Consider the following 57671-nt stretch of genomic DNA (forward strand, 5'->3'; position numbering starts at 1 on the left):
ATTTCCAGGTGGATACAGAAACAGTAGATGTAAATGTGCATCCGACAAAGATGGAACTTCGTTTTCAAAATCAACAAGAAGTATATAAAACCGTATTTGAAGCAATACATCGACAATTATTAGAACCGGAATTGATTCCACAGGTGGAAGTTCCAGAACCATTGACATCGCCTGTTCAGGAAAAAAAGAAGACTCCGTCACCGGATCTTAAACTTGTAAGACGAGCAATCCCATCCGATTCAAAGGAAGCTTCAGTTTCGATTGCGACAACACCGAGAGATTCTGCGGCACAGACAGTGCCAGAGCCGGTGAAAGAGGAACCTCATAACGAGGATTACTTTATCCGTAAAATGAGAGAGCGTGTTATGTCTTATCATAATCGGAATTCTTCAGCAGAGGTGAAAGATCAGAAAAAGATTTTCAGACCGGAAGAACAGAAAAAACGGATACAGACTTCGGTTCGTGAAGCTACAACATATAAGATAAATGAGACACCGGTAGTCCAGAAACCAGAGCAACTGAATTTATTTGAAGAAAAGTTATTAAAACGGGAGGTCCGGGCAGAGTATCGTCTGATTGGACAAGTATTTGATACCTACTGGCTTGTTCAATTTCAGGATAATCTTTATATTATAGACCAGCATGCCGCTCATGAACGTGTTTTATATGAACGGACTTTAAAAGAAATGAAAAACCGGGAGTTTACCTCACAGTATTTAAGTCCTCCGATCATACTGACACTTTCTATGCAGGAAGCAGAACTGCTTAAGACACATAAAGAACGTTTTGAGCGTATAGGTTTTGAAATCGAGCCGTTCGGGGGCGAGGAATATGCGATACGTGCGGTTCCTGCAAATTTATTTAGCATTGCAAAAAAAGAGCTTTTTATGGAAATGCTGGACAATCTGGCAGATGGTCTTAGCACCAATATGACACCGGATATCATTGATGAAAAAGTAGCATCTATGTCATGTAAAGCGGCTGTAAAAGGAAATAACCGATTATCAGCACAAGAAGTTGACGCATTAATCGGTGAACTATTAGAATTGGAGAATCCGTATCATTGTCCACATGGTCGTCCTACGATTATTGCAATGTCAAAAAAAGAATTGGAGAAAAAATTCAAGAGGATTGTATAATATGAAAAAACCTTTAGTTATTTTAACAGGACCAACGGCTGTTGGAAAAACAAAAGCATCTATCGGTCTTGCCAAAGCAATTGGCGGGGAAATTATTTCTGCTGATTCCATGCAGGTCTATAAGCAAATGGATATTGGTTCAGCAAAAATAAAGCCTTCGGAAATGGATGGAATTCCACATTATCTTGTAGATATCTTGGAGCCGGATGAAGAATTTCACGTTGTTCTTTTTCAACAGATGGCAAAACAGGCAATACAGAAAATCTATGAGAAAGGGAAAATACCAATCCTCGTAGGAGGAACTGGATTTTATATTCAGGCGGTTTTGTATGATATTGATTTCTCAGAAAATGAAAAAGATACGTCTTATCGAGAAGAACTGGAAAAACTGGCACAAACAAAAGGTGCAGAATATCTTCATGACCGTTTACGGGAAGTAGATGAAAAATCGGCACAGGACATTCACGCCAATAACGTAAAACGTGTCATTCGTGCATTAGAATATTTTCATCAAACCGGAGAAAAAATATCAGAGCATAATGAAGAACAACGAAAAAAAGTATCTCCATATAATTTCTCTTATTTTGTATTGAACGATGAGAGAGCACATTTATATGAGAAAATTAATCTTCGTGTGGATCAGATGATAAATGAAGGTCTGGTAAGAGAAGTACAGTCTTTAAAAGAAAAAGGTTATACAAGAGATATGGTTTCCATGCAAGGTCTTGGATATAAAGAAATGTTAGATTACTTAGATAATAAGTGCTCGTTGGAAGAGGCTGTTGAAATTATCAAGCGGGATACAAGACATTTTGCAAAGCGACAAATCACATGGTTTAAAAGAGAATCCGATGTTACGTGGATTGATAAAAAAGAATATGATTATAACGAAGAAAGAATTCTAAAAGCAATGCTTCAGGAATTGAAAGAAAGAGGAATTATAAATGAATACAATAATGGATGAAATGTATCAAAATTTAGGAATATCAAAAGTGGTGCTTGATGCCGGAAATAGAATCGAGCAAGAGTTGAAATCACGATTTGCAAATTTTGACAAGGTAGCAGAATATAATCAATTAAAGGTTCTTCATGCGATGCAAAAAAATCGTGTCAATGAAGGCTGCTTTCACTATGCAAGCGGATATGGATACAACGACCAGGGACGTGATACTTTAGAGCAGGTTTATGCTGACACGTTCCATACAGAAGCAGCATTGGTTCGTCCACAAATTACTTGTGGAACACATGCGCTTGCACTTGCACTATCCGCAAATTTACGTCCGGGAGACGAACTCCTCTCTCCGGTTGGAAAACCTTATGATACTTTGGAAGAGGTAATTGGAATTCGTCCATCAAAAGGTTCTCTTGCTGAATACGGGATTACATATCGTCAGGTTGAACTTTTGGAAGATGGTTATTTTGATTATCCCGCCATTGAGAAAGCAATCAACGAGAAAACAAAACTGATCACGATTCAACGTTCAAAAGGTTATCAGACACGTCCTAGTTATTCAGTAGAAAAAATCGGTGAATTGATTGCATTTGTAAAAAAGATAAAACCAGATGTAATTTGTATGGTTGATAACTGTTATGGGGAATTTGTCGAGACGATTGAACCAAGTGATGTTGGGGCAGATATGATAGTTGGTTCTTTGATCAAAAATCCGGGTGGTGGACTTGCACCAATCGGTGGATATGTGGCAGGACGCAGTGATCTGATCGAAAACTGTGCGTATCGTCTTACTTCACCAGGACTTGGAAAAGAAGTTGGAGCATCGCTTGGTGTAATGCAGTCATTTTATCAAGGATTTTTCCTGGCACCAACCGTTGTAAGCAGTGCCATCAAAGGAGCTGTATTTGCTGCGAATATATATGAACGTCTTGGTTTTGGAGTGATTCCGAATGGTCAGGAATCCAGACATGATATTATTCAGGCTGTTGAATTAGGAACAGCTGATGGCGTGATCGCATTTTGCAAGGGAATCCAGGCCGCTGCACCAGTGGACAGTTTTGTAACACCGGTGCCATGGGCAATGCCTGGATATGACAGCGATGTGATTATGGCAGCAGGAGCATTTGTGCAAGGGTCTTCAATCGAATTAAGTGCGGATGGTCCTATTAAACCACCATATGCTGTATATTTTCAGGGCGGTCTTACATGGCCACATGCAAAGCTGGGAATTTTACAATCTTTGCAGCAACTTGTATCGGTAGGTATTGTAACAGAAGAACAATTAAAAAATTTGTAGTCAGAGGATAGATTAATGAGACATGTCGCAGTAATCGGAGGTGGTGCAGCCGGAATGATGGCTGCAATCACTGCCGCACGTGAGGGAGTAAAGGTAACCATTCTGGAACATAAAGACCGAATTGGGAAAAAGATTTTATCAACCGGAAATGGACGTTGTAATTTCACAAATACTTATCAGACACCTGCATGTTATCGTTCAGATAACAGAGATTTTGCATGGAATATCATTCAAAAATTTAATGTAGAAAAAACAATTTCATTTTTTAAAGAACTTGGGATTTATCCAAAGGATAGAAATGGCTATTTGTATCCGTATTCTGATCAGGCGGCTGCTATACTGGAGGTATTACAGATAGAAATCGCAAAATTAAATATTTGTGTCATGACAGAAATAAATGTTTTAGATATTCAACCGGTAAAAAGAGGAATTCGCGTTACTACCGATAAAAAAACAATCACCGTAGACAGTGTTATTCTTGCTTGTGGATCAAAGGCAGCACCGGTGACAGGATCAGATGGTTCAGGATATCAATTAGCAAAACTATTTGGTCATAGAATCGTTCCGGTGCTTCCGGCACTTGTTCAGATTCGATGTGCAGAGAAATTTTATAAAAGTATTTCAGGGGTGAGGGTTCAAGGAACTGTTGAAATTTATGCGGATGACATTTCCCTTGCATCAGATACAGGGGAAATCCAGTTGACGAATTATGGTATTTCCGGCATTCCGGTATTTCAGGTAAGTCGCTATGCGGCAAAGGCTATATATCAAAAACAGTCAGTTACAGCTGTTTTGAATTTTATGCCGGATATGAATAAAGATGAATTTTTATCATTTTTACAAGAACGAATTACTTTGTGCCCACACAAAACACTAGATGAGTTTTTTACCGGAATATTCCCTAAAAAGCTTTGTGAACTGTGGATTCGGCTTTCACGGTTGCCAAAAGAAATGAGAGTGTCTGACCTGTCCGGGGAACAACTTGAAAAATTAGTACTGTTGATCCAGCATTTACGAACACATATTACAGAGACAAATGCATTCGAACAGGCACAGATCTGTTGTGGAGGTGTTGATACAACGGAGATTAATCCTGATACTTTGGAATCAAACTATGTTCCGGGAATTTATTTCGCAGGAGAACTTCTTGATGTGGATGGAATTTGTGGAGGATATAATTTACAATGGGCATGGTCAAGTGGATTTGTCGCAGGGAGGGAGGCAGCAGGAAATGCTTCGAATTAATCAGTTGAAATTAGCTCCTGATCACACAGAACAGGAGTTAAAAAAATTATTGCTTACGACATTGCATTTAAAAGAAGAGGAATTGTTAGAATATCATATTCATAAACGTTCTATTGATGCAAGAAAAAAGCCGACTATTTTTTATTCATATGCCATTGATTTTCAAGTAAAAAATGAAGAACGTATTTTAAAAAAAGCAAAGAATAAAGTTCAAAAAGTTTCTCAAAAATCATATGGATTTCCAAAAGCCGGAACAATGAAGTTACGACATCGTCCGATTATAGTCGGGGCTGGTCCGGCGGGGCTTTTCTGTGCGTACTCATTGGCATTGCAAGGATATCAACCAATCTTGGTTGAACGTGGGGCTCCGGTAGAAGAAAGAATGCAGGATGTAGAAAAATTCTGGAATACAGGCATTCTAAATCCAAAATCAAATGTCCAATTTGGTGAGGGCGGTGCAGGAACTTTTTCTGATGGGAAACTCAACACACTTGTCAAGGATAAATTTGGCAGAAATAATTTCGTTTTAGAAACATTTGTGAAGTTTGGAGCCAATCCAGCAATTCTTTATGAGCAAAAGCCTCATATCGGAACGGATGTATTGGCTTGCGTTGTTTCAAATATGCGTCGTGAAATCCTTTCACTTGGTGGTGAAGTACGCTTTCATGCACAGGTAACGGATTTTATTTTTAATGGGTCTGAAAAAAGTGACAGATACTTAAAACAAATCATAATAAATAATTCAGAAAAAATAGATTGTGATGCTTTGATCCTTGCGATTGGACATAGTGCAAGAGATACTTTTCAGGTTTTATACGATGAAGGGATTCCTATGCAGGCAAAATCATTTGCTGTAGGTGTTCGTATTGAACATCCGCAAAAAATGATTCAGGAAGCACAATATGGAAAAGAAATGGCAGATTTATTTCCGGCAGCAGCATATAAACTGACGACACAATTAGAAAACAAAAGAGGCGTTTATACATTTTGTATGTGTCCCGGAGGATATGTTGTGAATGCCTCATCAGAGGATGGGAAACTTGCAGTAAATGGAATGAGTTATCATGATCGTTTAGGAGAAAATGCCAATAGTGCGGTAATTGTGACAGTTACACCACAGGATTATAAATCCGATTCGCCACTTGCCGGAATAGCGTTCCAAAGAAATTTGGAAGAACGTGCATATCAAATTGGTCAGGGAAATATCCCAGTACAGTGCTATAAAGATTTTTGTGACAATATACCGACAGAAAAACTTGGTGATATACATCCACAGATGAAGGGAAATTATCGTTTAGCTAATGTCCGTGCTATTTTCCCGGATGAACTTGCCAAATCAATTGAACAGGGAATTTTAAATATGGATCATAAAATTCATGGGTTTGCAAGAGAAGATGCATTGTTGTCTGGTGTAGAGAGCAGAACATCATCACCGGTTAAAATTTTACGGGAAGAGTCTTTTGAGAGCACATGTAAAGGTATTTATCCATGTGGAGAAGGTGCAGGATATGCAGGGGGGATTACTTCTGCAGCAATGGATGGAATGAAAGTAGCAGAGGCAATTATAAAAAAATTTAAGCCGTTTTCATCATAAGACGTTACAAAATTTTCACAATTTTTAATTTGGTGAAACTATACATCATTATTTTTTTGTGCTAAAATGAGTCGGTGTATATTATAATTTGTATCATCGGTAGAAAATACCATGGAAAAAATTAAAGAATTAAACACAGAAGAGCGTCCTTATGAAAAGTGTGAAAGATTTGGAGCAAAACATTTAACAAATATTGAATTACTGGCGGTTTTGCTTCGAACCGGAACGAAAGGGGAAAATTCGCTTCAGCTTGCTAAAAAAATATTATATCCAGATTCATTTAAAGGTGGAATTTTAAATATCCATCGCTGGTCATATGAGCAGTTGATTCATATGAAGGGAATCGGGAGAGTAAAGGCAATACAAATTTTGTGTTTATCTGAATTGGCAAAACGTCTTTCAAAAGCTTCGGCAGAAGAAGAATTAAACTTTAATTCTCCTGAATCTATTGCCAGATATTACATGGAAGATTTGCGCCATGAGAAGCAGGAACATATGAAATTATTACTGCTTAATACTAAGACAAAATTAATCGGCGAGACAATTATTTCAAAAGGAACAGTCAATGCAGCTATTATTTCTCCAAGAGAATTATTTATAGAGGCATTGCAAAAAGGTGCCGTTTCTATTATATTGCTTCATAATCATCCAAGTGGAGATCCGACACCGAGCAAAGAGGATATTATCATTACAAAGCAGATACAGGAAGCAGGGGAGCTGCTAGGCGTGAATCTGTTAGATCATATCATTATTGGAAATAATTGTTACGTCAGTATGCGCGAGAAAAAACTTTTTTAATTTAAATTTAGGGGAAGGATAAACAATGGCCGGAAATATTTACGGACTGGATTTGGGCACTTACGAAATTAAAGTATATGATGAAAGAAAAGATGAAATTTGGAAAGAAAAAAGTGCAATTGCAACTAAAAATCAAACAGAGATATTTGCAGTGGGAGATGAAGCGTACGCTATGTACGAGAAGGCACCTCAAAATATCGAGGTACTATTTCCTATGCAGGGAGGCGTAATTGCTCGTTTTTGTGACATGCAGAATCTTTTAGAGAATCTTCTAAGAAAAAGACAATTTTTCGGAAGTGAATATGTGATTGCAATTCCAACTGATATAACAGAGGTTGAAAAAAGAGCTTTTTACGATTTAGTGTATCATTCTTCTGCACGAGCAAAGTCTGTTTCAGTTGTAGAGCGTGGAATCGCAGATGCAATAGGTTGTAAAATAGATGTATATCAGACAGGTGGAGTTATGATATTAAACATGGGTGGAGGAACGATGGAATTAAGTGTTCTTGCATATGGTGGTATTGTAATGAATCGTCTGTTAAAGTTTGGAGGAGAACAATTTGATCAGGAAATCATTAATTTAGTAAGACGAAACCGCGATTTTCTGATAGGAAGAAAAACTGCTGAGCAATTACGCAGGACATTTGGAATATTTAGCGAAGATACGAAATCTAAAATGCAGATTGCCGGAAGGAATTTAATCCTTGGACTTCCACAGCGTACAGATATCTCAATAGGGTTAGTCAGAGCCGCTCTCAAAGAACAGATGGATGATTGCGTTGATGCAATTCAGACAATGATACAACGAATCCCACCGGACGTTCTCAGAGAATTGAAAAAAAACGGAATTTATCTTACCGGTGGGATGGCAAATTTAAGAGGAATTGCAGAATATCTTGAAGAAAGCGTTGGCGTGCGCGTGTCTACAGTAGATTATCCGGAATTGTGCAGCATGAATGGATTAAGAGAGATTATTCAGGACAAAAAGAGATATGGACGCTTGACATATTCAATGTTAGACAAAGGGTATAGGTGGTTAGAATAATTATGAAGAAAACAAAAAAAAATTCTCATAAAAATCGATATTGGCTGTTTGGATTGGCCTTAGTATGTATTTTACTTATGGTGCTGTCTACATTTGCGGACAAAGTACGCGGACCTTTTAAAGTTATGGCGAATGTCACGGTGATTCCGATGCAACAAGGAATCAACCATATCGGTGGATGGCTTGGTGACATGAATGACAACTTTAAAACACTAAAAGAGGTTCAGACAGAGAACAAAAAACTAAAAGAACAGGTGAATGATCTCATTACAGAAAATAATAATCTGCAAGAAGATAAATACGAATTGGAACGTTTGCAGGCACTTTATAAACTTGATCAGAATTACGCTGAATACGAAAAAGTGGGAGCACATGTTATTGGAAAGGATTCCGGAAATTGGTTCAGTACATTTACAATAGATAAAGGAAGCAAGGACGGAATTGAGAAAAATATGAATGTAATTGCCGGAACCGGTCTTGTAGGTATTGTTACAGAAACAGGTCCGACATGGTCAAAGGTACGTGCGATAATAGATGATTCTAGCAACGTAAGTGCCATGGTTTTATCTACATCTGACCGATGCATTGTAGAAGGAGACCTTTCTTTAATGAGTGATGGTAAAATACGATTTGAACAGATGGAAAATAACGATAATACAATTAATGTAGGAGAACAGATTGTTACATCGTATATAAGCGACAAATACTTACAGGGAATTTTGATCGGATATGTAAGTGAAGTGAATGTAGATTCTAATAATCTGACTCGTTCCGGCTATATTACTCCGGCGGTTGATTTTAAAAATCTTCAAGAAGTTCTTGTAATTACAACAAAAAAATCATCTATTACAGAAAATAAGTAAAGGGGCAGGCAATATGAAAAAAAATAAAATCAAACGATTTATTGTAATGGTCGTCATTTTATTTATATCTTATCTTTTACAGTGTACAGTGTTTCAAAAACTAACACTTGCGTCCATAAAACCGAATCTGCTGCTAATTATAACAGCATCTATCGGGTTTATGCGTGGACCAAAAGAAGGCATGTTCCTTGGATTTTTCTCCGGATTATTGATTGATATTCAATTTGGTACAATGCTTGGATTTTACGCATTGATCTATCTTATTGTTGGATATATTAATGGAATGTTTCAGAAAATGTATTATGATGACAATATTAAGCTGCCACTTTGCCTGATTGCAGGAAGTGAACTTTTCTACGGTATTACAGTTTATTTATTTATGTTTATGTTGCGTAGTGAATTTAATTTCTTATATTATTTAAACCATATAATTATTCCGGAACTTATTTATACTATAGCCGTTACTATCGGCTTATATCCATTGATACTTTTTATAAACCATAAATTAGAAGCAGAAGAAAAAAGGAGTGCAAGTAAGTTTGTTTAAGCGATTCATAAAGCGTATAAAAGAAAAGGGACATCAGTTAGTAGAGTCCAGATTATTTATATTGATTCTGTTATTTATTATACTTTCTGCGGTTCTTATAGGTAGACTATTTTATCTTCAAATTGTAAAAGGCGAGTATTATCTCAGCAACTATAAACTCCAGATTCGAAAAACAAGAGAGATTGCAGGTACACGTGGAAACATCTATGACAGAAATGGAAATTTACTTGCATATAATGAACTTGCATATTCTGTTACACTGGAGGATGATATTCCATCTGACGAGAATCGAAATACGACATTAAACCAGACATTGGAAAATGTGATTAATATTGTTGAAGCACATGGAGATTCTGTTATCAGTGATTTTGGAATTGTTTTAGATTCAGCCGGAAACTATCAATTCTCAAAGACAGATGAAACTTCAAGACTTCGCTTTATAGCAGATGTCTATGGCAAAACATATGTAGATGACTTGACTGAAAAACAAAAGAATGCAACACCGGATGATTTAATGCACTATCTATGTACAGATGATATTTATGGATATGGTATTGATGATACGAGTGAGGATAAGGCTCACATACTAAAATTGGTAAATTTGCGTTATGCAATCAATTTGAACAGTTTTCAGAAGTATATTCCAACTGTTCTTGCTTCAGACGTCAGTGATGAGACTGCAGCAGCAATCATGGAAAATCTGGATATGTTAGAAGGCGTCAATATAGAAGAAGAATCATTACGTCGATATACTGACAGCAAATATTTTGCATCTATTATTGGGTATACAGGAAAAATATCACAGGATGAATATGATTCTTTGGATAAAAAATCAAAAAAGAAATATTCATTATCTGACATTGTTGGTAAATCAGGATTGGAGCAGACACTTGACCAGACATTACAGGGCGCAAAAGGAAGTAAAATTTTTTACGTGGACAGTGTGGGAAAAGTAACCGACGTTGTAAGTTACAAAGAACCAGGTGCAGGAAATGACGTTTATTTGACAATAGATAAGGACTTGCAGGAAGAAACATATCAGCTGCTTGAAGAAAAAATAGCGGGTATTGTATTGTCAAAACTTCGTAATGTTATGAATTATGATCCTAGTACAGTAGACGATTCCAAAGAAATCATTATTCCGGTAGATGATGCCTATAATGCTTTTATTGCAAATGAAATCATTGATGAAGCTCATTTCTCAGCAGCTAATGCAGGACAGACAGAACAGGAAGTATATGCTGTGTTTGCAGCGAAAAAAACGTCTGCTATTGAAAGTATTATAAATGAATTAAATGGTGGAACAGCATATAAAGATCTTCCGGATGAAATGAAAGCATATGAAGATTATATAGAACAAGTACTGCGAGATAAGTCAGGCATTCTTGTCGCAGATTCAATTGATACATCAGATGAAACATATCAGGCATGGGCAAAACAGGAAACAATCACATTAAATCAATATTTGAACTATGCGATTTCAAAAAACTGGGTTGATAGTTCAAAGCTTAGTAACTATATTTCCTCTGAAAAATATTCAGATGCATCTGAGGTGTATCAGGCAATTTTAAGATATTTACAAGATTATTTGAGTTCAGATATAAATTTCGACAAACTTCTCTATAAATATCTTATAAAATCAAGTGGAATCAGCGGAGCGCAGATTTGTGCAATTGTATATGAACAGGGAGTACTTCCTATGGATGAAGCTGCTTACAATGGTTTGCGTTCAGGAACAGTTGATTCGTATTCTTGGTTGTATAGTAAAATTCAAAATCTGGAGATTACTCCGGGCCAGTTGGCTCTAGAACCATGTACAGGCTCTGCGGTGGTGAGCGATCCCAATACCGGTGAAGTCCTGGCATGTGTATCTTATCCGGGCTATGATAACAATCGTCTGGCTAACACAATGGATTCAGCTTATTACAATCAGCTGGTAACCGGACTTTCCAGACCATTTTATAATAATGCAACTCAGGAAAAAACAGCACCGGGATCTACTTATAAGATGGTTTCTTCTATTGCAGGACTGACGGAAGGCGTAATAACCGGAAGCACATACTTAAATTGTTCCGGAATTTTTGACAAGGTAACACCAAGTCCGAAATGTTGGGCATATCCAAATGCACATGGAGATTTGACAATCGTCGATGCACTTAAAGTGTCATGTAATAACTTTTTCTATGAAGTCGGATATGAACTGGGAACAGATGCAGAAGGAAATTATGACAGTGATCTTGGAGTAGAAAAGCTTGCAAAATATGCAAAAGAATTTGGGCTTGGCGAAACAAGTGGATTGGAAATACCAGAGTCGGAACCGCAGATTTCGGACCAATATGCTGTACAGTCTGCAATTGGACAAGGTACAAATAACTATACAGTAAGTCAGTTGAATCGTTATGTTGCGACAGTGGCAAATCGAGGAACAGTATATAAGCTTACATTAATAGATAAAACAACAGATTCAAATGGAAAAATTATTAAAGAATATGAACCAACTGTTGTAAATACCATGGATGAGATATCGTCTAATTCCTGGGATCTTGTACATCAAGGAATGATCAGTATGGTACAATATGATGCAACATTTAGCGGACTTGATTTTTCGATGGCTGGAAAAACAGGTACAGCACAGCAAAGTACCGTACATCCTGACCATGCACTATTTGTCGGATTTGCTCCGGCAGAAAAACCTGAAATTGCACTTGCTATTCGTATTGCGAATGGATATAGTTCTTCTTATGCGGCAGAAATCGGCAGAGATATTGTGCGTGCAAAATTTAACTTGACAGATAAGGCAGAACTGGTTACAGGACATGCTGCAGGTCTCGGAACAGCGATAGCGGGAGATTAAGAAATAAATTGCAGGAGGATTGACAAGAATGGGTGAGGTAATTGTCATTACATCAGGAAAAGGCGGTGTTGGTAAAACAACAACGACAGCAAATATCGGAATAGGGCTTGCATCAAAGGGCAAGAAGGTTGTAGTCATTGATACAGACTTAGGACTTCGGAATCTTGATGTTGTCATGGGATTGGAAAATCGTATTGTATATAATCTGGTAGATGTAATCTCAGGTGGATGTAGGATGAAGCAGGCATTGATCAAGGACAAGCGTTTTCCAGAGTTATATTTACTTCCTTCGGCACAGACAAAAGATAAGTCAGCGGTGTCACCGGAACAAATGCGAAAGCTGATCAGTGAATTAAAGATGGAATTTGATTACATTTTACTTGATTGTCCTGCAGGGATTGAACAAGGATTTAAAAATGCAATTGCGGGTGCTAACAGAGCAATTGTTGTAACCACCCCGGAAGTTTCCGCTATCCGTGATGCAGATCGTATTATAGGTCTTCTAGAAGCGAACGGAATTGCAAAAAAAGAGTTACTGATCAATAAGCTTCGCGTTGACATGGTACGAAGAGGCGATATGATGTCAGTCGAAGACGTGACAGAAATTCTGGCAATTCCGCTTCTAGGAGTAATTCCGGACGATGAGCAGGTTGTAATTGCAACAAATCAGGGGGAAGCTGTAATTGGGGAGTCCGGCGTTGCAGGGAAGGCATATAGTAATATTTGTCAGCGAATTTTAGGTGAAGAGATACAAATACCGGATTTTAACAGACCAGAAGGAATCCTTTCCCGTTTTAAACATATATTTGTAAAAAATTAGGAGGCTGCAATATATGAGTGTGCCATCTGTTGAGATTGCAAAAGAAAGAGTACGGTCATTAGTTGTAGCCGATAGAATGAAATGTACACCTGATATAGTAGAGAAAATGTCAAATGATATATATATTGCAATTTCTAAATATATTGATATTAAACCAGAACAGTTGGATATCGAAATTTCAAGATCAGATATACATATAAAACTATAGGAGAAAAAAAGTGAAATTTTTTATTAAAAAGCTTAAACAGCAATATCATATACAAGATTATAATTTTATTTTAATTGCACTTGTTCTTGCAATATCTATTGTTGGAATTTTTGTTGTAGGAAGCGCAAAAGATTCATATCAATTTAAACAACTACTTGGAGTACTTATTGGATTTGTTGCGATGGTGATTGTTTCATTGATTGATTATGAGTGGATATTAAAATTTTACTGGTTATTATACATCGTTAATTTAGTATTACTTGTAGCAGTGCTTTTATTCGGTGTTGAGGCAAATGGTGCAACCAGATGGTTGAATTTAGGATTTATTCAATTTCAGCCATCTGATCTGACTAAAATTTTAATGATTTTATTCTATGCACAATTTTTAAAGAAACGACATCGGGTAATCAATGATAAGTGGACGATCATCCAGGGCGTTGCACTTATCCTTCCGTCTTTAGCATTGATTTACGAGCAGCCTAACTTATCAAACACCATCTGTCTGGGCTTATTGTTCTGTGTATTGATGTTTGTAGGCGGTTTGAGTTACAAATTTATAGGAACAGTATTGGCAATCGTAGTTCCAATAGCAGTGATTTTGTTTGTGATTGTCATACAGCCAAATCAACCATTACTTCATGGATATCAGCAAAACCGAATTCTTGCATGGCTGGAGCCAGAGAAATATGAATCGGATGAAGCATATCAGCAACTAAATTCTGTTATGGCAATTGGGTCAGGACAACTAACCGGTAAAGGCTATAACAGCGATGCGACAACCTCTGTTAAAAATGGAAATTTTATTTCAGAGCCTCAAACAGATTTTATTTTTGCAATTATTGGTGAAGAATTAGGATTTGTGGGTTGTTGTAGCGTCATTATTTTGCTATTATTAATAGTAATCAGTTGTATTTCTGTTGGAATGAGGACGAAAGACGTAAGTGGAAAGCTCATTTGTTCCGGAGTAGCTGCATTGATCGGTATCCAAAGTTTTATTAATATCAGTGTAGCAACAATGCTATTCCCAAATACCGGAATTTCGCTTCCGTTTGTCAGCTACGGACAGACCTCGGTCGTCTGTTTCTATATTGGAATCGGACTTGTTCTTAATGTTGGACTTCAACAGAATAAATACCAGTAAGAGGAGTGAACTTGTAATGAATATCGGATTAGTAGCACATGATGCAAAAAAGAAACTTATGCAGAATTTCTGTATTGCATACAGAGGAATATTGAGTAAACATAATCTGTATGCAACGGAAACAACAGGTACGTTGGTTGAGAATGTTACAAACCTAACAATCCATAAATATCTTCCTGGACATTTAGGCGGAAAACAGATGTTAGGGGCTCAGATTGAACATAATGATATGGATTTACTTATTTTCTTTAGAGATCCATTAACATCACGTTCTCATGAACCGGATGTCAACGATATTGTAAAGTTGTGCGATATCTATAACATACCAATTGCAACAAACATTGCCACTGCAGAGGCTTTGATTCTTGCATTAGACAGAGGAGATTTGGATTGGCGTGAAATGTACAAATAAAAACAAAAAACAGACACAGAATTCTTATGATGCAGCAAGACGAAGAAAGGCGTTGCGAAAAAGAAGACGAAGACAACAGCAGATAGTAACCGTATTGGTTATTCTTATTTTATGTCTGACGGCTATAGGAATTGCATATTTAATCCATTCAGGATCTAAGAAAGATTATGTAATTGATTATGAGACGAAAAATTATAATAAAAGCCTATATAAAGGAGATACATTTGCAAAAGATTTATGTGTAACTTCAAACAATGTCTCATTGGAAGGATATGCAGATGACGATTCTTTGGGGGCTGCCGGTTTATTCGATATTAAAAATAATACAGTACTTTATGCAGACAATATTCATACACAGTTATATCCGGCTAGTACAACAAAAGTTATGACTGCTTATGTTGCTCTAAAATATGGAAATCTCGATGATATTGTTACAATAAGCGAAAATGCTGTGAATTTGGACGCAGATGCACAAGTTTGCGGATTTGAAGCAGGTGATCAGGTGTCAATGTATGATTTAATGAATGGTCTGTTACTTTATTCAGGCAATGATGCAGCATTGGCAATAGCAGAACATGTTGGTGGAAGTGTAGAAGCTTTTGTTCAGAAAATGAATGAAGAGGCGAAGGCTTTAGGAGCAACTAATACGAATTTTGTTAATCCACATGGGCTTCATGATCCACAACAGTATACAACAGCTTATGACCTTTATTTAATGTTTAATGCATGCTCGAAGAATCCAACATTTATTGATATTATTTCCCAGAAATCCTACTCTGCAACGATTACATCTGCTGATGGAGATCAGTGGACAACAGAGTGGATTCCTACTAATTATTATTCGGCCGGAGAAGCAACTCCGCCAGAGGGTGTGAATGTACTTGGAGGTAAAACAGGTACAACTGATGAAGCAGGGTCTTGTGTTATTTTATATAATCAGGATATGGAATCAAACCCTTACATATCTGTAATAATGGGGGCAGATACAAAGACAATTCTTTACGATGATATGACAGCACTACTCGCTGTAGGAGTTGGAACAAAATCATCAAAAAATTAATCTCAGTCGAGAAGACTCCCACCTCTTCAGGTGGTGAGTAATAACAAATTTGTCTCAGTTTGTCTCAGTGGGAGTCCAATCTTCGACTGAGATAAACGCTCCGCGAGGATGCGCAGTGATTCTGATAGGAATATGTCAGCTTCGCTGACCAGAATCACGCGCCAAGTCTCACGGACGTTCGACTTGAATTAAATATAGCAAAGATGCGGAATCATATTTAATCCGCATCTTTTTTAATGTAGTATTCTAAAATATTATTCAGATATATTTCCTATTCTTCCATACAGGCTAATCAGATAGAGCCCACATAATCCTACGAGCGTATAAATGATACGAGAAAGCCAGCTCATATTTCCAAATAAGAATGCAACCAAGTCAAAACGGAAAATTCCAATCAATAACCAGTTTAGTGCGCCAATGATTACAAGTGTCAAAGACGTGTTATCAAACCATTTCATTTAAATTCCTCCTTTTCCAATCAATACTCTTATTATTTGTTGAAACGCTGGAAATATACATAAAAAAATGTTATACTAGACAAGTTAATGAAGAATAAATTTAAAGGATTTCATTTGAGGAGTCTGAATTGAAACGAAAAGTAAAGAAAACAATTAATATCCGACATTATAAAAATAAACAGGAAATGAATATAGGAATTGTTCTTTTTGCGTTTATTTTTATTTATCTTGTTGTTACAATTTTTACATATGCAACCGCAAAAAGAATATCTGTATATGAAGTACGCGAGGGAAGCATTGTAAAAGATAATTCCTATACCGGACTTGTGATTAGAAAAGAGCAAGTATTTTATGCAGATGCAAGTGGTTATGTGAATTATTTTCAAGATGAAAATTCCAAGCTTCGAAAAGGTAATAATATTTATGTATTATCCCATAATAAGTTAAATATTCCAAGTGGAAATGATACAGAAGGCACCACGCTTACAAATGAAGAGCAAAATAATCTTATTTACAAAATACAGGATTTTAATGAAAGCTATACGAATGGACATTTTTCATCTGTTTATTCATTAAAAACAGAAATTAATTCGGCATTGCATGGTGCTGCGAATCAGTCAAAAACCTCACAGTTAGATGCGGTAATTGCCGGAAATTCAGATGTCATTGCTACATATCCAAGTGATTCAGATGGAATACTTGTGTTAAATGTAGATGGTTACGAAAATTTGACAGAAGATACTCTTAATAATAAAAATTTTGACAGAAGTAATTATGAGTCTACACAATTGACAGATCAGACAAAAATAAAGGCCGGTGATCCAGTATATAAAGTTGTTACGGACGAAAACTGGGATGTTTATATACAACTAGATAAAAAAACAGCAGCCAGTCTTGCAGGCATTCAGTATGTCAAAACGAGGATTAATAAGAATAACGATACCATTTGGGCAGATTTAGCAATTGTCAGAAAAGGGGACGACTATTATGGGCATTTAACTTATGATAGTGCAATGATTCAATATTCTAATAGTAGATTTTTGTCTGTAGAATTGATTCTGGATGATCAGAGTGGATTGAAAATACCTAGAAGTGCAGTGATTGAAAAATTATTTTATACAATTCCGGGCGAGTACCTGACGACAAGCGGAAACAGTTCTTCACAGGGAGTGATGATACAAGATGGTGACTCTGTAAAATATCAAACTGTAGATATTTATTATACAGAAGCGGATGGAACTGTTTATCTAAATCCGGAAGCTTTTGAATCTGGAACAGTTCTGATTAAGACAGGGGAGTCTGGAACTCAGGAAACATATTCCTTAGGTGATCAAAGAGCTTTAAAAGGAGTCTTTTGTATTAATAAAGGATATGCCGTATTTAAGACAATTCAAATCCTTTGCGAAAACGATGATTATTATATCATTCAAGAAGGTACAGCTTATGGCTTGAGCAATTATGATCATATTGTTCAAGACGGGCACTCTGTTACAGAAAATGAAGTAGTATTTCAGTAAGAAAAGATATATGGAGGTTTTCATAATGTTGAAAGAACAATTAAATGAAGTAGAACAAAATATCCAACAGGCTTGTGACAAAGTTTCACGCTCACGAGAGGACGTAACTTTGATTGCAGTCAGTAAAACAAAGCCTATTTCAGTGCTTCAGGAAGCATATAACCTGGGAGTACGGGTGTTTGGCGAAAACAAAGTTCAAGAATTAACTGAAAAATACGAGGCACTGCCAAAGGACATTCACTGGCATATGATTGGACATTTACAGACTAATAAAGTAAAGTATATCATTGATAAAGTTGACTTGATTCATTCTGTGGATTCTATGAAGCTTGCAGAGACAATTGAAAAAGAAGCTGCTAAAAAAAATTTGATTGCAAATATTCTAGTAGAGGTCAATGTAGCAGAAGAGGAAAGTAAATTCGGACTGAAAATGGAAGAGGTAATTCCTTTTATAGAAAAAATTTCTGTTTTTCCACATATTCGAGTATGTGGACTGATGACAATTGCGCCTTTTGTAGAAAATTCTGAAGAAAATCGTGAAATTTTCACGAATTTACGCAAATTATCTGTTGACATTAACGCAAAAAACATTGATAATGTTAATGTGAGCATACTTTCTATGGGAATGACCAATGATTATGCTGTTGCAATTGAAGAAGGTGCCACAATGGTTCGTGTTGGAACAGGGATTTTTGGTGCAAGAAATTATAATATATAAGAATATAAAGAAAGTAATGTATAAAAATATGTTGTGTATATCGCACAAGAAGGAGTGTAAACATGGGAGTGTTTGATAAGTTTCTGGACATCATGAAATTAAATGATGATTATGATGATGATTTCTATGATGAGGATGAGATGTATGACGATGACTATGAAGAAGAAAAACCTCATCGTTCATTCTTTGGAAAGAAACATACTAATAAAGAACCTGAATTTGAAGATTTTGATGCTGGAGAAGATATCGAGAATAAATTTACACCTGCAGCAAGCAGTAAAGTAACACCAATGCGTCAGCCTGCATCCAAACGTGGAGCAAGCATGGAAGTATGTGTAGTAAAACCTACTTCCGTAGATGATTCCCGAGAGATTACAGAGACTTTACTTGCAGGACGTACAGTTATCTTGAATTTAGAGGGTCTGGATCTTGAGATTGCACAGAGAATTATTGATTTTATTTCCGGTGCTACTTTTGCAATCAGTGGAAATCTTCAGAAAATTTCAAATTATATTTTCCTTGTAACACCTACAAATGTTGACATTACAGGTGATTTACAGGATTTACTTAGCGGTTCTATGGAGACATCCGCTGTGAGAGGCAGATTTTAATAAGGCAGAACAAGATGCAAAAAGAAGAACAGCTTCTGGAAAAGCACTTTATTGATTTATCCAGACAGGCATATCATCGTAATATTATTACATATTCAGATTTTTTGAATTTGAATGAACAGAATATTTTACATTCAATTCCGAAAGACAGGCTTTACACTGGGCTTATAGTTTTTGGAGGATATGATTTTGCAGAGCGTCAGATGGCAGCATTTATACCTGATGCTCTTTCTTTGCGTGATATTAAAGATTCAGATATTTTTCAATCAGAAATATCGGTTCTACATATTTCTCCTTTAAATAAGAAATACAGTGAAGCTTTGAGTCATAGAGATTATCTGGGGTCTATTTTAAATTTAGGAATAGAACGAGGGATGATTGGAGATATTCTTATTACTGATTCCGAGGCAATTGTATTTGTAAAGATGCAGATGCAGGAGTTTTTAACAGAAAATATAACTCGCATCCGTCATACGTCAGTATTAGCAACAATTGATGAATTAACGGATTTTCACTACAGCCCGCGTTATGAAGAAATAAAAGGCACTGTAGCATCAGTGCGTTTGGACAGTCTTTTATCGGTTGCATTCTCGTCTTCCAGAAGTAAATTATCAGGTCTTATAGAAGGTGGAAAAGTTTTTGTAAACGGGCGTTTGATTACTTCTAATGCATATCAAGTAAAAGAGCATGATATTATTTCTGTTCGAGGGATGGGGAAATTTGAGTTTATAGAAACACTTGCTTTTACAAAGAAAAAAAGAATTTATGTCTTAATACATAAATATGTATAGTTTAGGAGCTTGTATTATGCAGAATAAAAATAAAACTTTTCAAAGCTATATGTATGCTGTGATCTGGTGTGTAATAGCTATTTTTATTGACCAGATTACAAAATGGCTTGTAGTACACAATTTGAAGGGAAAAGACAGTATTACAATAATCCCAAACGTTTTCGAGTTGCATTATCTTGAAAATCGAGGTGCAGCATTTGGAATGTTGCAGAACAAACAGATTATATTTTTAATCGGTGCAAGTATTGTTTTAATTGCAATCGGTTATTTGTATGGAAAAATACCGCATATGTCACGTTATTTTTGGCTTCGCTTTTGTGCCGTTTTAGTTTGTGCCGGCGCAATTGGGAATATGATTGATCGAATTCGACTCAATTATGTTATTGATTTTTTCTATTTTAGTTTAATCGATTTTCCGATTTTTAATGTAGCGGATTGTTATGTTGTAGTAGCTTGTGTGCTCTTTGCGATTCTTGTCTTATTTTATTATAAAGATGAAGATTTTGCATGGGTAAGCAGAAAATAAAAAATAATCAGAGTTCATATAAAGATGGCATTACATTTTGTAATGTCACTTTCTATATTTACAGAATTATTGTAGTAGATTGGAGATAAAGAAGTATGGAGAAATTGTTCTTTACAATTGAAAAGGGCGGAGAACGTATCGATAAATATTTGTCAGAACAGCTTGAAGATATGACTCGTTCACATATTCAAAAATTAATCAAGGAAAATATGGTGCGGGTAAATGGAATGGCTGTGAAATCAAATTTTAAACTTTCAGCTTCTGATCAGATTGAAGTGGAAATTCCAGAATTGAAAGAACCGGATATTCTTCCGGAAAATATTCCTTTGGATATTTTATATGAAGATCAGGATATCCTTGTAGTAAACAAACCAAAAGGTATGGTAGTACATCCTGCACCCGGACATTATACAGGAACGCTGGTAAATGCAATCATGTACCATTGTAAGGATAATTTATCAGGAATTAACGGAGTTATGCGTCCTGGTATTGTTCATAGGATAGATATGGATACAACCGGCTCTTTATTGATATGCAAAAATGACCGTGCGCATCAGGCTCTTGCAGAGCAGCTTAAAGAACATTCTATTACAAGAAAATATCACGCTATTGTTCATGGAAGATTAAAAGAAGATGAGGGAACCATTGACAAACCGATCGGTCGCCATCCGATAGACCGAAAAAAAATGAGTGTTCACTGTACTAACGGAAGAGAAGCAATTACGCATTATCGTGTTCTGAAAAGATTTCAGCAATTTACTTATATTGAATGTCAGTTGGAAACCGGACGAACACATCAGATACGCGTGCATATGTCTAGTATCGGGCATCCGATTTTAGGGGATCAGATATATGGACCTGCAAAATGTCCTTATAAATTGCAGGGACAGACATTACACGCGAAGGTACTTGGAATCACACATCCAACAACCGGTGAATATATGGAATTCGATGCACCACTACCAGATTATTTTCAGGCTTTACTTGAAAAAATGCATTAGAACGAATATAATAAAGAGTATAGATGAGTTCGTGCATCAATACAGCGTAAAGGAGCGTGGCTAGTATGAAAACAAATACGATTATTACAATTGGAAGACAGTATGGAAGCGCTGGAAGAGAGATTGGTTATAAGATTGCTGAGGATTTCGGAATCAAACTTTATGATAAAGAAATGCTCGCCAGAGCTGCAAAGGAAAGCGGTATCTGTGAAGAGATTTTTGAAACTCACGATGAGAAGCCAACAAATAGCTTTCTCTATTCACTCGTAATGGATACATATTCTATGGGGTATGCTGGAAGCGCATATAATGATATGCCGCTCAATCATAAAGTATTCCTTGCACAGTTTGATACGATTAAGAAGATTGCAGACGAAGGTCCTTGCATTTTGGTTGGTCGTTGCGCAGATTATGCGTTGGAATCTTATGATAATGTAGTCAGTGTATTTATTCATGCAGATTTGGAGGCAAGAATTTCCCGTATTAGTCGAATTTATGATTTACCTGCCAATAAAGCAAAAGATCGTATCGTAAAGACAGACAAGAAGAGAGCAAGTTATTATAACTATTATACAAACAAGCGTTGGGGCGATGCGGATAGTTATGAATTATGCTTGAACAGCTCAAAGCTTGGCATAGAAGGAGCAGCTAAAGCAATCGAACAATATGTACTGTTTAAGGAAGGTATTTCTGATAAACAAATCTAATTTTATAATGTAAAGAATATTAAATTCAAGTCGAGCAGCCGCGAGACTTGGCGCGTGATTCTGGTCAGCGTAAGCTGACACATTCTTTACAGAATCACTGCGCATCCTCGCGGAGCGTTTATCTCAGTCGGAGATTGTACTCCCACTGAGATAAATTTGCTGTTACTCACCACCTAAAAGAGGTGGGAGTCTTCTCGACTGAGATAATAAAAGTGGAAGATAGGATAGCAGATGCTCCGGTTTCTTCCACTTTTATATTATTCTTCTCGTAATTTTACAGCTGATGCAGCCTGACGGCGTCTATCCTCATCAATTGCCGCATAATGCTTTTTCGTAGTGTTTACATCTTTATGTCCTAAAACATCTGCAACAAGATAAATATCTCCGGTTTCTTTGTATAATGCAGTGCCATAAGTGCTTCGCAATTTATGAGGGGTGATTTTTTTGTTAGGAGTTATCTGGCGGGCATATTTTTTAACCATATTTTCAACAGCCTGGACCCCCATACGTTTTCTCTGAGTAGACAGAAATAGTGCATTTTCATTACCCGGAAGAGGAGTTACAGTTTTTCTTGTTGTATATAGATAGTTCTTTAATGCATATTCGACTTCTTTACCAAAATATACAACCATTTGATTACCGCCTTTGCGGAGGACTTTAACTCCGTTATTCTTAAAATCTACGTCTTGTATATCTAAGCCAACGCATTCAGAAACACGAATACCTGTTCCTAATAATAATGTAATAATTGCAAGATCTCGATTTTTTGTTTTTTCATAGTAAGCTTTTTTCTGTCCACTTAATTTGTCATCGCCGTGTTCAACAAAATCAAGTAAAAGTGCAATTTCATCTGTATCAAGTCGAACAATTGCCTTCTCGTGTAATTTTGGCATATCTACGAATAATGTCGGATTTTTAGAAATCATTTGATGTTTAAAATAATAACTATAAAAACTTCGTAAAGCTGACATTTTACGCGAAAGTCCATTTTCAGTATTTGTAATCTGTTTTTCTTCGTCATTTTTATAAACTTTTAGAAACTCAAGATATTCTTCAATGTCTACAGGCTCTAATCGCTCCAAATCGGACGTTTCAAACTGGTCGACGGAGTAATTCTTATATAGTGGATTATTTTCCATTAAAAAGCGAAAAAACACGCGTATATCATATGCATAAGATATTCTTGTCTTAGCAGACGTGGTTGGTTCAATTGCCCGGAAATAATCTTTGGCAAAAGAAGGAAGCGTTTTTAATATTTCACGCAGTCTCAATGTATTATCGATATAAGTTTGTTCGTGATAAGATTTTTCAGCAGTGTTTTCAATAAAAGTTGGTGTATTTTGATTTTCAAGTTCTGATTCTTTCATAATGTTTAAAACCCCTTATTGATAGTAATATAGTTAGAATATAACACATTAAATATATTTTGTCTATATCTATTGGAAAAATCGGTATTTGTCGTATAGATTGAATTGCGATAACTTAGTACTCTTTTTCTATAAAACAAAAAGAACATATGGAATCATGTTTGAATTTTACTTAAACATGTCCTTATGTTCTTATCTATATGTCTATATGCACTACTAAAAGTTCTATCTGATATAAAGTTTTTATCTGGAAACAATTTGGATTCCATTTGCATTTATGTGATACATTGCATCATATATAATGATTAATTTGTTACCAGTGTATATCTGATCACTTTTCAGATGATTTAATTCCTTCAGTTCTTTAATATATCTATCAACACTATAACTTTCAGGTTTATATTGTTCTGCAATACTCCATAATGTATCATTCTCATGAATTGTAATACTTTTATAAAGCATCTGATTTTTTGAAACAGCAATATCTGAATCCTTTGCTGATGAGATTACACTGCCAAATCCAACCCAGCAAACAGAAACTAATAAAAATGCTGTTATAATGGATAAAATATTTCCTTTTAATCTGTTGCGATTATGTCGTTTGTTTATATTTTTTCTTTTCATAACGCTGCACTCTCCTATTTATCAAAGCTATAAAGAACATCTGTTCTGGTTATGAATATAGTATACGACACGAACATATGTTTGTCAATGAGGTTTGCTATAATATTCGAACATATTTTCGCAACAAATGTTTGCTATTTCACTTTCCCTATGATACTATAAAAATAGTAAAACAGCCGGGAGGGGATTCGTATGGCACAGGGAAAAATCAGTAAAAAGCAAGAAGAAATTTTAGAATATATCAAATCACAGATTCTGGAGCGTGGATTTCCACCTGCAGTTCGTGAAATTTGCGAGGCAGTTAATTTAAAGTCTACGTCCTCAGTACACTCTCACCTTGAGACATTGGAGAAGAACGGATACATACATAGAGATCCGACGAAGCCACGTGCAATTGAAATTTTAGATGATACATTTAATTTGACCAGACGTGAGATGGTCAATGTACCGATAATCGGTCGTGTTGCCGCAGGTGAGCCATTACTTGCACAGCAGAATATTGAGAATTATTTTCCGATTCCGGCAGAGATGATGCCTAATAAACAGACTTTTCTGTTACAAGTACAAGGGGAAAGTATGATTAATGCAGGAATCTTAAATGGTGATTATATCCTCGTACAACAGCAACAGACAGCGGATAATGGAGATAAGGTAGTCGCATTAATAGATGATGGTGCTACAGTAAAGACGTTCTATCGTGAAGAGGGAATCATTCGTTTGCAGCCGGAGAATGATTTTATGGATCCGATTATTGTGAAGGATTGTACTATTCTTGGCAAAGTGATTGGTGTGTTCCGATTCTTTAAGTAGAGTTTTAGAAGACAAAAGACTTTCTTTACTTATGATACATATTATTTATTAATAAAAGGTTACACCTCAATGTTACTAAAATAGCATTAAGGTGTAACCTTTATTTTCATCTCTTATAACTCATCAAAAGCGATTTCTTTTCCATCTCTCCAGATTCGTTCGAGATCATAGAAAAGACGATTTTCACGATCAAATATATGAACGATAATATCGCCGAAATCAAGAAGTACCCAGTTCCCATTGCTGTATCCTTCTCGTTGTTTTAAGGAATATCCTGCTTTGTGAAGCTCTTCTTCCACATTATCAACCAATGCCTGGACCTGGCTGGAGTTTGTACCATTTGCAATGATAAAATAGTCTGCTAAGACAGAAATTCCTTCCAGATTGATAATCTTAATATCTTCACCTTTTTTTTCATCTAAAGCCTGATATGCGGTTTTTACCATTTTTTTTGCCTGTTCCATTGTCTGCCTCCCTTTAACGCATTATTTTGAATAATACTCATATGTTTTTGCTGTCATCGGATCGATTGGTCTTTTCTGCCATTTTAAGTATTCTAATGTATTTTTGGCACATAAACTTACTGCATGGTCAATATCTGTAAATGCTTCTTTTCTTACTTCGGTAAGACCAGGAATCATTTTTCTTCCTGGTTCAATATAATCCGATAAATAAATGATTTTATCCAGCATAGTCATATTTGGGCGTCCGGTAGTGTGATAAAGGATAGCGTTAATTACACGTTCATTATCCACTTTATATTTTTCTTTTGCAAGATAGGCTCCGAGCTTTGCATGAATTAAAGGAAGAACTTGTAATTCTGCCTCCGATAATTCAATTTTATATTTTTTACATAGCTCGACCTGTTCTTCAGAAGAAGTAAATTTTCCACAATCATGCAACAATCCGGCAAGCATTGCTTCTTGAATATCTTGTTCGTAACGCATTGCCATGGCAGCTGCGGTATACATAACACCCTTTGTATGACGATAACGGTCAGGTTTTAATTTCTTCTCTAATTTTTTACTTATCTTGTCTAAATCCATTTTTGTTTTTCCCTTTTGTAACATACAATCTGTTTTCTTTGATGTATTCATCTACGGCATCAGGAACCATGAAGTGTACACTTAATCCTTTTGCTGCACGTTTTCGTATAACCGTTGAAGAGATTTCAAGAAGTGGGGCCTGTAATAATTGTATTTTAGCCCCATATATTTGTTTCAAATAATTGATTTGCATACGCATATCTTCAATGTCTTTATCATCACGCATAGCAGCTAAAATTGTACAAGTAGGAAATATTTCCTCAAAATATCTCCAGTGTTCGATTGTAAACAATGAATCTGCTCCAAGAATAAAGTAGAAATCATCTTCCGGATATAATTCATTTAATTCCTGCATTGTCTTATAAGTATAAGAGTGCAAGCTTTCATTTGCTTCATGCAAACAAATTTTAAAATAAGGTATATTTTGAATTGCACGGCGAACCATTTCTATACGATGTCGTAATGCATCTTTCATGTCTTCAGCTTTTTTGTGTGGTGGATTTCCATTTGGAAGAAACCATATTTCATCTAGTCCAAAATCTTCATAGGCAAATTCGCCAAGCAGTAAATGTCCAATGTGAATTGGATCAAAGGTTCCACCCATAATTCCTATTTTCATCCGTTATCACCTATGGTAAAACAATTTTTTTCTTGTTGTCTTTTCCTTCTTTATAAAGAACAATTTTCTTTCCGATTACCTGTACGATTTGAGCGTGTGTACGTTCAGCAACCATCTCAGCTAATTCACGTGGATCATCAGCACAGTTTTGTAACACACTGATTTTAATCAATTCTCTGGCGTCTAAAGCTTCTGAAATTGCCTGCGTAAGTCCAGGGTTCATACTGGATTTACCAATCTGAAAAATCGGATCAATTGTCATAGCAAGACCTTTTAAATAAGCTCTCTGTTTTGATGTCATTTTTATTCTCCTATTAATTTTATTATATCAATTACGGGTTCCTTTTATTTATAATAGTCAAATTGCAGACCATACATTTTTACAGTATCGCCCTCTTCTATTCCGGCAGCTTCAAGTTTTTCAAGGATACCGGTATCTTTTAAGAAACGTTGGAAGAATGCAAAACCTTTCTCTGAATCCAAGTTTGTATATCCAAGCATTTTTTCAATTTTAGGGCCTTCAACCACATACATATCATCCACTTTTTCGACAGTGTATGGAAGTTCTTCATAAATAAGTTCATCTTCAGGGAAGAATTCCTGCTCAAAAATAACTGTTTCAGTTCCAATCTTCTGAAGTTCCTCGCTTACATAATACAACAATTCCTGAATACCTTTTCCGGATACTCCGGAAATTGGAAATACTTTGATTCCCTTTGGTTCAAATTCTGCTTTTAAAAGTTCAACAGGGTCTTCATCTTCTGAGTAGATTAAATCTGTTTTGTTTGCTGCAATTACTTGTGGACGCTTTGCAATTTCAGGATTATAAGCTTCCAATTCTGCGTTGATTTTATAAATATCTTCAATTGGATTACGACCTTCAATTCCGGCAGCATCAACAACGTGGATCATCATTTTTGTACGTTCAATATGACGTAAAAATTCATGTCCTAACCCGACACCTTCGGAAGCACCTTCAATCAGACCAGGAATATCTGCCATAACAAATCCTTTTCCGTTTGGAAGGTCAACCACTCCGAGATTTGGATTTAATGTTGTGAAATGATAATTCGCTATCTTAGGATCAGCATTTGTTACTCGGGAAAGAAGAGTTGATTTTCCAACATTAGGAAATCCAATCAACCCAACATCTGCGATTACTTTTAATTCTAATGTTACTTCCATTTCCATAGCAGGCTGTCCTGGCTGTGCATATTTAGGAACCTGCATAGTAGCTGTTGCAAAATGCTGATTACCTAGTCCGCCTTTTCCGCCTTTTAAGATAATCTGGCGACGATTTTCACCTGACATATCTGCAACAACCTTACCTGTATTTGCTTCTTTGATTACAGTTCCTTCTGGAACTTTTAATACAACATCTTTACCATCTTTTCCGTGGCAACGGCGTTTTCCACCTTCTTCACCATCACCGGCTGCAAATTTTCTTTTGTGACGATAATCATAAAGCGTATTTAATCCTTCATCTACTTCAAAAATTAAATCTCCGCCTTTTCCACCATCGCCGCCGTCTGGGCCACCATTTGCTACATATAATTCGCGTCGGAAACTTACATGACCATTTCCGCCTTTTCCAGAGCGAATCATAATTTTTGCTCTATCTGCAAACATCGCGATCACCTCTCTTATTTTTGGGTTATTTAATATCAGTGTAACATACTTATATATAGTATCTGCAAGAAAATACTTTTTGATATATAAAAAGATTTCTGGCAGAGAAAAAAGGCAGGAAATACTTCCTGCCTTCATGAACTGATGATTATTCAGCTACTGGATAGATAGAAACCTGTTTCTTATCTCTTCCTTTTCTTTCAAATCTAACAACACCGTCAACCAGTGCGAAGAGAGTATCATCTCCTCCACGTCCAACATTCACACCTGGGTGAATCTTAGTTCCGCGCTGTCTGTACAGGATGTTACCAGCTTTTACAAACTGTCCGTCAGCTCTTTTGGCACCTAATCTCTTAGCCTCGGAGTCACGACCGTTCTTTGTAGAACCCACTCCTTTTTTATGAGCAAAAAACTGAAGGTTTAATTTCATCATGGTAGTTACACCTCCTCGAAAATAATATCAATATATGGCTTGTAACTGTCATCTTCTTCCATGCTCTGTAAACCGAGAACCATGGATTTCATCAACAGTTGAGCATCATGTCCAGGAGTTTTTGTAAAACGAAATTCGATATTACCTGTATCTTCATCACTAACACAACTTGTTTCATCCTCTGTAAAGGATTCAATCGAGTTTAATGTATTAATAATTAATACTGACGCAGCGGCACATACGATATCATGACCATATTCATCATATCCTGCATGTCCAATCACATCAAACCCTGTATATGTCTGCTTTTCATCCACATAAATAGTTACATTAATCATAATTAAGCGTTGATCTTTTCGATCTTAACTGCTGTAAACTGCTGTCTGTGACCGTTTTTCTTATGGTATCCAGTCTTTCTCTTATACTTGTAAACAACAACTTTTTTTGCTTTTCCGTCTCCGATTACGGATGCAGTAACGGATGCTCCGTTTACAGTTGGGTTACCAACAACCAGTTTATCATTGTTTACTGCAAGTACCTGGTCGAATGTATAAGTTTCTCCAGCCTCTACACCAAGTTTCTCTACTTTAATGATATCGCCTTCGGCTACTTTGTACTGTTTACCACCTGTTGCTATAATCGCGTACATATGGCACCTCCTATTATCATTACTCGCCAGCTACGGTGTCTGTAAATACAGCTCTTAAACCTCGCTGTGCGGCATACTCATAGAATATAACATTCTCTTTATCATTTGTCAATACTTCTTTTTGAAAAAGTTCGTTTGTTTTGTTTTTTAGTAGTAGTTCAGATGAAATGATGAACCGCTACATTTTTGAATTTGTTTTACTGGCTTAAAAGTTTTCCGGCTTTTGTTCGGATGCGCTGAAGTGCATTATCAATCGTTTTTGGACTTTTATCAAGTAAATTTGCAATATCCCGATAATTTGTTCCCAGCATATGTAAATATAGTACTCGATTTTCCAGATCACTTAAGTTCTCTTTTAATTCCTCGATAAATGCTTCTGAAGATTCTTTCCCGAAATAAAGTGTTTCCGGATTATTTTCAACTTCAGGTTCAATCGTATCAATTAACGGAAGTGCTTTCTCGTCTTCATGATTTCCTTCATCATAAAGAGAAACATAGGAATTTAACGGGATATGTTTTTTCCTTTTTGATGAAGCAATTGCAGAATACATTTGACGTGATACACATAGTTCTGCAAAACCGGAAAAAGACTGTCCGGCTTCAGAGTCAAAATCCCGAACAGCTTTGATCAATCCAATCATCCCTTCCTGGATTAGATCATCGTTATCGCCTCCAATCAAATACATTGCCCTTGCTTTTCGGCGGACCATCGATTTATATTTAATCATAAGATAATCCATGATCTCATCTTCACCATTTCTCAAACGACGGATTAATTGTTCATCTGGAATCTTATTATATGTATTCATGAAACCAGTTATCCTTTCAAACTAATTTAGTCTCTGGCGAACAATTTCGTAGGCAAGTACACCTGCTGCCACAGATGCATTTAAGGAGTCGATTTCACCTTTCATTGGAATGCTTGCAATAAAGTCACATTTTTCTTTTACAAGTCTTCCAACACCCTCTCCTTCATTTCCAATAACAAGACCGATTGGTCCTTTTAAATTTAAGCGGTACATGGATTCACCGCCCATATCTGCACATACGAACCAGAGTCCTTTTTCTTTTAATTCTTCCATTGTTTTTGCAAGATTTGTAACCTTTGCAACAGGAGTATAATTTAAAGCACCGGCAGAGGTCTTGGCAACTGTTGCAGTAAGTCCGACAGCTCTGCGTTTTGGAATAATAACACCATGCGCTCCGGCTAAATTTGCAGTACGTATAATCGCACCAAGATTATGCGGGTCTTCGATATTATCTAATAAAATAAGAAATGGATCTTCCCCTTTTTCTTCAGCCAGTTTTAACATGTCTTCCACTTCAGAATATTCATAGGCAGCTGCATATGCAATTACACCTTGATGTTTGCCTGTTGTAGAAATTTGGTTTAAACGATCCTTATTAACAAAGTTAATAATTGTGTCGTGTTTCTTAGCCTCTCTTATAATTGTACGTATAGGTCCGTCCTGACATCCATCTAGGACGAATACCTTATCGATCGGTTTGCCTGAGCGAAAAGCTTCCAGTACAGCATTTCTTCCTTCTACGACCAGAGTATGTTCACGATGGTCTCTGTCAAATTCTTTTTCGATTTTTTCTGACATGATCTTCTCCTTACTTTTCTTAATTTTCCAAACTGTCTAATCCTATTTTAATCAGTTCCATTAAGCGTGCATATCTCTTTTTCAAGTAAAGATAACCGACGAGTGCTTCAAATCCTGTTGCACGACGATAGTCGGTGATTGATTGATTTTTGGCCGGAGAAACAGATTTTGCATTTCTCCCCCTTCTGTAGACAGCATGCTCTTCTTCGTTTAAATGCTCCTGCATTGTACGCATCATTAACGACTGTGTTGAAGCCTGTACAAGATGACTAGTCTCTTCATGTAATTTATTTACTTGCTTGTTTCCATTGTTAATAATCATACTTTTGATGATTAAATCATAAACACAGTCACCGATATATGCTAAAACAAGAGGTGAATATTGATTCACATCCACCTCTTTTAATTGGAGCACATTTTCAATACAATCGCGAAAATCCATTGTTATGCTCTTTTCCATTTTACACCTTCTCTTGTATCTTCCAAAATGATTCCTTTAGCTAAAAGTTCATCACGAATTTCATCTGCTCTGCCAAAATTACGTTCTTTTCTGGCTGCCTGACGTTCCTGGATCAATGCTTCAATATCGGCATCTAAAAGCTCTTCTTTTTTCTCAACTACAACACCAAGTACATCTGCAAGTTTTACGATCAACTCATATAAAGCTGAAACATATGCTTTTGAACTATCACCATTTGCAGTTGTATTTGCATATTTTACAAGATCAAAGATTGCTGCAATTGCATCAGCAGTATTAAAGTCATCATCCATTGCTTTTTCAAAGGCTGCGACATAGTTTTGAGTTTTTGTAAGCGCATCATCTTCAATGTCTGTAAGTGTCTCTGTCTTTGCATTATCGGCCAGGAATTTTAAGTTGTCAGTGGCAGTGATAATTCGATCCAATCCGCTTTTTGCAGCTTCCATTAGATCACTGCTGAAGTTCAATGGACTTCTGTAATGCGCACTTAACATAAAGAAACGAAGTACCTGTAAATCATATTTTTCACTGATTTCTCTAACTGTAAAAAAGTTGCCAAGTGATTTTGACATTTTTCTATTATCGATATTTAAAAATGCATTGTGTAGCCAATATTTTGCAAATTCTTTTCCATTTGCAGCTTCACTCTGAGCAATTTCATTTTCATGATGTGGGAATACAAGATCTTCTCCACCAGCATGAATATCAATCTGTTCTCCTAAATATTTTTTTGACATTTCAGAACACTCAATATGCCATCCAGGTCTTCCTTCACTCCAAGGAGATTCCCATGCAGGTTCTCCCTCTTTTTTTGGTTTCCACAGAACAAAATCCAATGGGTCTTCTTTTTCATCTTCTCCGCTTACCAGAAGGGAACGATTACCTGAACGAAGATCATCTAAATTTTTATGTGATAATTTTCCATATTCTTTGAACTGACGTGTACGATAATATACAGTTCCATTCTTTTCATAAGCATATCCTTTGTCGATCAGAGACTGGATCATCTCTATCATACCGCCAATTTCTTCTGTTGCAAGAGGATTTTTTGTAGCAGGTTTTACATTCATGCCATCCATATCTTTTTTGCATTCAGCAATATATCTTTTTGAAATTTCCTCAGCTGTAACACCCTCTTCATTTGCTTTTTTGATAATCTTATCATCGACATCTGTAAAGTTTGATACAAAGTTCACGTCAAATCCCTTATATTCAAAATATCTTCTGACTGTGTCAAATACAATCATAGGACGTGCATTGCCGATATGGATAAAGTTATATACGGTTGGACCGCAGACATACATCTTAACTTTCCCTTCTTCTAATGGCACGAATTCTTCTTTTTGTTTTGACATCGTGTTATACAGTTTCATTTATATTTCCTCCTTGTTACTTTAACAGATACTGCTGTATCTGAAATATCTATTGTTTTTTAATTTTTGCAGTTTTGCTCTACACATTTTTTTAAGCGTTCTTCCATTGCAAGAAGCTGTTCGTGCAGTTGAAAATTGGCAATCTGCAATTCTCGGATATCATTAAGAACCGGATCTGGAAGATGTACCTGATCCAATTCTTCACGAGGTACTTTTTTATCATCTCTTCGGACAATACGGCCAGGGACTCCGACTACTGTACAGTTTGGTGGAACTTCCTCCAATACGACCGAACCGGCACCAATTTTAGAATTCTCTCCGATAGTAAAAGAACCGATTACTTTAGCACCTGCACTTACCATAACATTATCTTTCAAGGTTGGGTGGCGTTTTCCTTTTTCTTTCCCGGTACCTCCCAGAGTAACACCTTGATAAAGAGTAATATTATCTCCGAGAATTGCTGTTTCACCGATGATAACACCACTTCCATGATCAATAAAGAGTCCTTTTCCGATTGTTGCACCAGGGTGTATCTCGATACCTGTCTTTCGAACAGCTCTCTGTGAAACCCATCTTGCCATAAAATAATGTTTTTTCGTATATAGCTTATGTGCAACTCGATAACTCAGCATAACTTTAAAGCTTGGATACAGCAAGACTTCCCAATTTGATTTGATTGCTGGATCACGATCTTTTACAACATTAATTTCTTCTTTAATATAGGATATCATCCCCATAATTCTTTCCTCGCTTTCATACAGAGTGTTTACTTCATATAACAGAAAAGCACTTTCCTAGTATATAAATAAAAAACTTCATCTCTAAACAAGAGACGAAGTTTATCCGCGGTTCCACTCTATTAAAAGAATTAATTCTTTCACTCATAACGTATAACGTTCGTCACCCGTATTTTGCTACTTGATTCACAAAATCAGCTCCCGAATGCACTTCACAAGGTTTCCTCAAAAACTGCTCTCAGCCGACGACAGCTTCTCTCTGGTGAGTCAATTGCTTGTTACTCTTTTCGTTCTTCGCTTTTTATCTCTATACCGATACACTATATATTATGCAAAATTCTTAATTTTGTCAACAGATTCTCTTTAAACAACTTCATTTAAATAGATTCGATTAAGTGGTTTTAGTTTTTTTAGTTCTTCCGCCAAATGGTCTGTAAGTATTACATTTTCTTCTTTCGCAACTTCTTCGAGTGTTTTATAGCCAAATACGAAACTTGTCAATGCACCAATCGTTAAAACGCCCTCAGAATCTTCCGTTTCTCTTACGTGGAGCACATTCGGTGTATCAGGGCTATTTAAATCGTTATATATTTCCCATACCTTGCTATTTTGGGGGAGAATATAATCCAGAATGGCAAAAGAGCAATGTAATTGTTTGCCGGGTTTTACTTTTAATGTCTTTAAAAGTTGTTCAAGGTGTAAAATTCGAACCATAATGGCTGGCTTTTTTTCTTGAGTATCAATCAAAGAAGCATAAATTTTTACATTACCGGAAATATTTTTCTCAGTTTTTAACTGGGTGACAGATTGTTCCATTGCACTTTCATATCCAGGAAGAAAAAGCGGCTCCATAATTTCCAATCCGTCTTCCATCATATAAGTAAATATACCAATCAATTTATCTTCTTCAAAAACCATTCGGATACCGCCAAGTTCACTTTGGCGTTCTAATAAAAGCGATTGATAATATGCGCTGTCTCGCAATGTACAGATTTGCCAGTTTTTCTCTATGTTTTCGGTGTAGAAAGCAGCAACCCTTTCACAATCAAAAAAAGTCGCCTCTACGCTTTTGTATCCATCTATATTCTTAACATCTGTCAGTGTTGTATGATTCTGATCATAAACAAAGCGAAAATCATATGGCGTGTAAATAGATTCTGCAGCAGGCATTAAAAATGTAAAAGGCTCTTTGCGTTTGTACATATCTGATAAGCTTTGGCGTAATAGAGTGCCCATATATCCTTTTTTTCGGTGAAGCGGTTTTGTTGCAACACCAACAATGTAACTTCCTTGGAATTGTGTATCTTCAAGTTTTAAGGCATAGGGGTTTAAATGTAGCATGGAACAAATTTCCTGGTCATTTTCGATCACATATATTTCATTGTCCTTCGCTTTCATAAAGTAATAATAATCCAAAAATTTCTTTGAATCTTCATTGAAAATCTCTTCCCACAAAGCTCTTGTCAGATTATGCTCATTTAGTTCTAACTTCCTTGTTTTCATAACCTTTTTACTGCTCCTTTTGACATCCCTGACAATTGGTACATGCTCTGTCAAAAGTTACATCATAGCTACTATAGTTTGTTAATTTCTCCAGTGCGCAGATTGCCTGAGAAGAAATGCCCTCTCCGCTTCCGGTAAAACCAAGGCCCTCCTCTGTCGTTGCTTTAACATTTACCTGCTCTATCGTTATATTTAATGCTTCGGCAATGTTTTCACGCATCTGGTCAATATATGGTCGCATCTTAGGTTTCTGTGCAATGATAGTTGCATCAATATTTTCTATAATATATTGATTTTCATCTAATAATTTTGCGACATGCTCTAATAATTTTATACTGGAGATTCCTTTGTATTTATCATCGGAATCCGGAAAATGTTTTCCTATATCTCCAAGTGCGGCAGCACCAAGAAGTGCATCCATAATTGCATGTAAAAGGACATCTGCATCAGAATGACCAAGCAGTCCTTTTTCATAAGGAATTGTAACTCCGCCTAATATCAAATCTCTGTTTTCTACTAATTTGTGAACATCATAGCCCATCCCTACTCGCATGTTTTATTTCTCCTCGTAATCTGATTCTTTATTATCCTCGTTGTTACCCTGTTTGAGTTCTTTCATACCTGCTTCTAATTCAGCCGGTGATGGCATTGGTGCAGTGCGGCTTTGTGTGAGTACGCGTTGTCTGCGCTGTTCCATTTTTTGCAATGCAGCCTCAGCAGCTTCCGCACGTTTTTGCTCCTCTTGCTCTGCTTTTTTTGATGAAACCATTCTTTTGATGATCCAGATAGTATAACCGGCTCCAATGATAACAAAGATGATTCCCATAAAAAGTTTAAATGCCAAATCGCTTGGGTGTGCGGCAAGTGTTTCCCTAATAAGATTAACACCGATAAATGCTAAATACATTCCCAGCATAAGTCTTAGAATATAGTTTGTCTTTTTGTTCATATCTCTATCCTCCGTTTTTCCATATCTGATATTTTGGATATGGCAATACATTTAAAGCTATTGTATCATGTAACATACTTTTTCGGCAATATAAACACGAAATGGTCTGGAATTTTGTTTTAAATTTGAAAAATGGAAAAGAAAAAGACCTAGCATAATGCTAAGTCTTTTAAGTAGCGGAAACTGGATTTGAACCAGCGACACCACGGGTATGAACCGTGTGCTCTAGCCAACTGAGCTATTCCGCCATGATATGTATATATTGAAATTCTATGGGACCTACAGGGCTCGAACCTGTGACCCTCTGCTTGTAAGGCAGATGCTCTCCCAGCTGAGCTAAGATCCCAAGAAGCAATACTTGGTAAGTTCCAAAGAACTCACTAGGCTAGTATAACAACAATGTTGCAAACTGTCAACATGCTTTAGCCAAATAGCGGAAACTGGATTTGAACCAGCGACACCACGGGTATGAACCGTGTGCTCTAGCCAACTGAGCTATTCCGCCATATATCTTACTGATAATCATTAAGGGTATGGGACCTACAGGGCTCGAACCTGTGACCCTCTGCTTGTAAGGCAGATGCTCTCCCAGCTGAGCTAAGATCCCTTATTATCAGTGATTGGTGCGTTTCTCTCGCAACCGACTTCGTTAGTATACAATTATATCCAGTAAATGTCAACACCTTTTTATAATTTTTTTGATTTTTTCTAAAAGTATCTATATTTTCTACAATTTATATGCTTTATATATAGAAAAGGGATGTATCTGACCCCTATTTATCAGATACATCCCTTGTTCTAAATTGTACAATTTAAGGTTTTATTATATAAAATATTATTTAAAATATTTTACACCGGATTCAAATATCTTGAGGTCCTGTTCTCCATAAATATTAATAGCAACAGAATCTCCACGACGTTCGGAATGAGCCATTTTACCAAGTACTCTTCCATCTGGACTTGTAATTCCTTCAATCGCATAGTAGGAGCCATTTACATTCCATTCTTCATCCATACTGATATTTCCTTCTGGATCACAATACTGTGTAGCTACCTGTCCGTTTGCAAAAAGTTTTTCAATCCACTCATCATTTGCTACAAAACGACCCTCACCATGAGATGCCGGGTTAGTATATACACCGCCTAATTGTGCATTCTGAAGCCATGGTGATTTATTTGTAACAACTTTTGTGTATACCATTTTAGAAATGTGGCGACCGATTGTGTTATATGTTAATGTTGGTGAATCTTCATTCTGTCCGACAATCTGTCCATATGGTACAAGACCAAGTTTGATCAATGCCTGGAATCCATTACAAATTCCAAGAGCGAGTCCATCACGTTCGTTAAGCAATTTTTCTACAGCTTCTTTGATTTTTGCATTCTGGAATGCAGTTGCAAAGAATTTTGCGGAACCATCCGGCTCGTCTCCTGCGCTGAATCCACCTGGGAACATAATCATCTGAGCCTGAGAAATAGCCTTCTCAAATTCATCTACAGATTCACGAATTCCAGTTGCATCTAAGTTTTTAAATACTTTTGTAATAACCTTAGCACCGGCTCTTTCAAAAGCTTTCTTGCTATCATATTCACAGTTTGTTCCTGGGAAAACAGGAATAAACACAGTTGGCTGTGCAAGTTTATGGCTGCAAATATGAATATCAGATGTATTGAACAGGCGTTCCTTAATCTTTTCATCACTGCTTGTAGCAGATTTTGTGGCAAATACTTTTTCTAATGGCTCTTCCCATGCTGCTTTGGCTTCTGCAAGAGTAATTTCGGCATCACCATATTTGAACAGTTTATTTTCGCTTACCTCACCGATTATTTTATAATCTACAGTTAATTTATCTAATTTGTCAGCAGCTACTTCTGCTACAAGATCTCCAAAAGCAGGGGCAAAGGCATCCATGGCAGAGAGCTCTGAATTCAATTCTACTCCAAGACCATTACCAAATGCCATTTTACTTACAGCAGAGATGATTCCGTGACGATCAAGTGCATATGCGGATACAATAGCTCCATTATGGATATCATCTGCAAATTTACCATATTGATCCATAATCTGCTCATATACTGGTAAATCATATTTATTATGTTCTGTTTTGACAAGAATTAATTTATTGCCTGCTTTTTTCAATTCAGGTGTGATAATCTCTTTTTCAGTTGCCATATCTACAGCGAATGATACAAGTGTTGGTGGTACATCAATATCCTGGAATGTTCCTGACATACTATCTTTACCGCCAATTGATGGAAGCCCAAATCCAAGCTGTGCATCATATGCTCCGAGAAGTGCAGCGAATGGCTGGCTCCATCTCTTAGGATCTTCTGTCATACGACGGAAATATTCCTGGAATGTAAAACGAATCTTTTTGTAATCCCCTCCGGCTGCTACAATCTTTGCAATAGATTCTACAACAGCATAAATAGCTCCATGGTAAGGACTCCAGCTTGAAAGATATGGGTCAAATCCAAAACTCATCATAGATACTGCATCTGTTGTTCCATTTAAAACAGGAACTTTAGCAACCATAGCCTGTGTCTCTGTCATCTGATATTTTCCACCGTGTGGCATAAATACAGAGCCTGCTCCGATAGAACCGTCAAACATTTCGACAAGTCCTTTCTGCGAACATACATTTAAATCTTTTAAAACGTCAAGCCATTTTGCTTTTACATCAGTTACTTCCTGTTTCTGGAAAACAGATTCTTCAAGCGATGGGATATCCACTGCTACATTTGTTTCCTGATGTGCACCGTTTGTATCCAAAAATGCGCGTGAAAGATTAACGATTTCTTTTCCTCTCCATGTAAGAACAAGTCTTGGACTTTCTGTTACGACAGCAACTTCTGTAGCCTCAAGGTTTTCTTCTTTTGCATATGCCATGAATTCTTCAACATCTTTTGGATCAACAACAACGGCCATACGCTCCTGCGATTCAGAAATCGCAATCTCTGTTCCGTCTAAGCCGGCATATTTTTTAGGAACTTTATCTAAATCTACTCTAAGACCATCTGCCAATTCGCCGATTGCAACAGAAACACCACCGGCACCAAAATCGTTACATTTTTTAATTAATTTACTAACTTCTTCTCGGCGGAATAAGCGTTGGATTTTACGTTCTGTTGGTGGATTACCTTTCTGGACTTCTGCTCCACATGTTTCAATAGACTGCTCTGTATGTACCTTGGAAGATCCTGTTGCACCACCACATCCATCACGGCCTGTGCGTCCACCAAGTAAGATGATGATATCACCCGGGTCAGATGTTTCACGAATAACAGCACGTCTTGGAGCGGCTCCCAGTACAGCTCCAATCTCCATACGTTTTGCAACATAATTTGGATGATAGATTTCTTTTACGGCACCTGTTGCAAGACCAATCTGATTTCCGTATGAGCTATATCCTTTTGCAGCACCACGAACGAGTTTTTTCTGTGGAAGTTTACCTTTTAATGTCTCTTTGACAGACACTGTCGGATCAGCAGCACCTGTTACACGCATAGCCTGATATACATAAGTACGGCCAGAAAGTGGGTCACGTATTGCACCGCCAAGACAAGTTGCAGCACCACCAAATGGTTCAATTTCTGTAGGGTGATTGTGAGTCTCGTTTTTGAAGTTGATCAGCCATTCTTCCTCTACACCATCTACTTTTATTGGAACAACGATACTACATGCATTGATCTCATCTGATTCTTCCTGATCCTGTAATTTACCCTCTTTTTTGAGTTTACGCATTGCCATTAATGCAAGATCCATCAGACACACAAACTTATCTTCACGACCTGCAAAAATTTCACTATGATCTTTTAAGTATTGTTTATAAGTATTTTCGATAGGTTCTCTGAGGTCTCCATCATCAAAACTTACTGATTTTAACTCTGTAGAAAATGTTGTATGACGACAATGATCAGACCAGTATGTATCCAGAACACGGATTTCTGTCATGGAAGGATCTCTTTTTTCTTCATTTGCATAATATCCCTGAATATGCTGGAAATCTTTAAATGTCATAGCTAAACCAAGTGAATCATACAATGCCTTCAATTCCTCTTCTGGCATTTCTTTAAAACCATCAAAAATTTTCACATCAGCAGGCTCATCAAAGACAGTGACAAGTGTTTCTGGTTTGTCGAAACCAGTTTCACGAGAATCTACAGGGTTGATGCAGTGATGCTTGATGGCATCTAATTCTGCGTCTGTTATATCTCCTTCAATAACATAAGTTATTGCAGTTCTTACAACCGGACGCTCATCTTCTTTAATGAATTGCAGACACTGTTCTGCTGAATCAGCTCGCTGATCAAACTGACCTGGAAGAGATTCTACAGAAAATGCAGTTTCATTTTCTTTCATAGGAAATGTTTCATTATATAAAATATCAACAGGGGCTTCTGCGAATACGCCATGACAAGCTTTTTCAAAAGTTTCATCAGAAACATTCTCTATATCATAACGGATCAGAACACGAACACCTGTCACATCAGGTACTCCAAGATAATGTTTGATCTCATGACGCAACTCTTTTGCCTGTACTGCAAAATCAGCCTTTTTTTCAACATATACACGTTTTACATTACTCATATTGGTTCTCCTTTGCATGTAATCTATTTTCTACATGTCACTTTTCATTTCTATGTTACAATCCTATCACAAATCAGATAATAAGTGAAATTAATATAACTAAACTCATTGATAAGTTTTGCTTAAATTTGCACGGTTCTTCTAATTGCTTTTTTATAATTTTTACTTTATAATATAAGTATCTTTTATTAGGAGGACTAATTAATGATGGATATTAATTACGAATTGTATAAAGTATTTTATCATGTCGCGTCTACATTAAATTTTTCAGAGGCTTCAAAACAATTATTCATTTCACAATCAGCCGTCAGTCAATCTATAAAAACACTGGAGAAGAAATTAGATCAGACATTATTTATTCGTAGTACTAAGCGTGTACAATTAACACCAGAGGGCGAGATACTTCTCAGACATATTGAACCTGCGATGAATCTAATCCGACGTGGTGAGGCACAGTTGATGGATGCAGCATCTACCGGAGGACAGATTCGAATTGGTGCAAGTGATACAATCTGCCGTTATTTTCTTGTTCCGTATTTAAAAAAATTCCACCAGGATTTTCCAAATGCACATTTGAAGGTAATCAATCAAACATCTATTAAATGTGTAGAACTATTAGAAACGGGGCAGGTTGATCTGATTGTTGTCAATTATCCAAATAAATATTTAAGTAATGTCTCATCGATTAAGAAGATTCAGAAGTTCCATGATGTGTTTATTGCGAATCATTCTTTTGATTATTTAAAAGAGAAGAAACTTTCATATCAGGAGTTGTCAAAATATCCTATTTTAATGTTGGATAAACAAAGTACAACAAGCGAATTTTTACATCGATTATTCCAGCAGCATCATTTGGATCTTGTTCCGGAAATTGAACTTACAAGTAATGATCTTTTAATAGATCTTGCAAGGATCGGCCTTGGAATTGCATTTATTCCGGATTATTGTCTGTCCAGACAATCAGAAGATTTATTTGTCGTAGAAACTGAAGAATCCCTGCCTGAGCGTGAGCTTGTTATCGCATATAATGAGCAGGTTCCATTATCCAATGCGGCAGTAGAGTTTTTAAATTACTTTAATTAGAAAATTTTAATAAAAAAGAATGAAACAACTTTTGGATAAGCTGCTTCATTCTTTTTTTATTAAATCATAGTTTGCTAAATGTTTCTTCGGATTACTCGCCTACAACTGCAATTCTCATTGTATTACTTACACCGTTTCTACCCTTCTCAACGTTAGGTGAAGGAATTCCTGCAGTCAATACAACAACATCTCCAGGCTCAACATATTTCTTTACAAGTGCAAGTTCAATTGCTCCTGTAGTAATATCTTCTGTTGTATCAAATTCTAAAGATTTCAATGGTTCTACGCCCCAGTAAATAGCCATTCTACGCATTGTACGCTCATTTGGTGTGACACCTAAAATTCTCTGTTTTGGACGAAGATTAGAAACAACTCTTGTTGTAGCACCTGAAACAGATGGTGTAATGATGCATTTTGCATTCAGATTTGATGCAGCAAGTACAGAAGAATATCCAATTGCACCGGCAATACCAGTTTTCAAATGATTTCCAGACTGTCCAAGAAGCAGATCGTAATCCAAGTGTTTTTCTGTGCTCTCGATAATGTGAACCATCATCTGTAAAGCTTCAATAGGATATTTTCCTGCTGCTGTTTCGCCGGAAAGCATTACTGCGTCTGTTCCATCATATACAGCATTTGCAACGTCTGTAACCTCAGCTCTTGTCGGACGTGGATTACGGATCATAGAATCTAACATCTGTGTTGCAGTGATAACTGTTTTGAAGTTATCGTTACATTTATTGATCATCATTTTCTGAAGATATGGAACTTCTTCAGCTGGAATTTCTACTCCAAGGTCACCACGGGCAACCATGATTCCATCTGCTGCACGTATGATCTCATCAATATTTTCGATACCTTCTGAATTTTCAATCTTAGCAATGATTGGAATATATGGCGCATTGAGTGATTTCAGATAAGCACGAATCTCTAAAATACATTCTGCATTACGAACGAAAGATGCTGCAATAAAATCAATATCCTGGCTGACACCAAATTTGATATCTTCTTTATCTTTTTCTGTGATGGCAGGAAGTCTTACCGGTACGTTAGGAACGTTCACACCTTTACGTTCGCCGAGTTCACCACCATTAATAACCTTACAACGAATATCTTTTCCGGATTTTTCAATAACTTCTAATCCAATCAGACCATCGTCGATCAAAATAACTTTGCCGGCATCAACATCTTCGGCCAGTCCTTTGTAAGTAATAGATACACGATTCTCATCACCAACGATATCTTCTGTTGTGAGAGTAAATTCCATACCAGTTTCCAGATGTACTTTTTTTCCATCTTTGAGAACGCCGGTACGGATTTCTGGTCCTTTTGTATCAAGTAAAATTGCAACATTTGCATGTTCTTCTTCGCGAATCTGCTTTAATAAGTCCATACGACCTTTATGTTCTTCATAATCTCCATGTGAAAAATTGAAACGAGCCACATTCATTCCATTTTTAACCAATCCACGCATAATCTCTGGATTGTTTGTATTAGGCCCCATTGTGCATACTACTTTTGTCTTCTTCATCTTCTCAATCTCCTTATAACACTATCTTTATTTCACATGTTCGTGTGTGAACAAATGATCCTGGCAATATTCGTAATTGCCATTACATTTTGAACAGAATCTGAATTCCAGATTCGGATCATCCAATTCTGTTCTGCCACATACTGCGCAACGATGTCTTGCCCCATTTGAATAAGTCATATGCGGGCGTGACTGTTTTTGATACTTTTTCTTTCGCATCTGCTGTTTCGGTGAATATCCTTTTTTAGTAGAAAGGAAAAATACAACAAAATTTAATAATGATGCTGCAATTGTTACTCTTGAAATGAAATTTCCAGCAATAAAGTCATATAGAATGAATACAGCGTATACAATAGCCATCCATTTCATCTTAATAGGAATAATAAAATAAAGTAACAGTTCCATATCCGGATAACTTACTGCAAATGCAAGAAAAATTGACATGTTAATATAGTATGTGCTGAAAAGCCCTCCATATCCTATCATGCCTGTGCCTGCAATAAAGTATAATGCAAATGCACCAATTACAGTAAATAAAATCCCAGAAAAAATATATACATTATACCGAAACGTTCCCCATGCCCGTTCCAGCGCAGTACCGAGAGAATAATATAAAAGTACAATAAAAATGATAGAAATCAAACTTCCGCTTGGTGGAACAAGTACCCAGGATATCACTCTCCAGACTTGTCCTTTCAAGATAAAGTATGGCTCTAGTGTAAGCCATTTAAACAAACCAGGCAAAAAATAATAAATTCCAAAACCGATAATGTATGCTCCAATTAAATACATCGTCAAGTTTGGAATTGCAAATCGTCCGAATTTCTTTTCTAATTTATCTAACCAATTCAAATGTACATCTCCTTTATAGATTATTTTCGTTCATATAACAAGATTGTACTTAAATACGTACAAATCCGATACGTGTATTGTACATTCCCAATGTGCGTTTGTCAAACAAAAGTATGTGAAGATTCTGTAAATAAGATAGGATTGAGAAAATTTTGTCAATTTTTTCTTTAGGAAATTGTTTTCGAAGGAAAACGTACAGCATAATGACGATTGTGTTTTTAAAAATCCTGTCGTATAATGTATGGTAGTGTTATTTTGCTTACACTATTTTAATAAGAAGTAACAGCTATAAAAATATAAGAAAGAGGATAATTATGAGTTTGAACAAATTATATACTTTGGGGATTGATATCGGTTCTACAACTGTTAAAATTGCAGTTCTTGATCAAGATAATGAAGTATTATTCTCTGATTATGAACGACATTTTGCTAATATTCAGGAAACATTATCTGATCTGCTTGGGAGAGCTCTTTATAAGTTGGGTCCAATACAGGTGTCCCCTGTCATTACCGGTTCCGGTGGACTATCGCTCGCTAAACATTTAGGAGTACCTTTTGTACAAGAGGTAATTGCTGTTTCAACGGCATTACAGGATTATGCTCCGCAAACAGATGTTGCTATCGAATTAGGTGGCGAGGATGCGAAAATCATATATTTTGAAGGCGGTAATGTAGAACAGCGTATGAATGGAGTCTGCGCCGGTGGAACAGGTTCCTTTATTGACCAAATGGCATCTCTGTTACAGACAGATGCTACCGGATTAAACGAATATGCTAAAAATTACCATGCATTATATTCAATTGCTGCTCGTTGTGGAGTATTTGCCAAAACAGATATCCAGCCGCTGATCAATGAAGGGGCTTCCAAGGAAGACCTGGCAGCTTCTATTTTTCAGGCAGTAGTCAATCAGACAATCAGTGGACTTGCCTGTGGTAAACCAATTCGTGGTCACGTTGCTTTCTTGGGCGGACCATTACATTTCTTGTCAGAATTAAAAGAGGCATTTATCCGCACACTGAAGTTGGATGATGAACACATTATCGCACCTAAGCATTCGCATTTATTTGCTGCTATCGGTTCTGCATTGAATTCAAAGAAAGATGTGAAGGTATCTCTTCGTGAAATGCAGGAACGACTTGCCGCTAAAATCCAAATGGAATTTGAAGTGGATCGTATGGAACCATTGTTTGCATCAAAGGCTGAATACGATGCATTTATTTCAAGACATAATCAGCATCAAGTGCCAATGAAAGATCTTGCTTCATATAAAGGAAAGGTATTTTTAGGTATCGATGCAGGTTCAACAACTACAAAAGCCGCTTTGGTCGGTGACGATGGAACGCTTTTGTATTCTTTTTATCATAATAATGATGGAGATCCACTCGGAACAACGATTTCTGCTATTAAAGATATATACAGCCAGTTGCCGGAAGATGTAGAAATTGTACACTCCTGCTCTACCGGATATGGTGAAGCGTTGATTAAAGAAGCACTTCTCTTAGATGAGGGAGAGGTAGAAACCGTTTCACACTATTACGCAGCATCATTTTTTGAACCGGATGTTGACTGTATTCTTGATATCGGTGGTCAGGATATGAAATGTATCAAAATTAAAAATCAGACCGTTGATAGCGTACAATTAAACGAAGCGTGTTCTTCAGGATGTGGTTCATTTATCGAAACATTTGCAAAATCATTGAATTATTCAGTGGAAGATTTTGCACAGGAAGCATTATATGCACATAATCCAATTGATTTAGGAACACGTTGTACAGTGTTTATGAATTCAAAAGTAAAGCAGGCTCAAAAAGAAGGTGCAGAAGTATCTGATATTTCGGCAGGTCTTGCATATTCGGTTATAAAAAATGCGTTGTTTAAAGTAATTAAAGTATCGGATGCATCAGAACTCGGAAAACATATTGTTGTACAGGGTGGAACATTTTACAATAATGCTGTTTTAAGAAGTTTTGAAAAAATTGCAAATTGTGAAGCTATCCGTCCGGATATTGCCGGAATCATGGGAGCTTTTGGAGCTGCGCTTATTGCTCGTGAACGTTATGTTGAATGTGAAGGTACGACAATGCTTTCTATTGAGGATATTGAGGCCTTGGAGTATTCTACCACTATGACAAAATGCAAAGGATGTACAAATAACTGCCGTCTGACAATCAATCATTTCAGTGGCGGGCGTAAATTTATTACCGGAAACCGTTGTGAACGTGGTCTTGGAAAAGAAAAGGTGAAAAATAAATTACCAAACTTGTTTGAATATAAGATGCAGCGTTATTTTGGATATACTCCGTTAAAAGCAAATGAAGCTGTGCATGGAGTGATTGGTATTCCGCGTGTTTTAAATATGTATGAAAATTATCCGTTCTGGTTTACATTGTTTACGAAACTCGGATTTTCGGTACTGCTCTCTCCTGCTTCTACAAGAAAGATATATGAATTAGGCATTGAATCCATTCCAAGTGAATCAGAATGTTATCCTGCAAAGCTTGCACATGGGCATGTACAATGGCTGATCAATCAGGGCGTTACGCATATTTTCTACCCTTCCATTCCATATGAAAGAAAAGAATTTGCCGATGCGAATAACCATTATAATTGTCCGATCGTAACATCGTATCCTGAAAATATTAAGAATAATATGGATCCGATCGTTCAGGGAGAGGTAGATTTTATTCATCCATTTTTAAGTCTGGAAAGCGAAGAAACTGTTGCATATCGAATGGTTGAAGAGCTTGGAGAAAAATTTTCAATTGACGAAAAAGAAATACGTGCAGCGGTTCATGATGCATGGGAGGAACTTGCAGCCTGTCGCAATGATATGCGAAAAAAAGGAGAAGAAACGATACAGTTCTTAAAGGAAACAGGAAACAGAGGAATTGTACTTGCAGGTCGTCCATACCACATTGACCCGGAGGTTAATCATGGTATTCCGGAACTGATCAATTCTTATAATATGGCTGTTTTAACAGAGGACTCTATTTCACATTTGAATCCAGTAGAACGACCATTAAATGTAATGGATCAGTGGATGTATCATTCTCGTTTATATGCAGCTGCAAACTATGTAAAAACGGTAGATAATCTGGATTTGATCCAGCTTAATTCATTCGGTTGTGGATTGGATGCAGTAACAACAGATCAAGTTGCAGAAATTTTAACAAATTCAGATAAAATTTATACTTCATTAAAAATTGATGAAGTAAACAACTTAGGTGCTGCAAGAATCCGTATTCGTTCTCTACTTGCTGCAATTCGTGTTCGCGAACAGAGAAATACAAAACGCAACATTAAGCCGGCATCGATCGATAAAGTTTCATTTACAAAAGAAATGCGGGCAACATATACAATCCTTTGTCCTCAGATGTCTCCGATTCATTTTGAGATTGTTGAGCCTGCATTTAAAGCAGCAGGTTATAAATTGGAAGTGCTTCCAAATGATAATAAACAGGCTGTAGATGTTGGATTGAAATATGTAAATAATGATGCATGTTATCCATCACTTATGGTAGTAGGACAAATTATGGATGCTATTTTATCTGGAAAATATGATACCGATCATCTTGCAGTAATCATAAGTCAGACAGGTGGTGGATGTCGAGCTTCCAACTATATTGGATTTATCCGTCGTGCCTTAAAAAAAGCCGGATATGCACATATTCCAGTTATTTCTATCAACTTAAGCGGACTGGAGGCAAATCCTGGATTTAAGATTACTCCGTCTCTTGCTCTTCGTGGAATTTATGGAGCTGTATTTGGTGATATTTTCATGAAATGTATATATCGCATGCGTCCTTATGAAGCTGTGCCAGGCACAACAGATGCAATACATAAAAAATGGGCAGAAGTTTGTAAGAAATTTGTCTCAGAAGGATATCCTTCAAGAAGAAAATTCAAACAACTTTGCCGCAGTATTATAGAAGATTTTGATAACATTGAAACTTTAGATGTGAAAAAACCTCGCGTAGGAGTTGTTGGCGAGATTCTTGTTAAATTCCTTCCTGCTGCAAATAATCATCTTGTTGAATTACTTGAGGCAGAAGGCGCTGAGGCAGTTGTCCCGGACTTGCTGGATTTCTTACAGTATTGTTTTTATAATCAGAATTTTAAAGCATCGCACCTTGGATTTAAAAAATCCAAAGCACGAATTGCAAATATAGGAATTAAAGTATTAGAGTGGTTTAGGCTTCCTGCAACCGAAGCATTTAAAGCAAGTAAGCATTTTAATCCACCGGCTCATATTGAAGATTTGGCAAATATGGCATCCGACATCGTATCTCTTGGAAATCAAACTGGTGAGGGTTGGTTCTTAACAGGAGAAATGTTAGAACTGATACACAGTGGAGCTGGAAATATCGTTTGTACACAGCCATTTGCATGCCTTCCAAATCATGTAGTTGGAAAAGGTGTAATTAAAGAACTTCGTAGATTATATCCGCAGTCTAACATTGTTGCGATTGATTATGACCCAGGTGCAAGTGAGGTAAATCAGTTGAATAGAATTAAATTGATGCTATCGACAGCAAATAAAAACTTAGAAAAAGAACAGGCATAAAAGATAGGAAGTTTCCCGAAATATAGTGGAAACTTCCTATTTTTTATTTCAATATTTAGAATTTGCGAAGCTCATCATTTTCATCATTTTGAGTGTTTATAATTTTTTTAATAATTGCATAGTAGCCGAAATTATCGTTTACCTGAATATATACTCTGTCGTTTAGTTTATGTCCTAAAATTGCTTTTCCAAGAGGAGAATCAATACTGATCAATCCTTGAATTGAACTGCCTCGTACAGAAGTGACAAGTCTGTAGGTCTCTATTTCGTCATCATCTTCCATGTATAATTCTACAGTATTATTAATTCCGACTTCATCATCTTTTGAACTGTCATCGACAATAATGGCTGTTTTCAGCATCCTTTCCAGATAACGAATTCTGCTATCGTTTTTATTTTTATCTTTTTTAGCAGCATGATACTCAAAATTTTCACTTAAATCGCCATGGGCACGAGCCTCTTTTACTGCTTCAATTGCTTCTTTTCTGACAACTAATTTTCTGTATTCAATTTCTTCCTCTATTTTTTTTACATCGCTTTTAGTTAATTTATCACGCATTTTATATTCTCTCCTTATTTTTATCCTGCCAAAATGCGGCTACAGTGTCAGTCACATGATTCAACTGACATAATTGGTATTGTTTCCATTCACGCGGAAATATAGCCTGATATCGATTGTCTAAAAATCTTACATCAAGTAATACAATAACTCCTTTGTCTGATTCTGTACGGATCACACGTCCTGCAGATTGTAATACTTTATTCATTCCCGGATATAAGTAAGCAAAATCAAATCCCGACATTTTTTTTGCATCAAAATATTGTTTCAATAATTCTCTTTCATTACATACCTGAGGCAACCCGGTTCCAACAATAATTGCTCCGATTAAGCGATCTTCAGCCAGATCAATCCCCTCCGAAAAAATTCCTCCCATCACGCAAAAACCAATTAAGGTTCTATCGTTCTGGCTTTCAAAACAATTCAAAAACTCTTCACGTTCAATTTCATTCATATACTGTGATTGAAGAATGCATTCTACAGAATTATTTATCGAAGATGTAGGAAGATTAACAAACTGTTCGTAAACCTCTTCTAACATGCGATAAGAAGGGAAAAATACCATGTAATTTCCTTGTTGGACAGATACAATATTTTGAATGTATCGTGCGATTTTTTGATACATTTCACGTCCACGCAATGTATATTTAGTACTCACATCCTCTGCCAATAAGAGAAGTTTATTTTCTTCTGGAAATGTAGATTTTGCATAAATTGCATAATCATCTGGATTGACACTAAGTAAGTTTTTGTAATAAAAAACAGGTAAAAATGTTGCCGAAAAATAAATTGTGCTGTTCCCATATGCTAAAAAACGTTGTAGATTTGTTGCCGGATTTACACAAAACAATTTTAATTTAAAACGACCATCCGATTCCATTTCCGTATAGATTAAATAATTTTCATCCAAAATATCATGGATATTAATGAATGAACGAATCTGAAAATAAAAATCAAGGAGGGCATCTTTTTTTTCAGGAGAAGGCTGTTCATCAAAATAGTTTTCTATTTCTCCTAGAATATTTAAGCACTTTAAGGCAATGTGTGAAACATTATCTATCACTTGATATGTTTCACATTCACGTTTTAATGCCAAGAGTTGTTTATTACATTCATCCAGGCGTTTTGCAAGCTTTGGAGCATCGCTTTGGAATAATTTTTTCATAGATAAAAAATCTTCTTTGTAAAGCGTGGCGCTATACATCTCTCGACCGCGCTCAACAAGGTTATGTGCTTCATCAATTAAGAACAAATACTCTCCTGTTCCGCCTTCTGAGAAAAAACGTTTTAAATGAGCGTCTGGATCAAATACATAATTATAGTCACAAATGATTGCATCCATCCATTCACTGACATCAAGTGACATCTCAAACGGACATACATGGTATTTTCTTGCCTGTTCTTCTATGACTTCTCTCGTACATTCATCTTTTGTGCTGATTAATTCAAATACAGCATCATTTACACGGTCAAAATGTCCTTTCGCATAAGGACATTCGTCAGGATTACAAATCGCTTCTTCGCAAAAACAAATTTTTTCTTTTGCAGTAATCGTGACAGATTTCCATCTTAATTCGTTCTTGCGAAGTATATAAAAAGCTTGCTCCGCTACGGTTTTTGTAATTGTTTTTGCTGTCAAATAAAATATTTTTTCTCCAAGTCCTTCGCCTATTGCGCGAACAGCCGGGAAAATTGTAGCCATAGTTTTTCCAATTCCGGTTGGAGCCTGGATAAACAAATTTTTTTTGCGAAGTATCGTACGATATACAGAGGATACAACTTCACGTTGTCCTTCTCTATATGAAAATGGAAATTCTGTTTTTTGAATTGTACGATCACGTTCTTTCTTCCATTGAATTTGAAATTTTGCCCATTTTTCATATGCGTGAATTAATTCGTTAAACCATTTTTCCAGATCATCAAACAAAAAATTTTGCTTAAAACGTTTTATTTCTTCTGTTTCCAAGTGACAATATGTCATCTGCACATCAATATTAGTTAAATGTTGCTGTGTGGCATAGATATAGGCGTAACACTTTGCCTGAGCAAGGTGGACGCCTATCGGTTCTTCTATATGAGATAAATCGCGTATAGTTCCCTTTATTTCATCTATGCAGATTCCAGAATCATTTTCAATAATACCATCTGCCCTTCCTTCAATCAGAAGTAAAAAGTCCGTACAAACAACTTTTGTTTTTAATGCTACTTCGGCATGATAATCTGCTCCCATTCTGCGTTGAATCTTACGATGCAATCTGCTCCCTTGCAGCATCGCATCCTTCTCCAGACTGCCGGATGTCCGATTGTCTATATCACCCGTCCGCAATATGAATTCTACTAGATTGCGGACGGAAATCTTTATGATAGGTTCTTCCATTATAATTATCTACTCTTCTGCTTTCTCTGTTCTTGCAACCTCTGAAATTGTTTTTGTCAGCCCTGCAATTCCTTGTAAATCTGACGGAATAATAATTTTTGTCGCTTTACCGTCTGCCGCTTTTGCAAATGCTTCCAGACTCTTTAATGTTAAAACAGCTTCATCGGCTCCTGCTGCCTTGATAAATTCAATACCTTCCGCTGTAGCTTTTTGCACAGTGCGAATCGCTTCGGCCTGACCTTCTGCCTCTTTGATTCGTTTCTGTTTTTCTGCCTCAGCCTTTAAGATTGCAGCTTGTTTTGCAGCTTCTGCCTCTAAAATAACAGATTCTTTTTCACCTTCTGCAACAAGAATTGTAGATTTCTTTTCACCTTCTGCACGCAAGATTGCTTCTCTTCGTTCACGTTCTGCCTTCATTTGTTTTTCCATAGCATCCTGAATAGCCTTAGGAGGCATGATATTCTTTAATTCTACTCTGTTTACTTTAATCCCCCATTCATCGGTAGCAATATCAAGTATTGTACGCATTTTTGTATTGATTGTCTCACGGGATGTTAAGGTTTCATCTAATTCTAAATCTCCGATAATGTTACGCAAGGTTGTAGCGGTCAGATTCTCAATTGCCGCGATTGGATTTTCTACTCCGTATGCGTATTTTTTAGGATCCGTAATTTGGAAAAAGACAACTGTATCAATCTGCATTGTTACATTATCTTTCGTAATAACCGCTTGTGGTTCGAAATCTACAACTTGCTCTTTTAAAGAAACTCTCCTTGCTACTCGATCTAAAATTGGCATTTTGAAATGAATACCTACACTCCATGTTTCTTTATATCCACCAAGACGCTCAAGAACGTAGGCATGAGCCTGTGGAACAATCTTGACACATGAAATAAGTACGAAAAGTACAATAATTAAAATGATGATAAGTACTAAAAATCCAAACATGTTTATCCCTCCTGATATTTTTCAACAATTAATTTTACACCTGAAATTTCAATCACTTTTGCAAGATCTCCTGGATTTAAAATTTCTCCGGTATTTTTTGTGCGTGCGGTCCATTCTAAACCATTCACGACAGCTGCACCCGTTTCTTCTAAATTATCTACTTTTTTTGTGATTTTAACCACTTTTCCTATTACTTGTTCATAATTGGTTTTTTCATGATGACAATTTATGTATTTCATAGCAAAAGGTCTTGTAAATAATAATAAGATAAAGGATACAATTAAAAAGGATATGATCTGACACCATAGGTTGAAACCAGCCAGACATAAAATTAACGCTACTAAAGTTCCTCCTGCCATCCAGATTGTTGTAAGTCCGACAGTAATAATCTCAATGATTAAAAATACAATCAACAATCCAAGCCATATAAAAATCTCTTCTTTCATTTTACTCCCTTCTCTCTTATTCTGTATATTGATCATAAGTATCATATTAATGATATCTTATTCTATTAGTTCTAATTATACAATACTTTTATTATTAATGCATCGATTTTTATTTTTCTCTGCATTGTTGGAAAATTTTTCTTTGAATGAATTTGTACATTTTTACGAATAGTAAAATAATCCGATTGACTTTTATTGTTAAATATGCTAAAATAAACAAGTGTTGTTCAAAGATAAGAACAAACATACTACTATTTTTTAAATTTTTATGGAGGGTCAGGCAATGACAGGTACAGTAAAATGGTTTAATAACCAAAAAGGGTACGGATTCATCTCAGATGCTGAAGGAAATGACGTATTCGTTCACTATTCAGGATTAGTTATGGATGGGTTCAAATCTTTAGAAGAAGGTCAGGCTGTTGAATTTGATGTAACAGAAGGCGCTAAAGGACCACAGGCTACAAACGTAGTAAAACTTTAATCAGATTTTTTTGTGTACCTTTTAATTATATAAATTTATGACGAGATTTAATATTTATAATTTTTAAAAGCAAATAACAAAATGAGATTAAAAAAAGAGCATCTTTCACGATGCTCTTTTTTTATTCGTATTTATCTCAGTCGAGAAGACTCCCACCTCTTTCAGGTAGTGAGTAACAGCAAATTTGTCTCAGTGGGAGTCCAATCTCCGACTGAGATAAACGCTCCGCGAGGATGCGCAGTGATTCTGTAAAGAATGTGTCAGCTTACGCTGACCAGAATCACGCGCCAAGTCTCGCGGCTGCTCGACTTGAATTAACATAACGGATATTTATCTGTCAGTTCAGCAACCATTGCTTTTGCTTTTTCTACATTATCTTCGCTTTCTACTACAAGTGCAATAATTTCAGCAATCTTATCCATATCTTCTTCCAACATACCACGAGTTGTAACAGCTGGTGTTCCAAGTCTCACGCCACTTGTAACAAATGGTGAGCGAGGATCGTTTGGAATTGTATTTTTATTTGCTGTAATATGTGCATCATCCAAACGTTTTTCAAGTTCTTTTCCACTGATTTCTGTTGCAGATAAATCAATCAGCATTAAATGATTATCGGTACCGCCGGAAACAATCTTTATGCCACGTTCTATCAAGCCTTTACTCAAGGCCTGTGCATTTTTAACAACCTGCTCCATATATTCCTTATATTCCGGTTTAAGTGCTTCTTCAAAACAAACTGCTTTTGCAGCAATAACATGCATTAACGGACCACCTTGAATACCAGGGAAGACAGCTTTATTGAAATTAAATTTCTTATTCATTTCTTCGCTGCACATAATCATACCTCCGCGAGGTCCGCGAAGAGTCTTATGTGTTGTTGTGGTGGTAACATGTGCATAAGGAATTGGACTTGGATGTAATCCGGTTGCTACAAGTCCTGCAATATGTGCAATGTCAACCATTAAATAAGCCCCTACTTCATCGGCAATTTCACGAAAACGCTTAAAATCAATCGTTCTTGCATAAGCACTTGCTCCTGCTACGATTAATTTTGGCTTATGTTCTTTGGCGATTCGTAACACTTCATCATAATCAATAAATCCATTTTCATCTACGCCATAGTGAGCAACATCGAAGTATTTGCCGGACAGATTTACAGGTGAGCCATGTGTTAAATGTCCGCCATGATCAAGGTTCATCCCCATAATCTTATCTCCAGGTTCAAGCATAGCAAACATAACTGCCATGTTAGCCTGTGCACCAGAATGTGGTTGTACATTTACATACTCACAACCAAATAACTTTTTAGCACGTTCTCTTGCAAGATCTTCTACAACATCTACGCACTGACATCCGCCATAATATCTTTTTCCAGGATATCCTTCAGCATATTTGTTTGTGAGTGGGCTTCCCATTGCAGCCATCACTGCTTTGCTTACCCAGTTTTCAGATGCAATTAATTCGATATGTGAGTTTTGACGATTCATCTCGTCTTTGATTGCATTCGCAATCTCAGGATCTGTTTTTACTATTTCTTCAAAATCATACATAGTAGTTTCCCTCCATCTCTTCTTTTGTTCCCCATTGGAAACAAGTATAGCATATATTATCTAAAAGTCAAATAATGACAACTGATTACTTTGCGGTAAATCTCCAAATAATCCAAGGTCTGACATAAGATCAATAACAGTTTTACTAACCTTGGTTCTTTGTCTGAAATCATCTAACGACAGATATTTTCCATCTTTTGCAGCGAGTTCTACCGCTTCTGCAGCTTTATCACCCATTCCGTCAATACTTGCAAAAGACGGCATTAGCTTTCCGTCGATAATCTGAAAATCTTTTGCTTTTGCACGATATAAATCAATAGGCATAAACTCCAGTCCGCGGGCATACATTTCCTGAACCAGCTTCATATCTTTTAAAGTATCCTGTTCTTTATTTGTGAGACTATCGGATCTTTTTCTGTAATCATTCATATAATAATTTAACTTTTCTTTGCCCTGGCACATAAGTTCATAAGAAAATGCATCGGCACGAATACTAAAATAAGCACCATAATAAGCGAGCGGATAATTAATTTTACAATATGCGATTCGATAAGCCATCATAACATAGGCAGCAGCATGTGCTTTTGGGAACATATAGCTAATCTTCTTGCAAGAATCAATATACCAGTCCGGTACACCTTTTTCCTTCATTGCAGTTTCCCATTCAGGCTTTAACCCCTTACCTTTTCGTACGCTCTCCATAATTGTAAAAGAAAGTGCACTATCTACTCCCTGATTGATCAAGTAAATCATAATATCATCACGAGTACAGATTGCAGTAGAAATCGTTGCCTTTCCTTGTTTGATCAATTCCTGTGCATTTCCAAGCCATACATTGGTTCCGTGAGACAGACCGGAAATTCGGATTAAATCAGATAATGATTGTGGGTTTGCATCTTGCACCATCTGGATAACAAAATCTGTTCCAAACTCCGGGATTCCAAGACTTCCAAGTGGACAGCCGCTGATATCTTCTGGTTTAATACCAAGTGCACTTGTATTATGGAACAACGAAATAACATCTTTATCATCCAGAGGAATTTTGGTTGCTACAAAAGGATTTTCTTCATTGTATTCATTCTCCAGAGCATCAGATGTAATATAATCCTCCAGCATACGGATCATGGTCGGATCATCATGACCGAGAATATCTAGTTTTAACAAGTTATGATCAATCGAATGATAATCAAAATGTGTTGTTATGATGTCTACAGTCATATCGTTTGCAGGATGCTGAACAGGTGTAAATTCATTAATGTTATGTCCATGAGGAAGTACAACAATTCCTCCCGGATGCTGTCCGGTGCTTCGTCGGATACCTGTACATCCCTGACTGATCCGCTCTATTTCACAACGTCGTTTACGCATACCACGTTCTTCGTAATAGTTTTTTACATAACCGTAAGCTGTTTTATCTGCCAGTGTTCCGATTGTTCCGGCTTTAAAGGTATGCCCCTCTCCAAAAATAACTTCTGTATATTTATGCGCTTTAGACTGATACTCACCGGAAAAGTTCAAGTCAATATCTGGTTCTTTGTCACCTTTGAAACCAAGAAAGGTTTCAAAAGGAATGTCAAATCCTTGTTTTATTAGTTTTTCACCGCATACCGGACAATTTTTATCCGGCATGTCGAATCCACATCCTCCAGCATATGATTTTACTTCTTCAGAATCAAAATCACTATAATGACAATGTGCACAATAATAATGCGGAGATAATGGATTAACTTCTGTAATTCCGGCCATAGTAGCTACAAATGAAGAACCTACGGATCCTCGTGATCCAACAAGGTATCCATCTGCATTTGATTTCCATACTAACTTTTGCGCAATGATGTACATAACGGAATATCCATTAGAAATGATAGAATTTAATTCTTTCTCCAATCGCTTGGATACTGGTTCTGGTAAATTTTCACCATAGATTTCATGAGCACGGTTATAACAAATATCACGCAGATTCTGTTCAGAATTTTCAATGACCGGTGGACATTTGTTAGGATTGACCGGGGATATTTTTTCTATCATATTTGCAATTTTACAAGGATTTTCAATTACGACCTCATGAGCCTTTGCAGAACCTAAATATTCAAATTCTGCCAGCATTTCTTCGGTTGTACGAAGAAATAAAGGTGGTTGGTCATCTGCATCACTGAAGCCTTTTCCTGCCATGATGATACGGCGGTACACTTCATCTTCCGGGTCAAGGAAATGCACATCACAAGTCGCAACAACAGGCTTTTTGAATTTTTCCCCAAGCTGTACAATCTGTCGGTTTATTTCCATCAAATCTTCCAGGGTATTGATATTTGAGTACTTATCACTTGCAAGCATGAATTTATCATTTCCAAGTGGCTGAATTTCGTAATAGTCATAAAATTCTGCCAGTCTGGCAATTACCTGTGGTGATTTTCCATTTAATATAGCCTGATATAACTCACCTGCCTCGCAGGCACTTCCTATGACAAGTCCCTCACGATATTGGTTCAACAAACTTTTTGGAATGCGTGGACGTCGTGCATAATAAGTTAAATGAGATTCTGATATCAACTGATATAGA

General features: G+C 36.5%; 54 protein-coding genes, 4 tRNA genes and 1 other annotated feature (2 of these 59 cut by a window edge). Of the genes, 26 read left to right on the forward strand and 32 right to left on the reverse strand.

The window, feature by feature from the left end; genetic code table 11:
* The 15 genes from mutL to H8S40_RS06960 all read left to right on the forward strand — a co-directional run.
* Window positions 1-1139, forward strand: the 3' portion of a protein-coding gene (gene mutL / locus H8S40_RS06890) for a DNA mismatch repair endonuclease MutL (protein WP_186864911.1). It extends 859 nt beyond the left edge of the window; 1139 of the gene's 1998 nt are visible here — the last part of the coding sequence; its start codon lies off the left edge, out of view; it ends in the stop codon at window positions 1137-1139.
* Between the two features lies 1 nt (window position 1140).
* Window positions 1141-2103 carry a tRNA (adenosine(37)-N6)-dimethylallyltransferase MiaA gene (miaA, locus tag H8S40_RS06895; protein ID WP_186864912.1) on the forward strand — a complete coding sequence of 321 codons (963 nt, stop codon included), beginning with the start codon at window positions 1141-1143 and terminating at the stop codon, window positions 2101-2103.
* A complete protein-coding gene (locus H8S40_RS06900) occupies window positions 2084-3388 on the forward strand; it encodes a methionine gamma-lyase family protein (RefSeq protein WP_186864913.1) in 1305 nt (434 codons plus the stop codon). Before miaA ends, H8S40_RS06900 begins: the two co-directional genes overlap by 20 nt.
* 15 nt (window positions 3389-3403) lie before the next feature.
* Window positions 3404-4633 carry a BaiN/RdsA family NAD(P)/FAD-dependent oxidoreductase gene (locus tag H8S40_RS06905; RefSeq protein WP_186864914.1) on the forward strand — a complete coding sequence of 410 codons (1230 nt, stop codon included), beginning with the start codon at window positions 3404-3406 and terminating at the stop codon, window positions 4631-4633.
* Window positions 4620-6227 (forward strand): NAD(P)/FAD-dependent oxidoreductase, encoded by a 1608-nt coding sequence (locus tag H8S40_RS06910; protein ID WP_186864915.1) that lies wholly within the window; start codon window positions 4620-4622, stop codon window positions 6225-6227. The genes H8S40_RS06905 and H8S40_RS06910 overlap by 14 nt, the downstream gene beginning before the upstream one ends.
* A gap of 111 nt (window positions 6228-6338) precedes the next feature.
* Window positions 6339-7025, forward strand: a complete 687-nt coding sequence (gene radC / locus H8S40_RS06915; RefSeq protein WP_118723666.1) for a RadC family protein — start codon at window positions 6339-6341, stop codon at window positions 7023-7025.
* A gap of 25 nt (window positions 7026-7050) precedes the next feature.
* Window positions 7051-8070, forward strand: a complete 1020-nt coding sequence (locus tag H8S40_RS06920) for a rod shape-determining protein (protein ID WP_186864916.1) — start codon at window positions 7051-7053, stop codon at window positions 8068-8070.
* 2 nt (window positions 8071-8072) lie between these two features.
* The gene (mreC, locus tag H8S40_RS06925) at window positions 8073-8933 is read left to right on the forward strand and encodes a rod shape-determining protein MreC (protein ID WP_118723665.1); all 861 of its coding nucleotides are present in this window, start codon (window positions 8073-8075) and stop codon (window positions 8931-8933) included.
* Between the two features lie 13 nt (window positions 8934-8946).
* The gene (gene mreD / locus H8S40_RS06930; protein ID WP_118723664.1) at window positions 8947-9480 is read left to right on the forward strand and encodes a rod shape-determining protein MreD; all 534 of its coding nucleotides are present in this window, start codon (window positions 8947-8949) and stop codon (window positions 9478-9480) included.
* Window positions 9473-12334 (forward strand): penicillin-binding transpeptidase domain-containing protein, encoded by a 2862-nt coding sequence (locus H8S40_RS06935; RefSeq protein WP_186864917.1) that lies wholly within the window; start codon window positions 9473-9475, stop codon window positions 12332-12334. Before mreD ends, H8S40_RS06935 begins: the two co-directional genes overlap by 8 nt.
* A gap of 28 nt (window positions 12335-12362) precedes the next feature.
* The gene (gene minD / locus H8S40_RS06940) at window positions 12363-13154 is read left to right on the forward strand and encodes a septum site-determining protein MinD (RefSeq protein WP_118736960.1); all 792 of its coding nucleotides are present in this window, start codon (window positions 12363-12365) and stop codon (window positions 13152-13154) included.
* Between the two features lie 13 nt (window positions 13155-13167).
* Entirely contained in the window at window positions 13168-13362 is a 195-nt protein-coding gene (locus tag H8S40_RS06945; protein WP_022075527.1) for a cell division topological specificity factor MinE, read from the forward strand.
* 10 nt (window positions 13363-13372) lie between these two features.
* Window positions 13373-14503: an FtsW/RodA/SpoVE family cell cycle protein gene (locus H8S40_RS06950; RefSeq protein WP_118736959.1), complete on the forward strand. Its 1131-nt coding sequence runs from the start codon at window positions 13373-13375 to the stop codon at window positions 14501-14503.
* A 16-nt stretch (window positions 14504-14519) separates the two neighbouring features.
* Window positions 14520-14915 carry a methylglyoxal synthase gene (locus tag H8S40_RS06955; RefSeq protein ID WP_022075529.1) on the forward strand — a complete coding sequence of 132 codons (396 nt, stop codon included), beginning with the start codon at window positions 14520-14522 and terminating at the stop codon, window positions 14913-14915.
* Complete coding sequence (locus H8S40_RS06960) at window positions 14899-15975, forward strand: D-alanyl-D-alanine carboxypeptidase family protein (protein ID WP_366482327.1); 1077 nt, start codon at window positions 14899-14901, stop codon at window positions 15973-15975. The genes H8S40_RS06955 and H8S40_RS06960 overlap by 17 nt, the downstream gene beginning before the upstream one ends.
* 254 nt (window positions 15976-16229) lie before the next feature.
* Here H8S40_RS06960 and H8S40_RS06965 read toward each other — a convergent pair whose 3' ends face one another.
* The gene (locus H8S40_RS06965) at window positions 16230-16433 is read right to left on the reverse strand and encodes a DUF378 domain-containing protein (RefSeq protein ID WP_022075531.1); all 204 of its coding nucleotides are present in this window, start codon (window positions 16431-16433) and stop codon (window positions 16230-16232) included.
* 128 nt (window positions 16434-16561) lie between these two features.
* Between H8S40_RS06965 and H8S40_RS06970 the strand changes: the two genes are divergently transcribed.
* The 7 genes from H8S40_RS06970 to H8S40_RS07000 all read left to right on the forward strand — a co-directional run bounded on the left by H8S40_RS06970 (window position 16562) and on the right by H8S40_RS07000 (window position 22304).
* Entirely contained in the window at window positions 16562-17950 is a 1389-nt protein-coding gene (locus tag H8S40_RS06970) for a biotin/lipoyl attachment domain-containing protein (protein WP_118723661.1), read from the forward strand.
* Between the two features lie 25 nt (window positions 17951-17975).
* Window positions 17976-18668 carry a YggS family pyridoxal phosphate-dependent enzyme gene (locus tag H8S40_RS06975; protein WP_118723660.1) on the forward strand — a complete coding sequence of 231 codons (693 nt, stop codon included), beginning with the start codon at window positions 17976-17978 and terminating at the stop codon, window positions 18666-18668.
* A 62-nt stretch (window positions 18669-18730) separates the two neighbouring features.
* Window positions 18731-19279, forward strand: a complete 549-nt coding sequence (locus H8S40_RS06980) for a cell division protein SepF (protein WP_022075534.1) — start codon at window positions 18731-18733, stop codon at window positions 19277-19279.
* A gap of 14 nt (window positions 19280-19293) precedes the next feature.
* The gene (locus tag H8S40_RS06985; RefSeq protein ID WP_022075535.1) at window positions 19294-20070 is read left to right on the forward strand and encodes a YlmH family RNA-binding protein; all 777 of its coding nucleotides are present in this window, start codon (window positions 19294-19296) and stop codon (window positions 20068-20070) included.
* Between the two features lie 16 nt (window positions 20071-20086).
* Window positions 20087-20596 (forward strand): signal peptidase II, encoded by a 510-nt coding sequence (gene lspA, locus H8S40_RS06990; protein WP_022075536.1) that lies wholly within the window; start codon window positions 20087-20089, stop codon window positions 20594-20596.
* A gap of 95 nt (window positions 20597-20691) precedes the next feature.
* Window positions 20692-21597: an RluA family pseudouridine synthase gene (locus H8S40_RS06995; protein WP_022075537.1), complete on the forward strand. Its 906-nt coding sequence runs from the start codon at window positions 20692-20694 to the stop codon at window positions 21595-21597.
* Window positions 21598-21662: 65 nt separating this feature from the next.
* A complete protein-coding gene (locus tag H8S40_RS07000) occupies window positions 21663-22304 on the forward strand; it encodes a cytidylate kinase-like family protein (protein ID WP_118738317.1) in 642 nt (213 codons plus the stop codon).
* A gap of 257 nt (window positions 22305-22561) precedes the next feature.
* On the opposite strand, the gene H8S40_RS07005 is transcribed toward H8S40_RS07000, so the two are convergent.
* Window positions 22562-23671, reverse strand: coding sequence for a tyrosine-type recombinase/integrase (locus H8S40_RS07005; RefSeq protein WP_118737261.1), 1110 nt, complete (start codon window positions 23669-23671; stop codon window positions 22562-22564).
* A gap of 243 nt (window positions 23672-23914) precedes the next feature.
* Complete coding sequence (locus tag H8S40_RS07010) at window positions 23915-24295, reverse strand: LysM peptidoglycan-binding domain-containing protein (protein WP_118723657.1); 381 nt, start codon at window positions 24293-24295, stop codon at window positions 23915-23917.
* 192 nt (window positions 24296-24487) lie between these two features.
* On the opposite strand from H8S40_RS07010, the gene lexA reads away from it, so the two are divergent.
* Complete coding sequence (gene lexA, locus H8S40_RS07015) at window positions 24488-25105, forward strand: transcriptional repressor LexA (RefSeq protein WP_118723656.1); 618 nt, start codon at window positions 24488-24490, stop codon at window positions 25103-25105.
* Between the two features lie 113 nt (window positions 25106-25218).
* Here lexA and rsfS read toward each other — a convergent pair whose 3' ends face one another.
* The 21 genes from rsfS to H8S40_RS07120 all read right to left on the reverse strand — a co-directional run bounded on the left by rsfS (window position 25219) and on the right by H8S40_RS07120 (window position 40719).
* Window positions 25219-25569, reverse strand: a complete 351-nt coding sequence (rsfS, locus tag H8S40_RS07020) for a ribosome silencing factor (protein ID WP_118723655.1) — start codon at window positions 25567-25569, stop codon at window positions 25219-25221.
* A 21-nt stretch (window positions 25570-25590) separates the two neighbouring features.
* Window positions 25591-26151, reverse strand: a complete 561-nt coding sequence (gene yqeK / locus H8S40_RS07025; protein WP_240577054.1) for a bis(5'-nucleosyl)-tetraphosphatase (symmetrical) YqeK — start codon at window positions 26149-26151, stop codon at window positions 25591-25593.
* Window positions 26129-26770 (reverse strand): nicotinate-nucleotide adenylyltransferase, encoded by a 642-nt coding sequence (gene nadD / locus H8S40_RS07030; protein ID WP_118737258.1) that lies wholly within the window; start codon window positions 26768-26770, stop codon window positions 26129-26131. The genes yqeK and nadD overlap by 23 nt, the downstream gene beginning before the upstream one ends.
* A gap of 10 nt (window positions 26771-26780) precedes the next feature.
* Complete coding sequence (yhbY, locus tag H8S40_RS07035; protein WP_022075545.1) at window positions 26781-27071, reverse strand: ribosome assembly RNA-binding protein YhbY; 291 nt, start codon at window positions 27069-27071, stop codon at window positions 26781-26783.
* A 44-nt stretch (window positions 27072-27115) separates the two neighbouring features.
* Complete coding sequence (obgE, locus tag H8S40_RS07040) at window positions 27116-28399, reverse strand: GTPase ObgE (RefSeq protein WP_022075546.1); 1284 nt, start codon at window positions 28397-28399, stop codon at window positions 27116-27118.
* A gap of 148 nt (window positions 28400-28547) precedes the next feature.
* A complete protein-coding gene (gene rpmA / locus H8S40_RS07045; RefSeq protein WP_022075547.1) occupies window positions 28548-28832 on the reverse strand; it encodes a 50S ribosomal protein L27 in 285 nt (94 codons plus the stop codon).
* Between the two features lie 5 nt (window positions 28833-28837).
* Window positions 28838-29170 (reverse strand): ribosomal-processing cysteine protease Prp, encoded by a 333-nt coding sequence (locus tag H8S40_RS07050; RefSeq protein WP_118723653.1) that lies wholly within the window; start codon window positions 29168-29170, stop codon window positions 28838-28840.
* A gap of 2 nt (window positions 29171-29172) precedes the next feature.
* On the reverse strand, window positions 29173-29481 hold the full coding sequence (gene rplU / locus H8S40_RS07055; RefSeq protein WP_022075549.1) for a 50S ribosomal protein L21: 309 nt from the start codon (window positions 29479-29481) through the stop codon (window positions 29173-29175).
* A gap of 197 nt (window positions 29482-29678) precedes the next feature.
* Window positions 29679-30290, reverse strand: coding sequence for a sigma-70 family RNA polymerase sigma factor (locus tag H8S40_RS07060; RefSeq protein WP_117989041.1), 612 nt, complete (start codon window positions 30288-30290; stop codon window positions 29679-29681).
* 21 nt (window positions 30291-30311) lie between these two features.
* Entirely contained in the window at window positions 30312-31088 is a 777-nt protein-coding gene (rlmB, locus tag H8S40_RS07065) for a 23S rRNA (guanosine(2251)-2'-O)-methyltransferase RlmB (protein ID WP_022075551.1), read from the reverse strand.
* A gap of 19 nt (window positions 31089-31107) precedes the next feature.
* Window positions 31108-31548, reverse strand: coding sequence for a Mini-ribonuclease 3 (locus H8S40_RS07070; RefSeq protein WP_117989042.1), 441 nt, complete (start codon window positions 31546-31548; stop codon window positions 31108-31110).
* Window positions 31533-32939 carry a cysteine--tRNA ligase gene (gene cysS / locus H8S40_RS07075; protein WP_186864918.1) on the reverse strand — a complete coding sequence of 469 codons (1407 nt, stop codon included), beginning with the start codon at window positions 32937-32939 and terminating at the stop codon, window positions 31533-31535. The genes H8S40_RS07070 and cysS overlap by 16 nt, the downstream gene beginning before the upstream one ends.
* A 59-nt stretch (window positions 32940-32998) precedes the next feature.
* Window positions 32999-33670, reverse strand: coding sequence for a serine O-acetyltransferase EpsC (epsC, locus tag H8S40_RS07080; RefSeq protein ID WP_330638872.1), 672 nt, complete (start codon window positions 33668-33670; stop codon window positions 32999-33001).
* Between the two features lie 94 nt (window positions 33671-33764).
* Window positions 33765-33980: a binding site (T-box leader), on the reverse strand.
* A gap of 59 nt (window positions 33981-34039) precedes the next feature.
* A complete protein-coding gene (locus tag H8S40_RS07085; protein ID WP_186864919.1) occupies window positions 34040-35179 on the reverse strand; it encodes a GNAT family N-acetyltransferase in 1140 nt (379 codons plus the stop codon).
* A gap of 7 nt (window positions 35180-35186) precedes the next feature.
* Window positions 35187-35732, reverse strand: coding sequence for a 2-C-methyl-D-erythritol 2,4-cyclodiphosphate synthase (gene ispF / locus H8S40_RS07090; protein WP_186864920.1), 546 nt, complete (start codon window positions 35730-35732; stop codon window positions 35187-35189).
* A 3-nt stretch (window positions 35733-35735) separates the two neighbouring features.
* Window positions 35736-36128: a hypothetical protein gene (locus H8S40_RS07095; RefSeq protein ID WP_118723646.1), complete on the reverse strand. Its 393-nt coding sequence runs from the start codon at window positions 36126-36128 to the stop codon at window positions 35736-35738.
* Between the two features lie 174 nt (window positions 36129-36302).
* Window positions 36303-36376, reverse strand: a tRNA-Met gene (locus tag H8S40_RS07100).
* 25 nt (window positions 36377-36401) lie between these two features.
* Window positions 36402-36474 (reverse strand) — tRNA-Val (locus H8S40_RS07105).
* Window positions 36475-36559: 85 nt separating this feature from the next.
* Window positions 36560-36633: transfer RNA gene (locus H8S40_RS07110), tRNA-Met, on the reverse strand.
* Window positions 36634-36662: 29 nt separating this feature from the next.
* Window positions 36663-36735 (reverse strand) — tRNA-Val (locus tag H8S40_RS07115).
* Between the two features lie 228 nt (window positions 36736-36963).
* On the reverse strand, window positions 36964-40719 hold the full coding sequence (locus H8S40_RS07120) for a phosphoribosylformylglycinamidine synthase (RefSeq protein WP_186864921.1): 3756 nt from the start codon (window positions 40717-40719) through the stop codon (window positions 36964-36966).
* A 207-nt stretch (window positions 40720-40926) separates the two neighbouring features.
* On the opposite strand from H8S40_RS07120, the gene H8S40_RS07125 reads away from it, so the two are divergent.
* The gene (locus tag H8S40_RS07125; RefSeq protein WP_347562274.1) at window positions 40927-41802 is read left to right on the forward strand and encodes a LysR family transcriptional regulator; all 876 of its coding nucleotides are present in this window, start codon (window positions 40927-40929) and stop codon (window positions 41800-41802) included.
* A gap of 91 nt (window positions 41803-41893) precedes the next feature.
* Here the strand turns inward: H8S40_RS07125 and pyk are convergent, their stop codons facing one another.
* Both pyk and H8S40_RS07135 read right to left on the reverse strand, forming a co-directional pair.
* Window positions 41894-43333 carry a pyruvate kinase gene (gene pyk, locus H8S40_RS07130; RefSeq protein ID WP_118723644.1) on the reverse strand — a complete coding sequence of 480 codons (1440 nt, stop codon included), beginning with the start codon at window positions 43331-43333 and terminating at the stop codon, window positions 41894-41896.
* A gap of 27 nt (window positions 43334-43360) precedes the next feature.
* Window positions 43361-44185, reverse strand: a complete 825-nt coding sequence (locus H8S40_RS07135; RefSeq protein WP_022075839.1) for a rhomboid family intramembrane serine protease — start codon at window positions 44183-44185, stop codon at window positions 43361-43363.
* A 314-nt stretch (window positions 44186-44499) separates the two neighbouring features.
* Here H8S40_RS07135 and H8S40_RS07140 point away from each other — a divergent pair, with 314 nt between their 5' ends.
* Entirely contained in the window at window positions 44500-48750 is a 4251-nt protein-coding gene (locus H8S40_RS07140; RefSeq protein WP_186864922.1) for a 2-hydroxyacyl-CoA dehydratase, read from the forward strand.
* 55 nt (window positions 48751-48805) lie between these two features.
* Here H8S40_RS07140 and H8S40_RS07145 read toward each other — a convergent pair whose 3' ends face one another.
* Genes H8S40_RS07145 through H8S40_RS07160 form a run of 4 tightly spaced genes read right to left on the reverse strand, consistent with a single transcriptional unit; the run spans window position 48806 to window position 53080 of the window.
* A complete protein-coding gene (locus H8S40_RS07145; RefSeq protein WP_186864923.1) occupies window positions 48806-49309 on the reverse strand; it encodes a GreA/GreB family elongation factor in 504 nt (167 codons plus the stop codon).
* A 1-nt stretch (window position 49310) separates the two neighbouring features.
* On the reverse strand, window positions 49311-51686 hold the full coding sequence (locus H8S40_RS07150) for an ATP-dependent DNA helicase (RefSeq protein ID WP_186864924.1): 2376 nt from the start codon (window positions 51684-51686) through the stop codon (window positions 49311-49313).
* A gap of 9 nt (window positions 51687-51695) precedes the next feature.
* Window positions 51696-52634: an SPFH domain-containing protein gene (locus tag H8S40_RS07155; protein WP_118723639.1), complete on the reverse strand. Its 939-nt coding sequence runs from the start codon at window positions 52632-52634 to the stop codon at window positions 51696-51698.
* Window positions 52635-52636: 2 nt separating this feature from the next.
* Window positions 52637-53080 (reverse strand): NfeD family protein, encoded by a 444-nt coding sequence (locus H8S40_RS07160; RefSeq protein WP_186864925.1) that lies wholly within the window; start codon window positions 53078-53080, stop codon window positions 52637-52639.
* A 283-nt stretch (window positions 53081-53363) separates the two neighbouring features.
* On the opposite strand from H8S40_RS07160, the gene H8S40_RS07165 reads away from it, so the two are divergent.
* Window positions 53364-53561, forward strand: coding sequence for a cold-shock protein (locus tag H8S40_RS07165; RefSeq protein WP_022075845.1), 198 nt, complete (start codon window positions 53364-53366; stop codon window positions 53559-53561).
* Between the two features lie 314 nt (window positions 53562-53875).
* Here the strand turns inward: H8S40_RS07165 and glyA are convergent, their stop codons facing one another.
* Complete coding sequence (gene glyA, locus H8S40_RS07170; RefSeq protein WP_186864926.1) at window positions 53876-55111, reverse strand: serine hydroxymethyltransferase; 1236 nt, start codon at window positions 55109-55111, stop codon at window positions 53876-53878.
* 60 nt (window positions 55112-55171) lie between these two features.
* On the reverse strand, window positions 55172-57671 hold the 3' portion of the coding sequence (locus H8S40_RS07175; protein WP_366482336.1) for a PolC-type DNA polymerase III. 2051 nt of this gene lie beyond the right edge of the window; the window shows 2500 of its 4551 coding nt (coding positions 2052-4551); its start codon lies off the right edge, out of view — the gene reads right to left on this strand; the stop codon is at window positions 55172-55174.

It is taken from the genome of Ruminococcus hominis (assembly GCF_014287355.1).
In the GTDB taxonomy this organism is placed as follows: domain Bacteria; phylum Bacillota; class Clostridia; order Lachnospirales; family Lachnospiraceae; genus Schaedlerella; species Schaedlerella hominis.

What these genes read in the sequence shown, in the direction of transcription:
- H8S40_RS06910 (WP_186864915.1), top strand. Translation starts at nt 4,620, where the DNA reads ATGCTTCGAATTAATCAGTTGAAATTAGCTCCTGATCACACAGAACAG.
- H8S40_RS07010 (WP_118723657.1), bottom strand. Translation starts at nt 24,295, where the DNA reads ATGAAAAGAAAAAATATAAACAAACGACATAATCGCAACAGATTAAAA.
- H8S40_RS07160 (WP_186864925.1), bottom strand. Translation starts at nt 53,080, where the DNA reads ATGAAAGAAGAGATTTTTATATGGCTTGGATTGTTGATTGTATTTTTA.
- rplU (WP_022075549.1), bottom strand. Translation starts at nt 29,481, where the DNA reads ATGTACGCGATTATAGCAACAGGTGGTAAACAGTACAAAGTAGCCGAA.
- nadD (WP_118737258.1), bottom strand. Translation starts at nt 26,770, where the DNA reads ATGAAAATAGGAATTATGGGTGGAACCTTTGATCCAATTCACATTGGA.
- H8S40_RS06965 (WP_022075531.1), bottom strand. Translation starts at nt 16,433, where the DNA reads ATGAAATGGTTTGATAACACGTCTTTGACACTTGTAATCATTGGCGCA.
- obgE (WP_022075546.1), bottom strand. Translation starts at nt 28,399, where the DNA reads ATGTTTGCAGATAGAGCAAAAATTATGATTCGCTCTGGAAAAGGCGGA.
- rpmA (WP_022075547.1), bottom strand. Translation starts at nt 28,832, where the DNA reads ATGATGAAATTAAACCTTCAGTTTTTTGCTCATAAAAAAGGAGTGGGT.
- H8S40_RS07070 (WP_117989042.1), bottom strand. Translation starts at nt 31,548, where the DNA reads ATGGAAAAGAGCATAACAATGGATTTTCGCGATTGTATTGAAAATGTG.
- H8S40_RS06980 (WP_022075534.1), top strand. Translation starts at nt 18,731, where the DNA reads ATGGGAGTGTTTGATAAGTTTCTGGACATCATGAAATTAAATGATGAT.
- rsfS (WP_118723655.1), bottom strand. Translation starts at nt 25,569, where the DNA reads ATGGAACAGGCAAAAAAAATGGTAAAAACCGCATATCAGGCTTTAGAT.
- mreD (WP_118723664.1), top strand. Translation starts at nt 8,947, where the DNA reads ATGAAAAAAAATAAAATCAAACGATTTATTGTAATGGTCGTCATTTTA.
- miaA (WP_186864912.1), top strand. Translation starts at nt 1,141, where the DNA reads ATGAAAAAACCTTTAGTTATTTTAACAGGACCAACGGCTGTTGGAAAA.
- H8S40_RS06945 (WP_022075527.1), top strand. Translation starts at nt 13,168, where the DNA reads ATGAGTGTGCCATCTGTTGAGATTGCAAAAGAAAGAGTACGGTCATTA.
- H8S40_RS07165 (WP_022075845.1), top strand. Translation starts at nt 53,364, where the DNA reads ATGACAGGTACAGTAAAATGGTTTAATAACCAAAAAGGGTACGGATTC.
- H8S40_RS06905 (WP_186864914.1), top strand. Translation starts at nt 3,404, where the DNA reads ATGAGACATGTCGCAGTAATCGGAGGTGGTGCAGCCGGAATGATGGCT.
- H8S40_RS07145 (WP_186864923.1), bottom strand. Translation starts at nt 49,309, where the DNA reads ATGCGTGATAAATTAACTAAAAGCGATGTAAAAAAAATAGAGGAAGAA.
- cysS (WP_186864918.1), bottom strand. Translation starts at nt 32,939, where the DNA reads ATGAAACTGTATAACACGATGTCAAAACAAAAAGAAGAATTCGTGCCA.
- radC (WP_118723666.1), top strand. Translation starts at nt 6,339, where the DNA reads ATGGAAAAAATTAAAGAATTAAACACAGAAGAGCGTCCTTATGAAAAG.
- H8S40_RS06975 (WP_118723660.1), top strand. Translation starts at nt 17,976, where the DNA reads ATGTTGAAAGAACAATTAAATGAAGTAGAACAAAATATCCAACAGGCT.
- H8S40_RS07120 (WP_186864921.1), bottom strand. Translation starts at nt 40,719, where the DNA reads ATGAGTAATGTAAAACGTGTATATGTTGAAAAAAAGGCTGATTTTGCA.
- glyA (WP_186864926.1), bottom strand. Translation starts at nt 55,111, where the DNA reads ATGTATGATTTTGAAGAAATAGTAAAAACAGATCCTGAGATTGCGAAT.
- lexA (WP_118723656.1), top strand. Translation starts at nt 24,488, where the DNA reads ATGGCACAGGGAAAAATCAGTAAAAAGCAAGAAGAAATTTTAGAATAT.
- H8S40_RS07155 (WP_118723639.1), bottom strand. Translation starts at nt 52,634, where the DNA reads ATGTTTGGATTTTTAGTACTTATCATCATTTTAATTATTGTACTTTTC.
- ispF (WP_186864920.1), bottom strand. Translation starts at nt 35,732, where the DNA reads ATGCGAGTAGGGATGGGCTATGATGTTCACAAATTAGTAGAAAACAGA.
- lspA (WP_022075536.1), top strand. Translation starts at nt 20,087, where the DNA reads ATGCAGAATAAAAATAAAACTTTTCAAAGCTATATGTATGCTGTGATC.
- rlmB (WP_022075551.1), bottom strand. Translation starts at nt 31,088, where the DNA reads ATGTCAGAAAAAATCGAAAAAGAATTTGACAGAGACCATCGTGAACAT.
- H8S40_RS07095 (WP_118723646.1), bottom strand. Translation starts at nt 36,128, where the DNA reads ATGAACAAAAAGACAAACTATATTCTAAGACTTATGCTGGGAATGTAT.
- H8S40_RS07005 (WP_118737261.1), bottom strand. Translation starts at nt 23,671, where the DNA reads ATGAAAGAATCAGAACTTGAAAATCAAAATACACCAACTTTTATTGAA.
- H8S40_RS07085 (WP_186864919.1), bottom strand. Translation starts at nt 35,179, where the DNA reads ATGAAAACAAGGAAGTTAGAACTAAATGAGCATAATCTGACAAGAGCT.
- H8S40_RS07060 (WP_117989041.1), bottom strand. Translation starts at nt 30,290, where the DNA reads ATGAATACATATAATAAGATTCCAGATGAACAATTAATCCGTCGTTTG.
- H8S40_RS07150 (WP_186864924.1), bottom strand. Translation starts at nt 51,686, where the DNA reads ATGGAAGAACCTATCATAAAGATTTCCGTCCGCAATCTAGTAGAATTC.
- mreC (WP_118723665.1), top strand. Translation starts at nt 8,073, where the DNA reads ATGAAGAAAACAAAAAAAAATTCTCATAAAAATCGATATTGGCTGTTT.
- H8S40_RS06920 (WP_186864916.1), top strand. Translation starts at nt 7,051, where the DNA reads ATGGCCGGAAATATTTACGGACTGGATTTGGGCACTTACGAAATTAAA.
- yqeK (WP_240577054.1), bottom strand. Translation starts at nt 26,151, where the DNA reads ATGGATTTAGACAAGATAAGTAAAAAATTAGAGAAGAAATTAAAACCT.
- H8S40_RS06985 (WP_022075535.1), top strand. Translation starts at nt 19,294, where the DNA reads ATGCAAAAAGAAGAACAGCTTCTGGAAAAGCACTTTATTGATTTATCC.
- H8S40_RS07140 (WP_186864922.1), top strand. Translation starts at nt 44,500, where the DNA reads ATGAGTTTGAACAAATTATATACTTTGGGGATTGATATCGGTTCTACA.
- minD (WP_118736960.1), top strand. Translation starts at nt 12,363, where the DNA reads ATGGGTGAGGTAATTGTCATTACATCAGGAAAAGGCGGTGTTGGTAAA.
- H8S40_RS06900 (WP_186864913.1), top strand. Translation starts at nt 2,084, where the DNA reads ATGAATACAATAATGGATGAAATGTATCAAAATTTAGGAATATCAAAA.
- H8S40_RS07050 (WP_118723653.1), bottom strand. Translation starts at nt 29,170, where the DNA reads ATGATTAATGTAACTATTTATGTGGATGAAAAGCAGACATATACAGGG.
- H8S40_RS07125 (WP_347562274.1), top strand. Translation starts at nt 40,927, where the DNA reads ATGGATATTAATTACGAATTGTATAAAGTATTTTATCATGTCGCGTCT.
- epsC (WP_330638872.1), bottom strand. Translation starts at nt 33,670, where the DNA reads ATGATATCCTATATTAAAGAAGAAATTAATGTTGTAAAAGATCGTGAT.
- H8S40_RS06995 (WP_022075537.1), top strand. Translation starts at nt 20,692, where the DNA reads ATGGAGAAATTGTTCTTTACAATTGAAAAGGGCGGAGAACGTATCGAT.
- yhbY (WP_022075545.1), bottom strand. Translation starts at nt 27,071, where the DNA reads ATGACATCAAAACAGAGAGCTTATTTAAAAGGTCTTGCTATGACAATT.
- pyk (WP_118723644.1), bottom strand. Translation starts at nt 43,333, where the DNA reads ATGAAGAAGACAAAAGTAGTATGCACAATGGGGCCTAATACAAACAAT.
- H8S40_RS06955 (WP_022075529.1), top strand. Translation starts at nt 14,520, where the DNA reads ATGAATATCGGATTAGTAGCACATGATGCAAAAAAGAAACTTATGCAG.
- H8S40_RS07000 (WP_118738317.1), top strand. Translation starts at nt 21,663, where the DNA reads ATGAAAACAAATACGATTATTACAATTGGAAGACAGTATGGAAGCGCT.